This window comes from Nostoc sp. (assembly GCF_036916975.1).
Lineage (GTDB): Bacteria > Cyanobacteriota > Cyanobacteriia > Cyanobacteriales > Nostocaceae > Nostoc.
The window spans coordinates 57,672-101,879 of the sequence record NZ_JBALFF010000090.1 but is presented as its reverse complement, the minus strand read 5'-3'; the positions used below and the strand labels follow the sequence as shown (position 1 = coordinate 101,879).

Annotated in this window: 51 protein-coding genes (1 of these 51 cut by a window edge); 32 read left to right on the top strand and 19 right to left on the bottom strand. The window is 41.8% G+C overall.

The annotated features are described in order from the left end of the window. The 11 genes from V7K73_RS22905 to V7K73_RS22855 form a co-directional block, all read right to left on the bottom strand. A partial coding sequence (locus V7K73_RS22905; RefSeq protein ID WP_334883327.1) for a hypothetical protein occupies positions 1–608 on the bottom strand: 608 nt, incomplete at its 3' end. Positions 609–610: 2 nt separating this feature from the next. Next, the gene (locus tag V7K73_RS22900) at positions 611–1,144 is read right to left on the bottom strand and encodes a hypothetical protein (protein ID WP_334883326.1); all 534 of its coding nucleotides are present in this window, start codon (positions 1,142–1,144) and stop codon (positions 611–613) included. 8 nt (positions 1,145–1,152) lie between these two features. Continuing rightward, positions 1,153–1,812, bottom strand: coding sequence for a hypothetical protein (locus V7K73_RS22895; protein WP_334883324.1), 660 nt, complete (start codon positions 1,810–1,812; stop codon positions 1,153–1,155). Beyond that, complete coding sequence (locus V7K73_RS22890; RefSeq protein WP_334883322.1) at positions 1,802–2,137, bottom strand: hypothetical protein; 336 nt, start codon at positions 2,135–2,137, stop codon at positions 1,802–1,804. The genes V7K73_RS22895 and V7K73_RS22890 overlap by 11 nt, the downstream gene beginning before the upstream one ends. Next, positions 2,127–2,456 (bottom strand): hypothetical protein, encoded by a 330-nt coding sequence (locus tag V7K73_RS22885; RefSeq protein ID WP_334883321.1) that lies wholly within the window; start codon positions 2,454–2,456, stop codon positions 2,127–2,129. The genes V7K73_RS22890 and V7K73_RS22885 overlap by 11 nt, the downstream gene beginning before the upstream one ends. 323 nt (positions 2,457–2,779) lie before the next feature. Beyond that, positions 2,780–2,980 (bottom strand): hypothetical protein, encoded by a 201-nt coding sequence (locus V7K73_RS22880; protein WP_334883319.1) that lies wholly within the window; start codon positions 2,978–2,980, stop codon positions 2,780–2,782. 188 nt (positions 2,981–3,168) lie between these two features. Then, positions 3,169–6,003, bottom strand: coding sequence for a VapE domain-containing protein (locus V7K73_RS22875; RefSeq protein WP_334883318.1), 2,835 nt, complete (start codon positions 6,001–6,003; stop codon positions 3,169–3,171). 127 nt (positions 6,004–6,130) lie between these two features. After that, complete coding sequence (locus V7K73_RS22870) at positions 6,131–6,466, bottom strand: hypothetical protein (protein WP_334883316.1); 336 nt, start codon at positions 6,464–6,466, stop codon at positions 6,131–6,133. After that, the gene (locus V7K73_RS22865) at positions 6,463–6,741 is read right to left on the bottom strand and encodes a hypothetical protein (protein WP_334883314.1); all 279 of its coding nucleotides are present in this window, start codon (positions 6,739–6,741) and stop codon (positions 6,463–6,465) included. Before V7K73_RS22865 ends, V7K73_RS22870 begins: the two co-directional genes overlap by 4 nt. Then, entirely contained in the window at positions 6,738–6,950 is a 213-nt protein-coding gene (locus tag V7K73_RS22860; protein ID WP_334883312.1) for a hypothetical protein, read from the bottom strand. Before V7K73_RS22860 ends, V7K73_RS22865 begins: the two co-directional genes overlap by 4 nt. A 76-nt stretch (positions 6,951–7,026) precedes the next feature. Beyond that, on the bottom strand, positions 7,027–7,539 hold the full coding sequence (locus tag V7K73_RS22855; RefSeq protein ID WP_334883310.1) for a hypothetical protein: 513 nt from the start codon (positions 7,537–7,539) through the stop codon (positions 7,027–7,029). Positions 7,540–7,855: 316 nt separating this feature from the next. Between V7K73_RS22855 and V7K73_RS22850 the strand changes: the two genes are divergently transcribed. The 22 genes from V7K73_RS22850 to V7K73_RS22745 all read left to right on the top strand — a co-directional run bounded on the left by V7K73_RS22850 (position 7,856) and on the right by V7K73_RS22745 (position 28,195). Then, a complete protein-coding gene (locus V7K73_RS22850; protein ID WP_334883309.1) occupies positions 7,856–8,110 on the top strand; it encodes a helix-turn-helix domain-containing protein in 255 nt (84 codons plus the stop codon). A gap of 206 nt (positions 8,111–8,316) precedes the next feature. Beyond that, on the top strand, positions 8,317–8,496 hold the full coding sequence (locus V7K73_RS22845; protein WP_334883308.1) for a hypothetical protein: 180 nt from the start codon (positions 8,317–8,319) through the stop codon (positions 8,494–8,496). A gap of 121 nt (positions 8,497–8,617) precedes the next feature. Then, complete coding sequence (locus V7K73_RS22840) at positions 8,618–8,878, top strand: hypothetical protein (protein ID WP_334883306.1); 261 nt, start codon at positions 8,618–8,620, stop codon at positions 8,876–8,878. Positions 8,879–8,948: 70 nt separating this feature from the next. After that, positions 8,949–9,251, top strand: coding sequence for a hypothetical protein (locus V7K73_RS22835; RefSeq protein WP_334883304.1), 303 nt, complete (start codon positions 8,949–8,951; stop codon positions 9,249–9,251). Further along, on the top strand, positions 9,226–9,696 hold the full coding sequence (locus tag V7K73_RS22830; RefSeq protein ID WP_334883302.1) for a hypothetical protein: 471 nt from the start codon (positions 9,226–9,228) through the stop codon (positions 9,694–9,696). Before V7K73_RS22835 ends, V7K73_RS22830 begins: the two co-directional genes overlap by 26 nt. Next, on the top strand, positions 9,683–9,934 hold the full coding sequence (locus V7K73_RS22825) for a hypothetical protein (RefSeq protein ID WP_334883300.1): 252 nt from the start codon (positions 9,683–9,685) through the stop codon (positions 9,932–9,934). The genes V7K73_RS22830 and V7K73_RS22825 overlap by 14 nt, the downstream gene beginning before the upstream one ends. Before the next feature lie 19 nt (positions 9,935–9,953). Further along, positions 9,954–10,466, top strand: a complete 513-nt coding sequence (locus V7K73_RS22820; protein ID WP_334883298.1) for a hypothetical protein — start codon at positions 9,954–9,956, stop codon at positions 10,464–10,466. Beyond that, on the top strand, positions 10,466–10,738 hold the full coding sequence (locus V7K73_RS22815; protein WP_334883296.1) for a hypothetical protein: 273 nt from the start codon (positions 10,466–10,468) through the stop codon (positions 10,736–10,738). Before V7K73_RS22820 ends, V7K73_RS22815 begins: the two co-directional genes overlap by 1 nt. Beyond that, positions 10,720–11,259: a hypothetical protein gene (locus V7K73_RS22810; protein ID WP_334883294.1), complete on the top strand. Its 540-nt coding sequence runs from the start codon at positions 10,720–10,722 to the stop codon at positions 11,257–11,259. The genes V7K73_RS22815 and V7K73_RS22810 overlap by 19 nt, the downstream gene beginning before the upstream one ends. Beyond that, complete coding sequence (locus V7K73_RS22805; RefSeq protein ID WP_334883292.1) at positions 11,249–11,581, top strand: hypothetical protein; 333 nt, start codon at positions 11,249–11,251, stop codon at positions 11,579–11,581. Before V7K73_RS22810 ends, V7K73_RS22805 begins: the two co-directional genes overlap by 11 nt. Next, entirely contained in the window at positions 11,578–12,018 is a 441-nt protein-coding gene (locus V7K73_RS22800) for a hypothetical protein (protein WP_334883290.1), read from the top strand. The genes V7K73_RS22805 and V7K73_RS22800 overlap by 4 nt, the downstream gene beginning before the upstream one ends. Further along, complete coding sequence (locus V7K73_RS22795) at positions 12,018–13,169, top strand: tyrosine-type recombinase/integrase (protein WP_334883288.1); 1,152 nt, start codon at positions 12,018–12,020, stop codon at positions 13,167–13,169. Before V7K73_RS22800 ends, V7K73_RS22795 begins: the two co-directional genes overlap by 1 nt. Positions 13,170–13,226: 57 nt before the next feature. Then, on the top strand, positions 13,227–13,712 hold the full coding sequence (locus tag V7K73_RS22790) for a gluconokinase (protein ID WP_334883286.1): 486 nt from the start codon (positions 13,227–13,229) through the stop codon (positions 13,710–13,712). A 238-nt stretch (positions 13,713–13,950) separates the two neighbouring features. Further along, positions 13,951–14,274 carry a DUF1815 family protein gene (locus V7K73_RS22785; RefSeq protein WP_334883284.1) on the top strand — a complete coding sequence of 108 codons (324 nt, stop codon included), beginning with the start codon at positions 13,951–13,953 and terminating at the stop codon, positions 14,272–14,274. 1,593 nt (positions 14,275–15,867) lie between these two features. Further along, complete coding sequence (locus V7K73_RS22780; RefSeq protein ID WP_334883282.1) at positions 15,868–16,881, top strand: ABC transporter substrate-binding protein; 1,014 nt, start codon at positions 15,868–15,870, stop codon at positions 16,879–16,881. 270 nt (positions 16,882–17,151) lie between these two features. Continuing rightward, positions 17,152–17,631, top strand: a complete 480-nt coding sequence (locus tag V7K73_RS22775; protein ID WP_334883280.1) for an ATP-binding cassette domain-containing protein — start codon at positions 17,152–17,154, stop codon at positions 17,629–17,631. Between the two features lie 109 nt (positions 17,632–17,740). Then, positions 17,741–18,739, top strand: coding sequence for an ABC transporter permease subunit (locus tag V7K73_RS22770; protein ID WP_334883278.1), 999 nt, complete (start codon positions 17,741–17,743; stop codon positions 18,737–18,739). 314 nt (positions 18,740–19,053) lie between these two features. Beyond that, positions 19,054–20,454: a sugar porter family MFS transporter gene (locus tag V7K73_RS22765; protein WP_334883275.1), complete on the top strand. Its 1,401-nt coding sequence runs from the start codon at positions 19,054–19,056 to the stop codon at positions 20,452–20,454. Between the two features lie 437 nt (positions 20,455–20,891). After that, the gene (locus tag V7K73_RS22760; protein WP_334883273.1) at positions 20,892–22,505 is read left to right on the top strand and encodes an iron uptake porin; all 1,614 of its coding nucleotides are present in this window, start codon (positions 20,892–20,894) and stop codon (positions 22,503–22,505) included. 364 nt (positions 22,506–22,869) lie between these two features. Continuing rightward, positions 22,870–23,340 carry an NADAR family protein gene (locus tag V7K73_RS22755; protein WP_334883271.1) on the top strand — a complete coding sequence of 157 codons (471 nt, stop codon included), beginning with the start codon at positions 22,870–22,872 and terminating at the stop codon, positions 23,338–23,340. A gap of 780 nt (positions 23,341–24,120) precedes the next feature. Then, positions 24,121–26,898 carry a GAF domain-containing protein gene (locus V7K73_RS22750; RefSeq protein ID WP_334883269.1) on the top strand — a complete coding sequence of 926 codons (2,778 nt, stop codon included), beginning with the start codon at positions 24,121–24,123 and terminating at the stop codon, positions 26,896–26,898. A gap of 526 nt (positions 26,899–27,424) precedes the next feature. Next, complete coding sequence (locus V7K73_RS22745; protein WP_334883268.1) at positions 27,425–28,195, top strand: hypothetical protein; 771 nt, start codon at positions 27,425–27,427, stop codon at positions 28,193–28,195. Between the two features lie 370 nt (positions 28,196–28,565). On the opposite strand, the gene V7K73_RS22740 is transcribed toward V7K73_RS22745, so the two are convergent. Continuing rightward, positions 28,566–29,420 (bottom strand): phosphate/phosphite/phosphonate ABC transporter substrate-binding protein, encoded by an 855-nt coding sequence (locus tag V7K73_RS22740; protein ID WP_334883266.1) that lies wholly within the window; start codon positions 29,418–29,420, stop codon positions 28,566–28,568. 141 nt (positions 29,421–29,561) lie between these two features. On the opposite strand from V7K73_RS22740, the gene V7K73_RS22735 reads away from it, so the two are divergent. The 3 genes from V7K73_RS22735 to mltA all read left to right on the top strand — a co-directional run bounded on the left by V7K73_RS22735 (position 29,562) and on the right by mltA (position 31,652). Further along, on the top strand, positions 29,562–29,852 hold the full coding sequence (locus V7K73_RS22735) for a Tll0287-like domain-containing protein (RefSeq protein WP_334883339.1): 291 nt from the start codon (positions 29,562–29,564) through the stop codon (positions 29,850–29,852). A gap of 282 nt (positions 29,853–30,134) precedes the next feature. Further along, positions 30,135–30,389, top strand: a complete 255-nt coding sequence (locus V7K73_RS22730; RefSeq protein ID WP_334883264.1) for a hypothetical protein — start codon at positions 30,135–30,137, stop codon at positions 30,387–30,389. A 3-nt stretch (positions 30,390–30,392) separates the two neighbouring features. Continuing rightward, positions 30,393–31,652 (top strand): murein transglycosylase A, encoded by a 1,260-nt coding sequence (gene mltA / locus V7K73_RS22725; RefSeq protein WP_334883337.1) that lies wholly within the window; start codon positions 30,393–30,395, stop codon positions 31,650–31,652. A gap of 337 nt (positions 31,653–31,989) precedes the next feature. Here the strand turns inward: mltA and V7K73_RS22720 are convergent, their stop codons facing one another. Further along, positions 31,990–32,859 (bottom strand): DUF5895 domain-containing protein, encoded by an 870-nt coding sequence (locus V7K73_RS22720; protein ID WP_334883262.1) that lies wholly within the window; start codon positions 32,857–32,859, stop codon positions 31,990–31,992. Between the two features lie 1,066 nt (positions 32,860–33,925). On the opposite strand from V7K73_RS22720, the gene V7K73_RS22715 reads away from it, so the two are divergent. Beyond that, entirely contained in the window at positions 33,926–34,426 is a 501-nt protein-coding gene (locus V7K73_RS22715; RefSeq protein ID WP_334883260.1) for a fatty acid hydroxylase, read from the top strand. A 186-nt stretch (positions 34,427–34,612) separates the two neighbouring features. Here V7K73_RS22715 and V7K73_RS22710 read toward each other — a convergent pair whose 3' ends face one another. Then, positions 34,613–34,810: a hypothetical protein gene (locus V7K73_RS22710; protein ID WP_334883258.1), complete on the bottom strand. Its 198-nt coding sequence runs from the start codon at positions 34,808–34,810 to the stop codon at positions 34,613–34,615. A gap of 324 nt (positions 34,811–35,134) precedes the next feature. On the opposite strand from V7K73_RS22710, the gene V7K73_RS22705 reads away from it, so the two are divergent. From V7K73_RS22705 to V7K73_RS22690, 4 genes are all read left to right on the top strand, one after another. Next, the gene (locus V7K73_RS22705; protein WP_334883256.1) at positions 35,135–36,229 is read left to right on the top strand and encodes a phosphotransacetylase family protein; all 1,095 of its coding nucleotides are present in this window, start codon (positions 35,135–35,137) and stop codon (positions 36,227–36,229) included. A gap of 364 nt (positions 36,230–36,593) precedes the next feature. After that, the gene (locus V7K73_RS22700; protein WP_334883254.1) at positions 36,594–37,097 is read left to right on the top strand and encodes a DNA recombination-mediator protein A; all 504 of its coding nucleotides are present in this window, start codon (positions 36,594–36,596) and stop codon (positions 37,095–37,097) included. A 94-nt stretch (positions 37,098–37,191) separates the two neighbouring features. After that, the gene (locus tag V7K73_RS22695; protein WP_334883252.1) at positions 37,192–37,590 is read left to right on the top strand and encodes an MAPEG family protein; all 399 of its coding nucleotides are present in this window, start codon (positions 37,192–37,194) and stop codon (positions 37,588–37,590) included. Between the two features lie 119 nt (positions 37,591–37,709). Continuing rightward, positions 37,710–38,201 (top strand): YajQ family cyclic di-GMP-binding protein, encoded by a 492-nt coding sequence (locus tag V7K73_RS22690; protein WP_118167154.1) that lies wholly within the window; start codon positions 37,710–37,712, stop codon positions 38,199–38,201. 63 nt (positions 38,202–38,264) lie between these two features. Here the strand turns inward: V7K73_RS22690 and V7K73_RS22685 are convergent, their stop codons facing one another. After that, on the bottom strand, positions 38,265–38,822 hold the full coding sequence (locus V7K73_RS22685) for a glutathione S-transferase family protein (RefSeq protein WP_334883249.1): 558 nt from the start codon (positions 38,820–38,822) through the stop codon (positions 38,265–38,267). Positions 38,823–38,833: 11 nt separating this feature from the next. Further along, positions 38,834–39,295 (bottom strand): hypothetical protein, encoded by a 462-nt coding sequence (locus V7K73_RS22680; RefSeq protein ID WP_334883247.1) that lies wholly within the window; start codon positions 39,293–39,295, stop codon positions 38,834–38,836. Between the two features lie 678 nt (positions 39,296–39,973). Between V7K73_RS22680 and V7K73_RS22675 the strand changes: the two genes are divergently transcribed. After that, positions 39,974–40,693 carry a tetratricopeptide repeat protein gene (locus V7K73_RS22675; protein ID WP_334883245.1) on the top strand — a complete coding sequence of 240 codons (720 nt, stop codon included), beginning with the start codon at positions 39,974–39,976 and terminating at the stop codon, positions 40,691–40,693. Positions 40,694–40,919: 226 nt separating this feature from the next. Here the strand turns inward: V7K73_RS22675 and V7K73_RS22670 are convergent, their stop codons facing one another. Both V7K73_RS22670 and psaM read right to left on the bottom strand, forming a co-directional pair. Continuing rightward, the gene (locus tag V7K73_RS22670; RefSeq protein ID WP_334883243.1) at positions 40,920–41,330 is read right to left on the bottom strand and encodes a hypothetical protein; all 411 of its coding nucleotides are present in this window, start codon (positions 41,328–41,330) and stop codon (positions 40,920–40,922) included. Positions 41,331–41,581: 251 nt separating this feature from the next. Continuing rightward, complete coding sequence (gene psaM / locus V7K73_RS22665) at positions 41,582–41,713, bottom strand: photosystem I reaction center subunit XII (protein ID WP_442936786.1); 132 nt, start codon at positions 41,711–41,713, stop codon at positions 41,582–41,584. A 157-nt stretch (positions 41,714–41,870) separates the two neighbouring features. On the opposite strand from psaM, the gene V7K73_RS22660 reads away from it, so the two are divergent. Further along, a complete protein-coding gene (locus V7K73_RS22660) occupies positions 41,871–43,124 on the top strand; it encodes an FGGY-family carbohydrate kinase (protein ID WP_334883241.1) in 1,254 nt (417 codons plus the stop codon). Between the two features lie 703 nt (positions 43,125–43,827). Here V7K73_RS22660 and V7K73_RS22655 read toward each other — a convergent pair. Continuing rightward, positions 43,828–44,208 carry the 3' portion of a 5-methylcytosine restriction system specificity protein McrC gene (locus tag V7K73_RS22655; protein WP_334883240.1) on the bottom strand. It continues 42 nt past the right edge of the window, so only the last 381 of its 423 coding nucleotides appear in the window; its start codon lies beyond the right edge, outside the window — the gene reads right to left on this strand; its stop codon occupies positions 43,828–43,830.

Here is a 44,208-nt window from a genome sequence, read left to right as displayed (position 1 = left end):
GCGGCTGCTGCTGCTACTGCTTCTCCTTCTGCTACAGTTCCAAGTTGTAATGCTGAAGTCGCGGTTGCTAATGCTGTTCCAGCTGTACCTTCGGCGGTACCTGCCAATGCTAATGCTGTTCCGGCTGTACCTTCGGCGGTACCTGCCAATGCTAATGCTGATCCGGCTGTACCTTCGGCGGTACCTGCCAATGCTAATGCTGATCCGGCTGTTGCTCCTATGCTTACTATTTCAGCTTCTAAAACCACAATTTCAGCTTCAATAGTTGCTGTTGCTGCTACAACTTCTGCTCCTAGAGTTGCTATCGCTGCAAATACACCCTCAACAGCCGTTGCAATTAGGGGGGCTGCAACTATTGCTATTAACGCAGCAATTCCAGCCCCAAAAGCGATTAACTTTGCTTCTAAATCATGCAGTTCAGTTTCAATATTGCCAATCTGAATTTCATCTTGGGCTAATTGACGATACACATCTGCTAGCTGACTTTTTAAAGCAGATATTTCATCCTCAAGTCGAATACAGCAATCATCGCTGTTTTTTGATTTCAAAGCATTGACATCATTAACTAATTCAGACAATAAACTTTCAATATCGGTACAGCTAGCCATAGTTAAGAATTCAATTGATTACTTAAACTTTTAATTTCTGCTTCATTTATGCAACAGTAACCGGGGTAGACTTCACAATCAATTTTGCAATAGCCATTTGGACAAGCATTTCCGCAAGCTACAAAATAGGTAGGTGGTACTGTACTTACTTTAAAATCTTGAAAAAGTATTTTACCAGTAGGATCAAGTATTTTGATTCTGTATCCTAATTGCGTATTAGGAGTAAAAACGATATTTCTTAATTGAACATTGCCCGCTGACATATTACTATCTGAAGAAATCAACCTATTTGTATTTGCGGTTGTAATTGTCCGACCGTTTACTATTGGTGATTCTAAATCTGTTCCCCTATAAGAAACAGGATAATTGGCTGTAAAATCATCGGAGGTAATCATCGACCAAATACCAAGATTATCAACACTTTCATGGCTAATAACTACGTCGATAGGGGTAATATTAGAAGTAAAGTTTTTTGGAGGATCTTCAGGGTACTGCCAAGTAATAACAGCAGTACCATCTTCTGATTTACAATACATTTAGATTTTTAACTAAAATACAATCCATAAAGCTCGACTTCACCTAAACAAAAATAATCAGCATTTGAAGAATCTAGTCCATTTTGAAGAAGCCGAAAATTTGAATATGATGTATTTGAATTGACAGGTAATGACAACCATTGCGAGACAGAATTTAATGATTGATTATTGATTTGAACATCTAAATCAATCCATGTAGTATTATCATTACTGCCTTGTAATGCCCAATTCCTTGGATAATAATCTGTATTGTTAGCTCTAGAACAAATTGAATAATAATTACAAAGTAATTTTCCAGATACAAGCCCAAAACTAACCCAACTATTTGCTACTGGATGAGAGAACCACTCGCTATTTTGTCTATCGACTAAAGAGATTGCATTTCCTGATTCAGTAGAACTAGCTACTACAGTTAAAATATTTCCCGCAGGATTTGACCATACACTCAAACCTTTATTCGTACCTAAATAATAAAATAATCCATTAGAATCACCGTTGTTTGCAAAAGTAAGAGAATGCTGATTACTGCTATTATTTCCATTAGATGAACTTGCAAGCAAGTTAGCCTTGGTGATTTTATAAGTCAAGCCTGAATCTGGATCTTGTAATACCAAGTAATCTGTATCTTTAGCTGTAGTTTGGCTAATGGTAATATCTTTAATTTCCATATAGTGACCATGAGTAAAGTAAAAAAGTATGCCTAATTTTGTTTGTGGGGAACAACACCTCATCCCATAACTCTGCGGTTACAGAATGGGCAAAGTTATTGTTTATAATCAATGGTTTCTCATTGATAGTTATTCCTTGAGAATTAGCAGTGATTTGAGCTTTGGTCGCTTGTGATGCTAGAAATAAAATTGCTCCGAGCAAACTTTCTGCTGTATTATTAGCTGATGGAGCAATAGACAAGCTTGATTTTTGGATTATCAAAATTTTTTCATCTTGATAAACCCCATCTCCAAAAAATTTCTCAATGGCGATATTAGTAGGCATTAGGATCAAAAGCGGAACTAGTATCGGGTTTATCAAATGCAATAATCTTTGTTTTGCGGCGATATAAGACGCTAGAACGACTTACTAGGGTATCGTTGCTATCGGTGATGACAATCGACTGATCTGTATTAGACGCTTGATTTGCACTAGTTAAATTAGTTTGGGCAAATGCCACAATTGCAGCCAAAATACTTTCGGCTGTGTTGCTGCTTGAAGGTGTGAATCCAGCGCTACTAAGGTCAGCTTTGGTAATTGTGACTGACGTACTATTTTGAGTGGCGGTTACTCCAAAAATTTGAGCTAAAGATGGTTCTGCCATGCAACGGATTCCCTAAGTGAATAAATCCGTTGTATGACTTAATCAGAATTGTGTAAATATGCCACTTTTATGTAAATGCGGAAGTGAATTTGCTTAGTAGAATCCTTGTCATACCAAGAATGCGGGGATAGTCCTGTTGTAACTATTGAGAGGGTGTACCTGTTTAACCGCGTTATGGGGATAAAACAGGAACTTGATCCAGAAATCTGTTTATTAACAAACCGCATATATACTTAATTGTTTAGTTGTTAATTTTTGTCAAGATTTCCTAAAGTAGATAATTTTACGAAAGAAAAAGGCGATCGCTTCCATCGTGCGGCTTGTCATCGCCCATCAAACAAGTTACTTCCTGCCCAAAATAAATTATTTAGGTTATTCAACAGTCTTTGAATTTCTCGATCGGAATCGTCTAGCGCTTGATTAGCATTCGCTTGAGAGGCAATTAATAGCTTGGGTTCAGGATGATTCGCTGCAACATCATCAAGACACACATAATCCGGTAAAGCAGTATTTGAAATATCCATAATCTGTGAAAGTTGGGGATTTCACCATGTTTGTAGCTTTATTTAAAAAACAGCTACAGCAATATTACTGACACGATCCACGGATGGATCGCAATTGCCTATCCCCAAGAAAGCGAATATCCTGGGGTTTCCTTAAAAATTTTCTTTTACGCGATCGCCTACGTGCTTAGAAGGCGATCGCGTTTTATTCAGGTACTTTTTGGCTGACTTAGCTGATTCGCTCGAACGTACTGGAAGCGCCCAGAAGATGATTCAACCTGCCATTTGCCCTGCCAGCGTCCGACGATTTTAACCAGTTCTCCACCATAAATAGCATCTCTATTTACTTGAGGCTGCCACGGCTCCTGTTTTTCGAGCCATTCCTTAGCTATTTTCTTCGCACATTCTTCAAAAAGGCGTTCTTGAATGAGTGCGACTCCGTTAATCGTGCCTTGCTCTCCAGTAGGGAAAAGCCATTTGACAGAGCATTCATACCCAACAAGGGTCTTAGCTTTATTCAAAATCCTTGCTTCTGGCTTGGCAGTGCATACTATGTCCCCAAGGTGGCTCTTGATATGAAGAGTAAGAACCGTGGGGTCTATTAGCCAGAAATTAAAATCCTTTTTGGAACTAATGGTATTAGGTTTTGGGGTTGGTTCATGTTGCACACTATTTTTTTCATGAAAAGTTTGAAAAGTATGTGGATCATGTGGATCATCTGGATCATTCTTGCTATCACTGGGTTCTGGATGATCCACATAGGTTTCTGTATGTGGATCATGTGGATCAATGACAGAAAAATGTAACTCTTTACACCCGTTAATATTTGGCTTACTCGTATTAACAACAGGTAGCTGTGCTGTTTTAGACTGATAATGGTCTGAGTGATCCACATGATCTGAAAAATTTGACAAAATCTGTGGATCATGTGGATCACTGACAGAAAAATGTAACTCTGTACACCCGTTAACATTTGTTTCACTCGTATTAACAACAGGTAGCTGTGCTGTTTTAGACTGATAATGGTCTGGGTGATCCACATGATCCACATAGGTTTGTGTATGTGGATCACACTCAAAGCCTTGCTCTGACTGCTTTGATCCACATGATCCACATGATCCACTTGTTTTCACAACTTTTCTGATCCAAGTTTGTAATGCATGACCATCTACCCACCTTCTCTGTTTGTGCCAGCCATTGATCTTCATAATTGCTGCTACCCTTTTCTGGGACATGATGTCTTGACGACCTGTTTCTATACCCAACGCGGTAAATAAAATATCGTGGGTTGTTACCCAGTCACGCCCCCGGATGAATGACAATACTTTTTCTTCCCACGGATCGGAGGTTTGGTAATCTTTGTTGGCTTCGGCTTGCAGGGCAGACTCTGCGCGAGTTAGCCACCACTGATGCCCCATTTGGTAAAGATGGTTGGCCGCAGCCCAAATTAAATCTCGTTCGCGGATTAATTCTTCGATCGGAATTTCTTTAAGGACTGGGACGACGAAAAATCGGCGGCTGCCTGTGGGGTCATTAAGCAATTCTTGCTCGTTTGATGTCGCAACCAGTAGGCAAGCTCTAGGATGCTCTTTGATTTCTCGGTCGTAGGGGATGCGAAATGGATCAACGGTATTGCTCAAAAATTTCTTGAACGAGCTAACGTCTTTCTTCTTATATATGTGTTCGATTTCTGCCAGTTCAATTCCCCAGAAGTAGTGAAGCTTCATTAATTCATCCTTTTCGTTGCTGTCACTCAGTTCGTCTGTAAACCAGTCCGCGCCAAACAGTTCTTTCCAGAAAGTGCTTTTTCTTAGTCCCTGTTCGCCAACTAAGACACAAATATCTTCCGCTTTTTCGCCTGGTCGTCTGGCTCTGGAAACTGCGGCAATGAGAGATTTTTTGATGTAAGTGTTGTGTAAAGGGTCATTAGTGCCAAAGTATCTGAAGGCTAGATTGTCCAAAATTGATAAATCTGGACTAGCAAATCTCGCTTCAAGGTCGTCGAGATATTCTACTACTGGGTTGTAAGCGCTTTTCTTAGCAATTGACATAACTATTGAGTGAGCATCGTCTTTTGAGATATCTATGTCGAATTCTAGTGCGATGTAGAGTTTTAATAGGTCTAAGTCCATTCGATAATTGTCTTGCTCAACATATTTTTTGAGTGTATTTAATCGAATAGAATCACCCCATCCTTGGCTGATTATTTTATGGGCGCGAGACATCCTAGATTTTCTCTCTTCATCGTCGAATTCAATTTCTTGAGCCTTTCGCTTCTCATCTAGTTCTTTTTTCCATTCTTCGATAGTGGAGGCTTCATCAATTAGCTTTTTAAATTCATCGCCACCTTTGGCAGCAATAAAATCATCCATTCCCTTTAGATCAAGAGAGGGTAGGGTGACAATCATTACCTTGGAGCCAGTCGCGCATAAATCACGAGCTAGCGATAATAGTGCATATTGAACTGGGCGTTTTTGGATGATGTCCGCGTCAAAAACTAAGTAAAAAGTGCGGCCAAATCCCGCAAATGCTTCTAGCCAGTAATGTAATCTGCCGTTTTTTCTACATGTAGCAACACCAGGGAGACTGATAGTAGGAATACCCAGGGTTAGCCCTGCTGCTGCTTTTTTAGCACCTTCGGTTATAAAAATGGGTAAGGTTTTATCTTCTAGGATTAATTTCCAGAAGTCCTCTATACCTGGGTTTAAAAACAATGGTGCTGTATTCGCTCCAGTCGCACCTATGTATTTTTGAAGTTTACCTTTTTTATCGGATGGGGATGTATCTGGTTTTACTTGAACGCCTTCTAGTGTGTTCTCTCCAGTCAAAGGGTCAATTCCAGAAACACACCACGCAGGTACTAGCTGGTCAGAATGCTTGCGGCGGCTTTTTGTATTTCGATTTAGGACTCTATCGAGTTCTCTAGAGTCTTCGATTGTTCGGAAGTTAAGGTTGATTAATGTATCAGAAATAGCACTAGATTTAAACTCTTTCCAGTGGCGCTCTAACATGCCGTTGACAACACTAAGGGTAGATAAAATCATTGTTCTATCCCCCAATTAATGTTAAACTGATTGGCAGAAAGAGAAGATTCCCTAATCTTCTTTTGAAAGTAATTTTTCATACATTAATCCTTTTTGGCTCTAGTTAATAGCTGGGGTCATTTTCTTGTTAAAACGGATCGATCGCAATTTCGAGGCAGGCATTAATCCAGTGACTAATCTCGCTAACACTAGAAAGTGAAGCAGCTGATTGCCGCAGGGCTGTTAGTTCACCCGGAAATCCTCCGGCATCCCAGCAAGGGGCGTTGATGTAATGCTGGCAGTATTCAGCTACGAGGTTGATTTCCTCTGTGGTCAAGTGGTGGGAACTAAAGTATTTGAAAACTGCACGGGGCAATTCTCCTGATGTTTCGTCTCGCCAGTTGAGAGGTAGTCCGAGGGGTGGGCGGTAAATATTCGGTATTCGCGTGGAACGGTAGATAGTTACTCTAATTTCGTCGGTCATTGCCGATAACTCCTCAGTGCTTCACATTCGGCTTTAATCCCAGCAATGCACTCTAGGTCTGATTGAAGCAATGCAGGTAAGGACTCTAAAATTGCTGATGCCATAACGATCGCCTGATGACGTTCTAACTTTGGATCTAGGGTCTCGATGTAGTCTACGAATTCGTGCAGCTTGTAGCAGGCAAGCTCTGTAGCATTGTTCAATTCTGGGGACGCGATCGCTATTCTGTCTGCATAAACCACGATCGCTGCTTTTATCTGTTCTTCTGTAGTCATTGGCTTTTAGGTGTTGGGGAATCGGTGAGTTGCAGGTAAAGCAGGAAATTGTCTAGCTCCTCTTCAGTCAGCAGAAGGCGCGATCGCACTCCGTAATATTTCGTCAAATGCTCAATCCCTTGTTCTGTTGTCCAGCCCAATCGCTGCATTTGTTCGCTTGTCTGGTTCATTAGGTCACGGAATTTTGGGTATGTTGGTTCTTTGGTCATTAGTCATTGGGCGTTGGTTGGGAGTTAGGAGTTGAGCGATCGCACTAGAAGTAAGAAGTGCGATCGATTGGGTTAATTAAGCACGTCGATCACGTTTTAAATCGCCAATAACTTTTTCTAAAATCCAGTTATCCAATCTGCCTGGGTTTAACTGCTGCTGACGTGTAATCAAGCGATTGGCAGTTTCTTCGTTGCCATTGAGTAAATTAAGGAATTCTTTGTACATTGGACTATTCTTGAGTACTCCTTTTGGCTTGCTAGGCTGTCTTCCCGTTGCTTTCAATTCTGGCAATGTGAATTGGGGTGGAGGTGGGGGCGTTAGTTGTTGGGTAGGTTCAGCTTTTGGTTTTGATTTATCTATACCGTGTTCCTTGAGTAGCAATTCGCACTCTGCTAAGTCTTTTTCAAAAAGCTCTATAGCTTGCTGGTACTTGGCTATAGCTTCCTGGTAGCCTTCTACCGCTTCCTGGTATTGGTCTACAGACCGTGTAAACAGTGTTGTAGATTGTGCATATTTCCCCAAAGCCTTCTCTTGTCTAAGCAGAAAGAAGAATGCAATAAATAAAGCAATCGTGAGTAGGATTTCCATAGTGAATTGAGTTGGTTCTCAGTCCACCATGCGGGTATTCTCCAGCTAAAAGCATCGGAGGATACCCGTATTTTTATTTAGCTTTGCTTATTTGTCCGGTCATAACATTTTTTACTCGTTTTACTAATTGGCGCAGTTGAACACGTCAGTTCTTACTTCAATAAACAGGTTGTTGAACCATAGGCATCACAGTCTCTAATTTGTTGTGAGATTCTAGAGAATGAGCGGTCAACATCACCGCTCATGTTGTTTATGGAGTTGCGCTTTTATCAATAGGTTTCTAAAACCGCTCGATTTAAGCTCTTGCTATGATATTATGACTGTAGACCAGAAAAGGCAACATCTGCCACCTAAATCAGTGTTAAAAGCGCTTAGAGAAAATGCAGGTTTGTCACAGGAGCAGCTTGCTGTCTACCTTGGCATCGCTGTCTCCACTCTCAGACGATGGGAGAATGAGGGGATGGAACCTTCAATGACTAGAAACCAATGGCAAACTTTCTGCCAGCTGATTGGCGTATCCTTTGATGCGCTGCCTCACAGCTTGGCTGCTCCTGCTGAAGCTAACGCCTAAGTAAAAGTAAGAAAGTTAATAGTAGACAGATGCAAGGCTAATCAAAGTATAAGTCTTGAAAAATCGCTTCGAGTATTTACTGACAACTCGGTATCTGATTTTTCAATCCCAAACCAGGTAGAGATAGCAGCCTACCAGCACTGAGCAAACACCAAAGACCTGCTAGGGGAAACTGACCGCTAACAACTTCTCAGGAGACAACCAACATGACACTTACGGTTCAAGAATTGATTGAAAAACTACAAGCATTCCCGGCTGACTCGGTAATAGCTTTTGAGGATTTGGAAGACGATCAAGAATTTTTTCTGGTCAGCCTTAACCCTGGAGACAACAGACTAACTATCGTCATTAGCGGCGAAGACCTAGAAGAGGAGGAAGAGGGATAAAGCGCGATCGCACTGTCTTTACCCGTAAGTCGTAGCGTCGCGGGGTTGGCGGTTCAAAGCAAAAAGGCGATGCCCAGACACGAGCGATCGCCAATAGTACTCTACATAAACAGGAGACTAAATGATCAACATAACAGAGATAAAACCCGTTGACATCATCACCAGAATCGGGAACTTGACCCGCACCCAGGCTATGGGCTTAAATTGTTTGGTTTTTCTGGCAGTGCGGGAACAGACCACTGTTACCTGTCAGCACGAAGAAGTCGGCTTTGACGACATCCCTGAGTGGATCATTGGACTGTGCGATTGGCTTGACGATGACGGGCTGCTCGACTTAGCGGAACAGATCACCATCAAAGTGCGATCGCAGCCAGAGGAATAAAAAGGCGATGCCCTAAATACAAGCGATCGCCTTCGTTCAAGTGAACTTAATAGTTAAGGAGATTTTACCAATGTCAAAGCCATTAGGCTACTACACCAGTTACACCCCAGATGAAGATTCACTTTTAGAAAAGTTACAAGAAGAGTACGGCAGCGCATTTGAGAAAATTAGCAAGCGAGAAAAACTTTCTATATTGATGATCTTGGCATCAAACCTGGGATGTCAGATAGAGGGAGGTGTCAGGGGTGAAATTTACGCTGTTGCGAAAGAGATGACCGATAAGCTTTCGCCTTCCGACCAGGCAGGAATCATGGAAGCGCTGGTTTCACAAATTCGTTGGGGGCAGAATGCAGAACCTGTACACCACACCTGAAGCCGCCAAATTAACCAACATCCCAGAAAGCACAATTCGCAGTTGGTTACGCCGATATCCTGAAGTATTTCAGTTCGAGGTTCACGTTATCAGCGATGAACACGGACAAAAACTGTGGACTGAATCGGGGATTGAACTGTTGCACAGCCGACGTGCATCGAAAACTGCAACAGATGACGATGCAGAAATTGATGCAGAATCTGACGCACCCAATTTACTTGAGTCGCTGCTAGAAGAGGATGCACAGCGACTCGCTAACGAATATTGGCGACTGTTGCCGGGGCGAACATTGCAACGCATTAAACAGATGCGGGACAATCCCACGCCTGAACAACGCCAAATAGTGCAAACATCAGTCCGGGCTGCACTGAATGCCGGAACAGAGCATCTACTCTTGCCCACATATCAACCAAGATTCCTGGAGGGAGGAGATGAAACAGACTAAACAACAGCCTGGTAGTAAGGTTATACCATTCACCGGCGAATTTTACCCAGATGCACCAGAACCCACGCCAGCAGGAAATAACCTCACTGCATTTTTAGTGATGATTGCAGCTGCATTAGTCGCGGGGTTGAGCATGGGTGCAATCTCCACTTACCAGAGCGCGGATCAAGTGCAACTGCGTGACATGAAAGCTCAAAGCCAGCAGCTTGAGAAAGTCAAAAGCCAAGTTTGTAGATAGTAGATAGGAATAATAAACAATGGGAATCCTTGCACGAATTACCAGCACTGCAAAGTCCAGCAACAAAAGTAATGAATCATCCCTTTCCACAGGAGGACACGGAATTGATAAAAATCGGGTGCTTGCCCCAACAGATCCAGATGTGATAAATCCCGTGAATGCGGGAACCTGGGAGACTGTGAGGACAGCACCAGTAAATCATACACCACTGTACTTTAACAAAGCAGAGGCTGATGCACTCAAACAATTTTCAGCCCTGAAGAGAGAAGAAGCGCGTCAAGCTAAACGCGCCTACAAATCTCTCAAAAAGCTGGAAGAATCAGATGCACAGGTACATACTGCTCATCGTAACTATATTAAAGGAGTTGCGGATCAGGAATTGACTAAAAAACGCTCCGATGCCTCAACAGCAAGACATTTACACACGCTACGACCTGAGTATGCAAAACTAGGCTTTGGTTTAGACCGCGCCGAAAATAAAGCCCAACAACGAATTGACGAACTCAAAGCCAAAATCAAGGAAAAATACTAATGGCAAAGGCGGTACACCTGGGGGCTTGGTTTCTCCTGGGCTGTATCGCCTCTAGCTTTGTGGCTTGGCTAGGGGCGTTACATCCAGCTTTATTCCGAGTGATGTGGGTTGTCTACATTATGTCTGGCGTCGCGCTAGTCCTTGCACTGCTGACCGACGATGCGGTGAGGCAGTTTCTCAAGTTATCTGAACCAGATTATTATGCCTTGCTAATTGCGATCGCAGTTTCGATTCTTTTGGGAGGAATGCTGTCATGGCTTCTCGGTGGTTAAAAACCAACTGTTTGCTGGCTAGTGCAACCGCTTTTTGGCTGGCTGCACTTTCTCCGTTACCCCAAGTCGGGAAGGGAATCAGCTACAGTCTGGCGTTGGTGGCATCAATTCAATTAGTCCAGGAGTCGCGGCGGCTGATTGTGCAGGATGCCAGACGTGCAGCGCTAACAGCGATGAACCAGGAACTAGAGCAAACAGAAGTTGCGCTGCACACCCAACAGCAAGAACGATCGCTCTATGAAATCTATAGCGATGCACCGACTTACCCCCCGGAAGTTAAGCAGGAACTAACTACTAGCCTGGAACACTTATATAAGGAGCCGAGCGCAGATCGGACAGGTGAAACTTCCACTTCCACTTCCCAGGAAAAAGCTTTTTATCTGGCGATTAAGTCACTTTTGGAAGTCAAAGGTAAAACCCATGTTATTGAGGAAGTTCTCAAAATGGGTGGTCGTCAGTGGGCTGAAGCGGAACGTCTGTTGCAGCAAATTTTAGAGGAGGGACAGAGGAATGGATGGTAACGAAGTACTGAGTTTGGTGCTTGTCAAAATGGCAACGTCTCCAGTCAAGGCTGATCGAGATGCGATCGCACGAATTGAGCGCGAATGCCAAGCGGATATTCTCAAAATTACTACCTCATTAGAGAACTCGCGGATCATTGCCCAAGCCCTCAACAGCCATGAACAGGGTAAAGGATTGAAGATATTAGCAACAGGTCTGTTTTGGTCTGGTGTTATTGGTATTGCCACTATGTTTGTCAGACCTTCTTATGTCTGGTGTGGTGTGTCGCTCGGCTTTATTTCTGGGATTGCTGGCAGACTTATGGAGCCTTTTAAAAAATGAGCGTTAAACTTATCGAATTAGATTTTTGTTGTCCAGAGTGCAATTGTAGCCAGTGGCAGTATGACAGAGATAGCGGGGTTTGTTTCTGTGCGCGTTGCGATTATGTTATGGCGTTTGATGAAGACGATCCAGATTATGACGAAGAAGCGCTAGACCTGGGGACGTGTTGCGGCTGCGGTTGCACTGGGGCAACAGTGCGAAATCTGATCATGTTGCAAAAGATTGCTCCCGTGCCTGGCACTGGCTGGGGTTGCGTGGTCTGTGGCTTGCCAAGCGATGGTGCCGTCGCTGTTGTCTGCAATGATTGTTTGGCGCGGCTAGACGGACAACCGGATGTCATCAAAGAAGTTATCTACGGCTATGCAACCGACAAGAAGCGGTATTCACTAGCCGCGCTAACGGGATTTTTTGACCACAAAGACATACCCCACGTCTAATGGACACTTACGACAAGTGGATTAGCTCTGACGCTCGGACAAAGAAACTGGTTATTCGTTTCTGGGTCAAAGGATTCCCCAAGCAATTTTTTATCAGCACTGGGCTGAAGGATACCAAACGCAACCGGGAGATTGTGAGGAGCAAGAGAGACGCGATCGCAAATGACATTGTGCTTAACCACTTTGACACATCATTGAATCGCTATCAGTCTCGACCACCAGAACAGCACCCACCCATCATTACTCAGCACTCAATATCTGACCTTTGGGAGAAATTTACAGATTTCCAAGAGAGGCAACTAGAAGAGACGACTATCAAAGACAAGTACATGGTGATAACCGCCAGAATTAAAAAATTTCCTAGTCAATGGCTAGAAGATGCTCCGACAATCAGAGATTGGCTTTTGTGTAACTATAGCCACTTTTCAGCCTGGGAAACACTAGCCTTTCTCAATCGCTGTTGTGATTGGGCTATCAGATCAGAAATTACTGCCGTCAACCCATTCGCAAAAATTCAGATTAAAAAACCAAAGCGAAAATCTCTTAAAGATGATGATTTTAAATCCTTCAATGTAGAGCAGAGAGACTTAATCATTAAATCTTTTGAGATTGATCGCGTATACAGTCACTATACAGCCCTAATAAAATTTCTATTTTTTACTGGTTGCAGACACGGGGAAGCATTCGCGCTGCGGTGGTCAGACATTAACAATGACTGCACGCGAATCAAAATAAACAAAGCCCGGAATTTGTTTGGCATTCAAAAAGGAACTAAAAACGGCAAGCGTAGGATATTTCCTTGTCAGCAGGGGTCAAAGCTGCAATCGTTACTGATTCAACTTAAAGAGAATGCCACGAGTGCAGATAGTCTAATATTTATTTCTAAAGCTGGGTTGCCCATGAACTCAGATGTTTTGGGCAACTGCTGGAGACAATCATCTTGTGGTCTGGGGATAGTAAGGCAGTTAGCGGAAATGGGACAAATACCGTATCTGAAGCCCTACAGCAGCAGACATACGTTTGCTACGTTAGCGATTGCCTCTGGAATCACGCCCGACAAAGTGGCACTATGGATCGGCGACGATGTGGCTACGGTCTTAAAGTATTATTGCCACCCAGAGACAGTTTCGGCTGAGTGTCCAGACTTTTGATTTATGCTACTCAAATGCTACTTAAAGTGTTTTGAAATCTTTGGGAAATAGCTGTTTATGATTATTATCCTAATGGGTGTCTCCGGTTCTGGCAAAACCACCATAGGAAAACTGCTAGCAGACTCGTTACAATGCGAGTTTAGTGATGCTGATACTTTTCACTCGCCAGAGAATGTTGACAAAATGCGGCGCGGTATCCCTCTGAGTGAAGCTGACAGGATGCCTTGGTTACAAGATTTGCAAACAGCTATAAAACATTGGCTGCAAAAAAATAAAAATGTGGTGCTGGCGTGTTCGGCTTTAAAAGACAGTTATCGGCAATTTTTAGTATTAGATAGCGAACACATCAAGCTAGTTTATCTTAAAGGGTCTTATGAGTTGATTCAAATGCGGTTGCAAGAGCGTAGCAATCATTACATGGGCGAAAACCTCCTTAACAGCCAGTTTTCTACTCTTGAAGAACCATTAAATACCATATCTATGGATATTGCACAACCACCTCAGGTTATTGTTCAAAATATTAGAACAGCTTTGGGTATTTAATAGGACTTACGCAAAATGACCAAAAAACGAACCGCAGAGGACGCAGAGGACGCAGATAACACAGAGGAATAAGAGTTTGAGAGAGTTTTTGCGTAAGTCCTGTTTAATACAACCGCAAGGTTAAGATTAATCACGCGTCTTTACGAAAACACGAACTTTTAGTACCCAAATTACATCATATATAAATCTAAATAAATTTTAAAAGCAACCCCATAACTGGTGTATTAGGAGAAAACTAGTGTTTCTAAGATTAGCGCAACAACATCAGGAATTTATTCAAGACTTGGTAATGAACCTGCAAGCCTTGACAATTATACTTGACGGGCGTGGCTATACTGCGTCTTGTTATACATGCGGCGATCAAATGCAGAGTGCTTCATTTATGGTTAGCCTTGCAGAAAAGCACCTGATTCGGTTTTTAGTGTCTGATTATGGGATTACTTGGATGGAGTTATGGGACGATCGCGAATTAATCAAGTTGGAGGGTGCAGAAGCCATAAGTCAGCTACAAGAGTTGGCTAATATTGTCAAGTATTCTCATGCTATACAATTGACCAATTAACAACTCTGCACACGTAGCATAGCTGTGTAAAAAGTTATTATTACTGAGAAGGCATCAAAATCTTTAAGAATTAGCGATCGCATAAGTATTTTTTCTTAACTAAAATTCACATTTTATCTACTTTGTCAATTCATTCTGCTCGTTCAGAATACTTGAAAAAGTCAATCATACATATATATCCAAATACGAAAAGAAACTTATTAAGTAGCTAGACGTAATTAAATATAAGATAAAACCTCACCCTCAATCTCTCTCTGATGCTTTGGAGAGGGAAAAAGGAGGCAGGGTGAGGTTTTATATTTAATTTGATGCACTTACTTATAGGACTTACGCAAAATTACCAAAAAACGAACCGCAGAGGACGCAGAGAACACAGAGGAATAAGAGTTTGAGAGAGTTTTTGCGTAAGTCCTGACTTAAATAGGTAGGCGATAAAAAACCAAACTATGTAACGAAAAGTAAAATATTTGTATTTGGCTTGTAGTTGCGCTGTCTTGCGCTAAAGCGCAACTACAAACTAGTGATGATTATTTAGGCCGACTTACTTATCAAATTATAAAATATCTGTGCAAATGTTCTGATGTTTATAGTCACTGGCTCCTAATCCCCCAACCTATCCGCCATATATGGGATTCGGGGAGTCAGAATTTCAAAGTCCCTCTCCCATATATGGGAAAAAGATTTATGGTGAGAGCAAAAACTACGGTTCTCAACTTAGCGAAAGTTTAAATTCTTATTTTTCTCAAAAAGATTCCTAAAAACTGCCGTAAAAATAGAATAAAATAGCCGTGTAAATACTTGGCATCTATTTTTTCATATCTTAACAACGGCGGCAATGGGGTGAAAATGAATTTCTTGGTATTTCTTCTCCCTATATCCAAAGAATTATTCTGATCGACATATAACAAAACTATCTCTGGCGACGTAGTATAGGCATATTTTAGTTGACTCTGAAAACAAGAAAAAATGATTTTTATCTATGGTAATCGACGATATTTTTCTACTCCTATAAGATAGATTTAAAAGCAAATCTTTTTTTATGATAATATTAAGTTTTGTTAATTAACCTTGAGCTAAACATATTAATTTTTTTTAAAATTACCCTTTAGCTGAAAATTACTTAATTTCCGCAAATGCTCTAGTGGTAAAACATTTATCTACATAAAGATCAAAGAGGTTTCTTTATTTTGTAAAGTTCGATAAACGGGGATCGTATTTGTAATAATGCAGGTTAAACTAAAATAATGTTAAAGGAAATACAATTTTCCAACTTTGATAATATCAGATTCTACTAATTGTAGTTAAAATCTGTTTTTAACCCATGCACTCCCAAATGTAGTTTCACAAAAATATGTAATTTTTTGACGTAGTGTAGCGTTCCTAGTTTTGCTTTAAAAAACAAAACATCTAATTACGGGGAATGAATAGCATTAACTCAAATAACATTACATTATTATAAGACATTTGAGAGTAGTTTAAACTGCCAAAAATAGCAGCAGTGCTAGGTTATGTCTGAAGTTTTTAGACCTAGCTAATATTGTAATGAATTCGCAAGTTTATATTGTACTGACCTGTTGCAAATTTAAATCCGTTATGAAGACAATATCGCTCATAGCTGGCATATTAGGTTTCGTTGTTGTTGGTTGCACAAATAGCGCTCAAAATGACAACACTGCTATTAATCCTACTGGTACTAACACTGCAATCAATACTAGTGCAGAAACTCAAACTGCCACTGGGAATAAAAAATTACGAGCGGTTGGCTTCACCGTTGGCGATTTAAGTAACCCTTTCTTCGTCGTTATGGGACAAGCAGTTGAGGCAGAAGCGAAAAGAATTGGCGGAAAAGATGTCACCGTTATTGTAGCTTCTAGCGCCTATGACCTCAACCAACAAGCCAATCAAATTGAAAATTTTACTGCTGCAAATGCTGACATCATTGTTTTGAATGCTGCTGACAAAAGGGGAATTAAACCAATAGTTGAACGAGCAAAACTTGCAGGGAGAATTGTTATTGCTGTAGACACAGGTGCTGAGGGAGGTGTGGATGCCACCATCACTACTAATAATGTCCAAGCTGGAGAAGTTAGTTGCAGATATATTGCCGATCGCCTCAAAGGTAAAGGTAATGTAGTAATAGTTAACGGCCCGCCAGTAGACTCGGTGATTCAGCGAGTTAGTGGCTGCGAAAATGTATTATCGAAATATTCTGATATCAAAATTCTTTCCAAAAACCAGAATGCAGATGGTAGTAGGGATGGAGGACTCAGAGTAATGAGTGATTTGCTTACAACCTTTCCAAAGATTGATGCTGTTTTTGCCATTAACGATCCGAGTGGACTTGGCGCAGAACTAGCAGCAAAGCAAGCACAACGTAAAGAATTCTTTATTGTAGGGGTTGATGGTGCGCCAGAAGCAATCACTGCGATCGCTTCTAAAAATAGTTTATATGCTGCAACTGCTACTCAAAATCCCCGAGGAATGGCCCGAAAAGCAGTTCAGGTTGGGAACGACATCTTAAATGGTAAAAAACCTGAGTCACCCACCATTCTAATTCCAGTTAAGTTAATCACAAAAAATAATGTCAGCACAGAAAAAGGCTGGTAAATAATACAAATTGTAAACTTAGAAGGTGGATTATTTCTAATCGGAGTTGAGTCTTTTGATGCATTGACAGACTTTTTGCAGATACCCATGATGTATATATGTGCATCTGCGAAAAGTTATAAATATTGGAAGACACACTTTAGAAGTTTCCAAGATAATGGTTGCTTTTTAGAAGATGATTTTGTGATGATTTTAATTCCACATCATCTGTGAGTTGATTGCTTGATAACTCACAATTGCGTTTTTAAATTCTTTTTAAACGTTCTGCTCATGACAACAACTATTGAAAATTCATTTTCTGATCCACCAACCACCACTCCGGTGTTAGAAATGCAAGGGATTACCAAACGATTTCATGGTGTATCTGCACTCCAAAATGTTAATCTGACGATTTATCCGGGAGAAGTTCACGCCCTCATGGGTGAAAACGGAGCAGGTAAAAGCACATTGATGAAAATCCTGGCTGGGGCTTACATTGCAGATGAAGGAGAAATTCGCATCAATGGTCAACCCCTGAAAATTACCGATCCGGCGACAGCACGCAAAGCGGGTATTAATCTCATTTATCAAGAACTAAATGTTGCCCCTAAGTTAACCGTTACCGAAAATATATTTATGGGTAGCGAGTTGCGGCGAGGTCAGCTTTTAGACCGCAAAGCTATGGTTCTAGTTGCAGAGCAAGTACTAGAAAGCCTTGGAGCTAATTTTACAGCGCAGACTGTAGTTGGTACATTAGCGATCGCGTCTTAGTGATGCGAGAAGGCCAGCTGGTAGGCGAACTCGACGACAGTCTTGGTAAAGAAATTACCCAAGAAAAAATTATGCACTATGCAACTGGAGCATCGGAGGTATTAGAATCATGAGTCAAACAGTCAGACCGCCTGCGAATAAATTAGCCAACAATCCCGCATCCCGCAACCGAAAATCAATTAGCAGTCTACTAGAAGTTGCGGGTATTCTGCCAATCCTAGTAATTATCTGCATCTTATTTGCATTCCTTTCTCCCAACTTCCTCACAGTCGGTAACATCGTTAATATCTTGCGTCAGTCATCAATCAATATTGTGCTGGCGACAGGAATGACCTTTGTGATTCTCACCGGAGGTATTGACCTTTCAGTTGGTTCAATATTGGGTGTTTCTGCCGTAGTTGCCTTAGTGGTATCGCTACTGCCGGCTTTAAGTTGGGCGGCTGTACCTGCTGCATTGTTAGCAGGATTGCTTTTAGGCTTAGTCAACGGCGCTATCATCACATTTTTGGATGTACCACCTTTTATTGTCACATTGGGTTCACTTACAGCCTTGCGGGGTGTTGCCTTTTTAGTTGCCAAGGGGACAACGCTAATTAACCCAGACATAAATTTTGCTTGGGTGGGTAATACTTATCTTGGCCCCTTTCCTTGGCTAGTGATAATTGCCCTACTGGCTATAATGGCTAGTTGGTTTGTGCTGCGGCAAACTGTTTTAGGAGTGCAGATATATGCCGTTGGTGGTAACGAGCGGGCAGCCAGATTAACAGGAATTAAAGTTAATCATGTCTTACTATTCGTCTATGGTATTAGTGGATTACTAGCAGGTTTAGCAGGAATCATGAGTGCCAGCCGTCTTTATAGTGCTAGTGGCATCTTAGGTCAAGGTTACGAACTAGATGCGATCGCAGCTGTTATTCTAGGTGGAACCAGCTTTACAGGCGGTATTGGTACCATTGGCGGCACACTTCTAGGTGCATTAATCATTGCTATTCTTAACAACGGTTTAACTCTGTTGAACCTATCTTACTTCTGGCAACTAGTCGTCAAAGGACTAGTAATTATTTTGGCAGTTGTAATTGATCGACTCCGCAGACGTTCTAGACGGTAAAGAATTAACGTCTTTAGGGCATTGGGCATTGATACTCGTGATATGAGTCTTTAATACTCGTGAATGAGTCTTTAGGGACTTCCAAATAAAAAAATGTTCCAAAACTGACGCAAAAACTCTCTCTATTTCTCCTCTCTCTGTGTTGCGCCAGTCGCTACAACGGGGGGAACCCCCGCAACGCGCTGGCTTCTCTGTGTCTGGAGTGGTTAGTTTATTTAAATAATTTATTTCTTGGAAGTCCCTTAATACTCATGAAAAAGTCTTTGATACTCCCCTGCCCCCAACAAAAACTCCCCACTCCCAATATATAAACTATGACCTCCACTACTACTCGTCGTAAATCCAACACATTTTATGTGATTTTGATTGCTGGTGCTGCTGCCCTCGGCGGCTTTCTCTTCGGTTTTGACACTGCTGTAATCAACGGCGCGGTTTTATCTCTAGCAAAAGCTTTTAACACCAGTAGTTTGGTAACAGGGCTGGCAGTGTCCCTAGCGTTACTGGGATCTGCCGTAGGAGCCTTCTTTGCTGGACAGATTGCAGACCGTTATGGTCGAGTTAAGGCAATGGTGGTTGCTTCAGTGTTGTTTACTATCAGTGCCATTGGCTCTGGGCTTGCCTTCACCATCTGGGATTTTATCTTTTGGCGACTATTGGGTGGGATTGGAATCGGCGTTGCTAGCGTCATCGCCCCAGCTTACATTGCCGAATGTTCTCCTACCGAATTGCGGGGAAGGTTAGGATCTCTGCAACAATTAGCGATCGTAGTAGGAATTTTCGTCGCTTTATTGAGCGACTACTTTATCGCTGTGTCAGCAGGTTCGGCAGACTCGCCGTTTTTGTTTGGGGTTGCAGCTTGGCGCTGGATGTTTTGGACAGCAGTCCCGCCAGCAGTATTCTACGGGATGGTGGCTTTAACGATTCCTGAATCTCCTCGTTACTTAGTTGCCAAAGGACGGGAACCAGAAGCTGCTAACGTTCTGACCAAGATTTTGGGGGGTGATGTACTACCAAAAATTGAAGAAATTCGGCAGACAGTGCTTCAAGAACGCCAGCCTAAATTTTCTGACCTTTTAAGCAGAAGTGGCGGACTCCTCCCCATTGTTTGGATAGGAATCGGCTTATCTGTATTACAGCAATTTGTTGGTATTAATGTAATTTTTTACTACAGCAGCGTTTTGTGGCGTGCAGTTGGGTTTTCTGAAAAAGATTCCCTAACAATCACGGTGATTACAGGAGCCGTAAATATTATTACAACACTGATTGCGATCGCCTTTGTCGATAAATTTGGTCGCAAGCCCTTGCTTATACTAGGGTCGATTGGCATGACCTTCACCTTGGGGACGATGGCTTATCTTTTTGGCAATGCTCCCATCGATGCTGCTGGGAACCCCAATCTCACCGGAAGCGCCGGGACTCTGGCTCTCATTGCGGCCAACCTCTATGTATTTTGCTTTGGTTTCTCCTGGGGACCAGTGGTTTGGGTACTGTTGGGAGAAATGTTTAATAACAAAATTCGAGCGGCTGCACTTTCAGTTGCTGCTGCTATGCAATGGGTTGCGAATTTCGTCATTTCCACAACGTTTCCTCCCATACTGAAAAATTTCGGTCTAGGTTCTGCCTATGGACTCTATACAATTGCGGCAGCTACCTCATTCTTTTTCATTCTCTTTTTTATTAAAGAAACCAAAGGTATTGAGTTAGAAGATATGTAATTCGTATCTCTGTGTCCTTTGCGGCAAGTAGCTACGCGTCAACGAACCGCAGAGGCGCAGAGAACGCAGAGATAATAAAGAGAGATTTTTTTGAATGATTTAGGATTATTATAAAAATTAAGTGTGGGCTGTTTTAAGTATTGTTTAATTAGGTATTAATAATCAATCATTTGTTGATAAAATTTTTTAAAATAAGCTAAATTTTCAGCTTGTAATCTGTAAATTTAATACTGATTAGCTTAGAAGGTAAAAGCTTTTATTTTAGTGCTAAGTAAGTGGGTGAAATTAAATATAAAACCTCACCCTGTCTCCGGCTTCCCTCTCCAAAATATCGGAGAGGGATTGAGGGTGAGGTTTGATCTTATATTTAATTATGCCTACCTACTTGTCTTTTTATTTACCAAGTCAGAATTAAACCATTATCAAGTAATAAGCCAATGCTAAAAGTGATTTTTCATAGCTTTTTTATTTTATTTTTGGCAATTCCAGCAGTTTGGGCATTACCTCCGAAAGATGATTCTAATGCAGCAGATGCTAATAGAAATTTGCAGGGACAAGTTAATTCTGTTTCCCAACTTTCTGATATCAAACCGAACGATTGGGCATTCCAGGCATTGCAATCACTGGTCGAACGTTATGGCTGTATTGCAGGTTATCCTGACGCAACCTATCGCGGCGATCGTGCCTTGAGTCGTTATGAATTTGCTGCTGGTTTAAATGCCTGTTTAGACCGGGTGAATCAATTAATTGCTGCGGGTACTAGTGATTTAGTCAAAAAAGAAGATTTGGTAGTGCTGCAAAATTTGCAAACAGAGTTTGCGCCAGAATTGGCAACTCTGCGTGGGCGGGTGGATACGGTGGAGGCACACACAGCAACGCTGGAGGCACAGCAGTTTTCTACTACTACCAAGCTGACTGCTCAAATTATTACCGCCGTTAGTGATACCTTTGGTAATAGAGTGGGTGGCGATCGCGATGAATCCCGCCCCTACTTTGCAAACCGGGGTCGTCTCAACTTAGAGAGTAGCTTCACAGGGAAAGATTTGTTGCGAGTCCGGCTGGAGTTTGGCAACTTTGCGAATTCTAATGGTACAAGCCAAATTGCCGCCGCCACAGGTACAGGCATGACCCGCCTGAACTTCGATTATGACAGCAACGGTACACTTCTTGTTCCCCACATCCGTTACTACTTCCCAGTCAGTGATTCTCTTAACTTCGTTGTTGGGCCTACAGGCATTGGTTACACCGATATTTCAACCACCGTCACTCCCCCAACGATCGCAGACGACGGCAATGGGGTTCCCTCACTATTTGGGTCATATAGTCCCTTATTCCGGCGAGGTGGCGGTGGCGGTGCCGCTAACTGGAACATTACCAAAGAATTGGTTCTTACCTTGGGCTATTTAGCAAGCAGTCCCAATGTGCCATCGGCTAACAACGGCTTGTTTGATGGTGGCTACAACGCCCTGGCTCACTTAGCCTATTATGGTGAACAAGGAGCGATCGGTCTTGCCTACTCTCATGGCTATAGCCCTGCTGGAGTAGTCGATATCGCAGCTGGAACGGGTAGCGCCCTGTCAAACGCTCCCTTTGGTAATAACATTGCGACTTCCAACGATATTGTCGGCGCACAGGGATTTTATCGGTTCTCCCCGAATTTCCAAATCCACGCTTGGGGGGGATATATTTGGGCAAATGCCAAGAGTTCTGGTTTGAGTGATATTTCTAATGGTAGGGGTGGAACAGATTCTCTATTTGTGAACAGTGGGGACAATGCCAATGTCTGGTTTGGGGCGATTGGTATGTCGTTTCCTGATGTGGGGGGTGAGGGTAACTTACCAGGAATTCTCTTTGGTATACCGCCGCGTGTCTCTAACAGTGATGTTCGTCAAGAGCGAGACAACGCTTACCATATCGAAGCCTTCTATCGCTACCGCCTGAACGATAATATCTCAGTTACTCCTGGTTTTTGGGTGATTCTCAACCCAGAAAATGACAGCAGAAATGATCCGCAGTATGTGGGTGTGATTCGCACAACCTTCGATTTTTAATTGAATGGCTCTTTGGGGTTCTTCGGGTTTAATAAGCAATCAAGCGGACATGATATGAGTAAATCTTACGCTCACCTCCCCAAAATATCGGGGAGGGTTTGGGGGTGGGGTGTTAGCGACTTTTGCAAGAGGTCTATTAAGTAGGTAGGCGTAATTAAATATAAGATCAAACCTCACCCTCGATTCCGATGAAGTTACAGAATTGAGCGATCGCTCCGTAAAAATTTGATAATCTTTATAAGTCGTTGGGAAGATCCCCAGTGATCTCAAACGAAAGAAAATCTGTTTGATAAGCTCGGTTTTGGGTTGCGACTGCGATCTTTCAGCTACCCTGAAATTGAATATATAAAAGAGCAATTTTAAAATGACCATTTACTTTTATAAGGTTTGGCAGCCTTATGGCTGTTTTTCTAACTTTTCTCCCCACGGAATCCATATCCAGGGTACTTACTGGCCAACGGTTGAGCATTATTATCAATCGCAAAAATTTGTTGGCAGCACAGATGCGGCAATTATACGCCTGATCCATGCTGCCGCAACCCCAGAAGAAGCTGCCGCGTTGGGAAGATGTAGCACTCGCCAACTCCGTCAAGACTGGGATTTGGTCAAAACTGAAATTATGCGAGAAGCTGTACTCAAAAAGTTTATCACTCATAGTGATATTAGAGAAGTTCTCCTGAAGACTGGCGATGAGATTTTGGTTGAAAACTCCCCAACCGATTCTTTTTGGGGCTGTGGTGCTAATAGAGCAGGTCAAAACCATCTCGGTAAAACCCTCATGAGTGTGCGTGAAGAAATCCGTAATTTACTATCTTTAACGGTAATTTCCGAATAATCTAATCAAAATAGTTACATTTAATATATAATTACCAATTCGACGGGGAATAGTAAAATTCCCCCGCCAAAAACCTTTAAAAAAGTTGCCAATAATTTAGTTAAACCACGTCTATCTTGAAACCTATAGTTCTTCTACGATGAAAAGGATTTGCCCTCATCCCCCAACCTATCCCCCATATATAGTCCAAGAGCAGCCAGAATTTCAAAGTCCCTCTCCCAGATTTGGGATTCGGGGAGCCAGAATTTCAAAGTCCCTCTCCCAGATTTGGGAGAGGGATTTAGGGAGAGGGTGAAAACTACGGTTCTCAACTTAGATAAGGTTTATTTATTTGAAAAAATTTTAATTAGTTAAATTAATCAGCAAAAAGGGTAAAAAAATTTTAATTTCACGCAGTTTTTGCGCTAACAAATTAAGTAAAATTACTGAAATAGTTTAATGATTGAGAATATAAAATTAATAAGTGTTGGTGGTTAAAATTTTCTTAATTTTAGACTTAAAAGGATGTTTTGAAAGTATTTACTAATACAGTCATATTTTTGATATCCGCCTAAATCTACTTAAGAAGGGTTAGAGAGATTAAGTAAAATATCTGATCTTTTTCAAATATCCTCTAATCCATTTTCACAAATATTTGCAACAGATGTACGCCACTAGCAAACGCATTTGTAGCAGTAATTTCTGGGAATGGGATGAAAATCAAGGCATTGTTAAGTTGAAAATTCTGATCGGTGACAATTATAAAAAAAAATTATACTTCAGTAATGGTGTATGTAGGCAATGACATTTACCGATAAACCAAAAGGGTTGCAGCAAAACTTAGACCAAGAAAGTTTACTGCACCAGATGATAAACCAGATCAGGCGATCGCTCGACCTCCAAGAGATATTAACGACTACCGTTAGCCAGGTGCGTTTATTTTTGGGTGCAGATCGGGTAAAGGTGTATCGTTTTGATACCGATGGGAGTGGTGAAGTCATTGCTGAATCTATCCATGAGCAGCGTTTGCCATCCTTATTGGGGCAGCGCTTCCCAGCTGATGATATTCCAGAAAAAGCTAGGGAGATGTTTCTCTTAGCACAGCAACGTTCGATTGTGGATGTGGCAAATGGAAAGATCGGGCTATCGCCTCTACAGTCAAAAGAAACTGGCAAACTTTTAGAAACTAATATCGACTATCGGCAGGTAGACCCGTGCCATATTCAATACTTAAAGGCAATGGGCGTGGAGTCTTCGTTGGTAATACCAATTTTAGATTGCGATCCACAAGAACAATCGGCAAAGCCTAAATTGTGGGGATTGTTGGTATCTCACCAAAGTGAACCGCGAAAGATTTTGAAGCGAGAACTAAAAGTATTGCAGCAAGTAGCTGACCAAGTTGCGATCGCTATCGGTCAAAGTAATCTCCTCACCGCAGCCCGCACCAAGCAAGAGCGAGAAGCTACTATTAACCGAGTAACCACACTATTACATAAACTACCGAGAGTCCAATTGCAGAAAGCCCTAGAAGAAGTTATTACTGCCTTCAATGGAATAGGTGGCAGGCTTTACATTGAACAAAGTCAGGAACTATACACCTATGGCGACCAACCGACACTCCCCTACGAGTTAGATAACAGTATTATCGAACAGCATCCCATCTGGCAAAACTGGATGGCTGAGTCTAAACAAGGTAATATTTGGGCAACAACTGACCTGTATAAAGAACTACATTTGCGAATTTTGGCTTTAGCATTCCGTTCTACTCAAATTCGCGGACTTATGGTGATTCCCCTACATTACCGGGAAAAATTTATCGGTGTATTAAGCATTTTTCGCTGTGAATTTGAAACAGAAATCTTGTGGGCGGGACGATGTGAACAAAATCGGCGGCAAATATTACCCCAGTTTTCCTTTGAGCTTTGGCGAGAGCAAAAAAAGGGGCAATCAGCTGAGTGGAAAGCGGAAGACATCTTATTAGCGCAAGCCTTGTACGATCATTTCTCAATGGCAATTCAGCAGCAGCAAATGTTTAAACAGGTACAAGCCCTGAATGCAAACCTAGAACTGCGGGTGCAAGAACAAACTTATGAACTCGAAAAATCATTACTGTTTACCAAGGTACTCAAGCAAATCACAGAGCATATTCGCCGCACATTAGACTTGCAGACAACTCTGCAATCCATCGTTCGAGAAGTCCGTAGCCTGCTAAACTCAGACCGGGTGGTGATTTTTGAACTGAAGAGGAAATCGGTGATTGTCGAAGAGATTAATGGCAATTGGCAGTCGGTTTTGGGAATCAATGCACCAGGCGATTGCTTTCCTGATGAGTATAGCCATCTATATAGTCAGGGCAGAGTACGGGTAATTAACAACGTTTTGACAGCTTTTTTGCATGATTGTCATCGAGAGTTTTTGCAGAGTCTGCAAATCCAAGCAACCTTAATAGTTCCGATTAATATAGGTCTGGAAGTATGGGGGTTACTAATAGTCCATGAGTGTGAGGCTCCTAGAGATTGGCAGGATGCAGAAATTGATTTATTGCAACAGCTAGGAGATCAGGCTGCGATCGCTATTCAACAAGCGCAACTTTACGAACAAACCTGTAATGCCGAAACTGAAGCTAGAAATCAAGCTGCCCAGTTAGAGAATACCCTACATCAACTCCAAGAAACACAGACAAGATTAATTCACACCGAAAAAATGTCCGGCTTAGGACAGTTGGTCGCCGGTGTCGCCCACGAAATCAACAACCCTGTTAACTTTATCTACGGTAACCTCTGCCATGCCAGTGATTACACGGTACAAATCCTAGAAATTTTACGTCTCTACCAGTTATACTATCCCCACCCCCATAGTGAAATTAAGGCAGCTATCAAAGCGATCGATTTTGACTTTTTGGTAGAAGACCTCCCAAAAATCATCACCTCAATGCAAGTAGGAAGCGATCGCATCCGCTCAATAGTGCTGTCGTTACGCAGTTTTTCTCGCTTGGATGAGGCTGAAAACAAGTGTGTTGACCTGCATGAAGGCATTGACAACACCTTGTTAATTTTGCAACATCGACTGAAAGGAAATAGTGAATTCTCACGTATTCAGGTAATCAAAGATTATGGCAACATACCATTGGTAGAATGTTATGCCGGTCAAATGAATCAGGTATTCATGAATATCTTTACCAATGCCATAGATGCGCTAGAAACGATCATTGACGGTAAGAAGGACAAAGAGAATCCCCAATACTTCGGCAACTCTTCGAGACGCTATGCGAACGCTCAGAACAAGTACTCAATGCCTACTATCCACATTTCCACTAGACTCTCAGCAGACGAGTCTCGTCTATTAATTCGTATTAGCGACAATGGGTCTGGGATGAGTGAAGAGGTGAAAAAGCGGATTTTTGATCCGTTTTACACTACCAAACCTGTGGGTAAGGGTACAGGACTAGGATTGGCAATCAGCTATCAAATTATCGTCGAAAAACATGGTGGAATAATGGAGTGCGTTTCAGAACCTGGCAAAGGTACAGAGTTCTGGATTGAAATTCCCCTCAAACCTCCAGCCAAAATAAATCACTAAATAACAATTCACGCATTCAAACATTTTAGACATTTCAGACGAAGATTTTAAACTCGACTGAGAAAAATGACAAATCACAAATGACCAATGACAAATGACCAATGACAAATGACCAAAGTAAAGTTTAGTTGCAAAAAAAATCCCTTCCATCCAGAAGTGATAATTTAATAATTGAAGCTAATAAAGCTTCCCTGGCAGATATAACAGCTGCATTTGGAATGTAGTAAGAGGTAAAAGACGCTGTTTAACTTAAATCTGTCTCGTAAAAACACAGCAACACCCAACGCGAAAACTGCTATTTCCTCAAAGATGGAATATTAGGGGGCGCTGTAATTAGTTTTTATAACTTGTTTACACAAGCGATGAAAGTTAGTACATCCCTGGCTATGATAAACAATGAGAGGAGATAGTTCAGCGAGTAGAGGTTTGGGTGTTGTTGTGTTTAAAGATAAGTCTGAGATAAAGACTCCTCTTGGTGTAAGATTATACGAAGTAAAATAGTGAAAAATAGTTTAAATAGCGCCTTATGTCAATTATTGCGCTCAGAGCGTGGTATTTAGAAGATTACGAGCCGATTCCAGAACTGGAAAAACGTCCGCCAGACATTCGGTTAAGCAAAAAAAGCCTGTTGAGATCAGCATTGCGAGCAGACTTTTTAGAAGAAAGCGACGAAGTTAAGAAATCAACTTGGTTTGGACGCTATCTGGAAGGAGAAAATATTGAATTTTATATTGAAGGTAGTGGTGGCTATTGCGTCGCCAACATTGACTTAATTAGTCATGAAATTTATTTTATCAAACAGGCGCTGTTGGCTCAGTTAGAACCAACGATTTTTTTATCTTATCAAAGAGAGTATGCCGCAGCGACGAATGTTCTCAGAGAAGAACTGCGAAAAAGTTTGGAAATTTTAAACAAGCGATCGCGCCTTCCCCTAACATTAGTCGAATCCTCTCGCCCCACTGATGCTACTGTAAGGATTAACCGCGCGATGATGCGAAAAATCCGTAAAAGTTTGTTATTTATCGCTGACACCACGCCCATTGCTAGTATTGATGGTAAAGAAACTTCTCAACTAATTCCTAGTCCGAATGTCTGTATTGAAATTGGCTATGCCATCCAAAGTAAGAGGTCTGAGCAAATTTTACTAGCGCAAATGCAACGTCCAGACTTTGAAGGACAATTTCCTTTCGACTTACCGACACAGCAAATTTTGCAATTCCAAGACACCGTAGAACTAAATAAAATCCTAACAGAAACGCTTCAAAATCAACTAGCACGATTCAAATTGTTTTTTTGAGCAAGATAATAGAAGATAATATTACTTAGCAAAAATCGAACTATTTATATAGTAATTTTGTACTAAAATTTAACAAAGGTACTATATAAATGATTGAACTAGATTAGGACTTACGCACTGTACAAATTGATTATCTTATGGATTAACGAAAATACATCGTTTCAGGCTTTGAATAATCATCTTTTGATAAATAGCGACACCAAACAGCCCGCCGTAGGCATCGCCTAAACAGTATCCAAAAATCAAGGTTTAAAGCCTTATATCAATTCACGAAAATCCTGATACATATAGATTTCTCGTAGGGGGGATTTTGGGTATTATTTAAGAATCTAAATAAAAGTAAACGCTAAAAAGGTTGATTTTACGTTGATTAAAATAAACGAACGGGTTTATTTTGCAGCTTGGAAGTAATAGAACTGACCCGATCAACCATAGAAATCATGTATTTGTAATCTGGTACTTGTCCATTGGGTACATACCCTACTTCTTCAGCTAAACCTGAAGGCGCATCGCTCATTACTTTACGGATGAACTCTTGACGGTTACGTTCGACATTAGGCCCAATCAAGACAACACCCAATGGTACATAGTGAGGGTCTTTAAATAGGATGCGGAATTGAGTTGACCCCAACTGTGAACCGTAGAGGCTCAATTCAGCCTCCGAGACAGCACAGGCGATCGCTTTTCCCTCAGCGACCAATTCCAGCGCGGCTTTAGGCGTGGGTGCAAATAGAATCTGTGCTAGTGTTGTACCAAAAAGATTGTAAAGTGGAAAATAATATCCTGTTGCTGAACCTAACTGACCTAAAGCGATCGCTTGACCTTGTAGCTGTTTTAAATCGGATATTGGATTGTCTTTGCGAACAACAAAGATTGAACGCAAATTACTAATACCTATTAAAGGAAACAGGGGAACATATTGGTGACGGGCGATTGCGATCGTAGCTAACCCCGGTGGAGCAAATACCAATGACCAAGCACGAGCCTCAAGGCGCTCAACCGCTTTGTTTTCATTAAAAGCAGGCTCTAGCTGAATATATGAGTTTGTTTTTTCACCCAAGTAATTATTAAATTTAGCATATTGGTTAATTATTTCTTCGCCTCCACCATAGTTTATAACACCAATAGTTAATGTGCCTTCAAACTCCCGTGGTGATTGGCAGGCGGCAAATGTCAAACCTAGCAGATTAAACAGAAATAAACGACGAGAAAATCGCAAAAACATTACTAATTATGGTTAAGAAAACAAGTTGGCTTTCAAGACTAATTTAGATAACTTTGACTGCTCCCTAAATAGGTTATATTGCAGCAAAAAATTAATATTTATTTAAATATTCTTGAGATGGTTTATCAGAGGTATAAATAAATATTAGACCCACATAGTAACTTTTTTCATAAAGATGCAACACTTAATCCAACTAATTTAGCAGATAAAGCCGATAGTTTTGAAACTCAACTTCTAGAGGGTTTTCGCAAGGAACCCAATACTCTAGAAATTACTGGCTTTCGCATCTTGTCAGAAACCCAAGTATTTTATATTACGCTACCACTTAAGATTATACAGCAGCAATGTCTGCGGTGTTATTCTACACCAGATAAGTGTCTTACATTCCCTCCTCTTGTGAGAAGTCCTGGTTCCCAAGACTCAAATCTTTAAGAATGCGACACTTACCTAATTAGCTTGGTTTTCACTTACGGCATTCATGGTCAAGACATACAAGACCTTACCAGAAAAATTGGGGATTCGTCATACATTAAGGAACTGGTTAAAAGATTAGGCGTCTAGAGTGAAGAGTCATTGGGCATTGGACATTGAAAAGAGGCAGAGGGGAAACTCTTCTCCCCTGCCCCCTCCTTCCAACCTCCCGTATGCTTACCCTTTTCATTCGGGGGTTAGGTGGTTAACAATGGGTTGAATGTTTTTAAATGATTCAACTTTATGGCTAGAACTGCAAATGAATATGCCGTATACCTCCTACTGGAAAGCGGCCACAGAGAAGAAGTACGTTTTCCGACTATTCAAGAGTTTCAGAAGTGGTATAGTGGCGAACTTGTCCCAAAATCTGCTTCTAATGACTTTATTAGCGTGCCGATCAAAAATATTCAAGGGGAATATATGGTAGTAAGACCTTCTCGGGTTGTCGCAATCCGGGTAGAACCCGTTTTTAGTTCCAGTGTTGAAAGATTCAACTAAATGATGAGAAAAACCTTTGCTTTGCTTTCCTTAAGTCTGGGAATTGCCCTGGTAAACCCTCTCTGGTCGGCTGTTGCTCAGGTTCCTAACTTCCTGCCGTTGCCAGTACCCATAACTCCTGATTTCCCACCTCAGCCAATACCAATTACTCCTGAGATAACGCCACCCCTAAAACCAATCGCTATCGGAACCAATTGTACGTTCCAGCAGACTTGCTTGGGTTTGGATGACCAAATTTGGGGTCAAAGAGGTAAAATAGGCGATCGCAACGCGCTGTTGGCTTCTATTGATAACAGTCTGCTTTATCTAACAAAGAAAGAGGCGATCGCAGCATATCAAAATTATCCGATCAAGGAAATTACCCTTGATCGCGTTCAAAGGAGTTTGCTACGCTTCCGCCAACTGGTTGTTAGTTCCACCTCAGCAGCCCAATTACAAGCTGCTGTCAGTCGAGAGTTTGTCTTTTACCAGTCTGTGGGAAATGATGGCAAGGGTACTGTCAAGTTCACTGCTTACTACGAACCTGTTTATACCGCCAGCCGTGTCAGGACTGCAATATACAAGTATCCTCTTTATCGGCTACCAGCTGATTTCAGCCAATGGCGCAAACCCCACCCAAAACGAATTGATTTGGAGGGGAGGGATGGTTTAAAAGGGAGTAAGAGCAAATTGCACGGTTTGGAACTGCTTTGGTTCCGCGATCGCTTAGACGCATATATGGTACATATCCAAGGTTCTGCCCAAATTAAATTAACTGATGGCAAAACAACGTCAGTTGGCTATGCAGGTGGAACCGATTACCCTTGGACTAGTATCGGCAAAGAACTAGCCAAAGATGGCAAACTTCCACTATCAGGATTGACCTTACCACGGATGATCGCTTACTTCCGACAAAAGCCGCGCGAGTTGAGCAATTATCTGCCACGCTGGGAACGATTTATTTTCTTCCAAGAAACTGGTGGTACCGGAGCTACAGGCAGTATTCATGTGCCAGTAACAGCAGAACGTTCTATTGCTACAGATAAGTCTCTCATGCCACCGGGAGCGCTAGCGCTGATTTACAACTCATTTCCCTATTCTGCTGGTGGTGGCAAACTAGAGAGGCGTACTGTCAGCCGCTTTGTGCTTGACCAAGATACAGGAAGCGCCATTAAAGGCCCTGGCCGGGTCGATTATTTCATGGGTTCTGGTAAACTAGCAGGCGATCGCGCTGGCATTACAGGCGGCAATGGTTCACTATATTATTTGCTGCTCAAGGAATAAAGTTAGGAGTTAGGAGTTAGGAGTTAGGAGTTAGGAGTTAGGAGTTAGGAGTTAGGAGTTAGGAGTTAGGAGTTAGGAGTTTGGAGTTGGGAGTTGGGAGTTAGGAGTTGGGAGTTGGGAGTTTGGAGTTGGGAGTTTGGAGTTTGGAGTTTGGAGTTGGGAGTTAGGAGTTAGGAGTTTGGAGTTAGGAGTTAGGAGTTAGGAGTTAGGAGTTAGGAGTTGGGAGTTAGGAGTTGGGAGTTAGGAGTTAGGAGTTAGGAGTTGGGAGTTAGGAGTTGGGAGTTTGGAGTTATTAATTCAAAACTCATCACTCCTCACTCATCACTCCTCACTCTCTTTAGTACGGCGGATAAGCAAAATCATCTTCATCAGCATAAACATAAGAGTTAGAAACTCCTGCGATCGCCAATTTAGGTGTTTCTGATTTTACAGGTTCCTTGCCAAAATCTTTGTATTCTTCAAAAGTTTTACAAATCATTGCAGACTCAAGAGAATCGGAAGCAATTAAGTATTCTGTTAAAGTCCCAACCGTGGGATGTTTGTAGTCTACAGTTGAAGCTACCAGAACTGTATTTGGTTCAATACCTCTTTCTTCACACTCAATTATCGGGCAAAAAATCCCGTGAGCTTGGAACAAAGGGCCTTTTGGTGTCAAGGGTTGCTTGCGGTAAATGGCATAAGCTTTTTCTAGTTCAGCAACGAATCCACTAACTACTTTGCCTTGTTGATATTCGCTGTAGGTTTTGCTGAAACTCGCTCCGGCGGCACCATTAAGAGTTAGTTGTAGTGGTGATTCATGTAAAAAATTTTTATTCTCTCCCACTAGAAAAATTAAATAGCGAGTAAAGGTTTTAAATTTAAGTTTGTCGGCTAAAAAAGCATCATAATTCTCTTTGAGCGTACCCAGTTTTAACCCACTTTCCCGGTCTTTGACAGACAATGGCCCTCGACGCACTATAACCACGCGTGGAGTAGTGGTAATAAAGACCGTTTCGACTCCAGTGGTGAATTCATGCTTTACTTGTTGCCAATTATCATCTGGCACAAAGCCGACAGCATTAGCATTATCTAGCTTAATGGCCAAACCGTGGGATTGCATACCATCTGTGCCATACCGAGGATTAATCATCTGACACCAGGGAAGGACTTGAGAAGGCGGTGCATTAAATTTCTCGTCTTCAAAGTCGAAATTAGCAGATGCTTTCATCGTTTTAGGCTATCAAAGTGTTTTCTTGAACAAGTTTATCGGCACGCTCAGGAAAGAAAAGCCAGAAGCAGAGCTTTGGTACGAGCGTCACCCGTCCCTTATGCCTCACCCTCAAAAGAAGGGCAAACGTGCCGTCAAACTGGCGTAGTAGTTTTTCCAGATTAAGACAGAATCAATCTATGTTGCAATTCCTGTTTCGTTTTGTAACAACAGATCCTGCTAGGCACTGAGTAATTATTCCTTAGTATTGCCCCCATAAATATAATTTAGGGGCTATCCCGCCGTTGATATCCTGGTATTATTTTGCTGAACTCAAAGCAGGGTTTAAGTAGGTAGACAATAAAGGCGCACTTTGCTAGCGATCGCTAGATTAGATACTCAAAGTTTTTCTGAGTCTGTTGAGCAAATTTTACAGACAAGGCCGTTTTATCAATACCTCCTATTTTCAATAGTGCGACTAATTGACAGTATTCGTTAAGAATCCATTGCTCTAGCGTATTAAGTTGTTTTCATCCGGGGATTTGAAGAGAGGATGATGCTAATTGATAATTTACTATTATCGCATGTAGTTAATTCTAGATTCTCCAAATTTTGCCGTTTCTTAATTTAATTGTCAAGCAACTTTCGTCACCTTGATAACCCAAGCTACTTTGGCATAATACCTATTTCTATAATATTAATAATACTGAAGAACGCCTTAACCTAAATTTGTACTAATTTTAACTTAACCTTTGCTTACGCTGTATGCCTTAGTAAGAAGATTATGTAGTAACTATGGTAAAATACAGTATTCCTATCGGGTTTTAGATGTATTGTTACCATTTATCCAGAGTTAAAAGCCAAATTGGAGGTTCTTACGAGTTGCTGTTTACTGCATTAAGGATTGTAGATTCATGAAAAAATTGCAACTCACCCAATTACATATACTCTGAGCCAAATTAACTGGAGTGTAGACCGATGAAATGCACAGATGATGCAAGCATCATAGAAAATCAGGTGTCTACGCCTACAGCATAAAATTTGCATATTTTTTGTGGAGTTTTCTTAACTTACTTAAGGAGTACAAATGCTTGAGGCTATCGCTGTTGCTTGGATATTACTGTTTTTTGGCGATTTTTTATCTACATTCTTTTACCACGTACCCGAGCACGTTTTTGGTAGCCTACATTTAAAAACGCACCACTCCTGGAAGAAGGACTTCCGCCACTACGCTATTTTGACTTTTAATTCCCAGGTTCTTTTAGATGGTATCTTGGGAGCTTTGCCTTATGTACTTGTAGCAGTAGTCTTGTGGCCTTTCTCTCCGATCGGCGTTATCTCTGGATTACTGCTTGGTCAGTTTCATGTATGGTGGAGACACGTAAGTATACTAGGTTGGCAAACTTCAAAGGCTGTCAATATTTTATGCCAAATTCTATTTATTACTACTCCTGAGAGACATTGGTTACACCATCACAAAACTAATTTGGGTTTCGGTGATATTTTCACGTTCTTTGAACAACCCGCACAAATGTGGTTACGCTGGCTTCGGCTACTTAGACTCCGTTTTCGCTACTCTCGGATTTAACTGAAGCTACTGCTTTCCTAAATACTTTTTAAAAGTAGCAAAATCAGGTGCGATCGCACCTGATTTGGGAGCATCCCAATTGATATCTGATAAACGCACTTTTGCGCTAAAAATACGGACAACACAGATAGCAGTGTAAGTGAAGTCAATAAAAACGGACTCAAACTCACTTAATTGAATCCGTTTTTATTGACTTCTTGCACCAGTCTCAACCAACCGCCTCAGAATGAATTCACCAGGCGTATAGCTCAAGTCTTCTAAAGAAGACTGAACAAGGCTTTGATTCCACGTTTGTTTATAGCGGTTCTCGTTTACGTGAGGTACACCCGTAGGCGCACGGCAGTGCCGTACCCCTACATCTCGTGATATTATGTTGTATTGCATTTGAATGGGAAGCGCTATAGTGGGCTTAAGCTACAAGAATGAGAAATTTATTTTTGGGCGGGCTATGGTGCTAATCGAGAATGCTGCAAGATATCTAGAAGCGCTATAGCAATGATATTTGTTGGTAATGACAAATCTTCAAGGTAGGCGTACAGGTTAGCAGAGCCGACACAAGGAATAATACCTTTCCCCTACCCCTGCTCCCGTAAGAAGCTAATTCTCTTAAACCTTAATTTGTGAGAGCGAGAGGCTTTTGCCAGAAGGAACTAGAATTAGGAAACACCTAGCTGGGTTCTTCTGACTTTTGAAATTAGGAGTGCATGTGTGCCAAAATCCCCTAAATATTTGCTGATTGGATCAACCGAGACTTACAGCGGTAAATCTGCAACTGTTCTGGGTTTGTCTCATCAGCTACAGCAAAAAGGACTGGATATTACCTACGGTAAACCGCTTGGTACGTGTTTGAATTCGTCCAGTGGAACCGTGATTGAGGAAGATGTCCAATTCATCGCTCTTAGCCTCAATTTGCCGGAAAACCGCGTTGCACCTACAATGCTGGCTTTGGATGAACTAAATGTGCAAAAGCGCTTGCGGGGGGAAGACAAAACCGATTATCAGCAGTCTCTAATACAGGAATATTTGCATAAGTCCCAAGGAGATTTAGTCTTACTGGAGGGGCCAGGTGATTTGTCTGAAGGCAATTTGTTTGACTTGTCTTTGCTGCAAATGGCTGAAGTATTAGATGCTGGCGTGCTGTTAGTAGCCCGCTATAAATCGTTGCTTTCGGTTGAGTCGCTATTGGCTGCTAAAGGGCGTGTGGGCGATCGCTTGATTGGAGTTGTGATCAATGATATCCCTGTCACTCAACTAGAGGCAGTTGACACTCTCTTGCGTCCATTTTTGGAACAGCAGGGGATTCCAGTCCTAGCAATGCTGCCCAATAGCGATTTGCTCCGCAGTGTCAGTGTTGGCGAACTAGTCAAACAGTTAAAAGCTGATGTTCTCTGTCGCAACGATCGCATGGATTTGTTAGTCGAAAGTCTGGCAATTGGAGCAATGAATGTCAACTCTGCTGTAAAATATTTCCGCAAACGGCGGAATATGGCAGTGGTAACAGGAGGCGATCGCGTGGAAATTCAGCAAGCGGCTTTGGAAACTTCTACTCAATGTTTAATTCTCACCGGGCAACTACCACCCCCACCGTTCATTCTCAGTCGCGCTGAAGACCTAGAAATACCCATTTTGTCTGTTGACTTAGATACCCTAACTACTGTAGAAATTGTTGACCGCACTTTTGGTCAAGTTCGTATTCACGAGCCGATTAAGGTTCAGTATATTCACAAGTTGATGTCCGAGCATTTTGACATTGACCGCTTGTTATCCAAACTAGGTTTAACTCCGGCAACGGCATTGTCTTAGATTCATTGCTCAGTTATCAGTTAGGAGGCTGTATTACTGGTAAGGGTACAGCTGGCTCGCCGTCACCTCCCAAGGGACGGCGTGCTGTCTCCTTGGGCCCCATAGCTGGCAATACCGTTCGGTTAAGGAAAATTTTTGGTTGAGGGAGGGGGGGCAGTTCGGGTAGAGTTGCTGTTCAAGAAGAGAAGAGACTCTCCTAAATGGCATTAATTACGAAATACATTGCCTAGCCTGGTGTAAGCAAGTAATGGAGTTACTGAACCAAACAATTGAAAATTAGTAGCAATGTTTAACTTAAGTTTTCCTCGCATCTACACGCTGTTTGGTAGAATATCTGGGTCGTTTAATCTGATTTTCCCCATCTTTGAGCCAATCAACAGACCTTATTAACCTAGATACATTAGCGCAAGAACTAGCGACAATCCAGCAAACGGGTTCTAAAAGAATCGCCTTGCTGGGTTCTCGTCACGTCCCGATTACGCATCAGAGTCTTATTGAAATGATGACTTATGCCCTAGTTTTATCGGGTAATCGAATCATTACTTCTGGTGCTACAGGGACAAATTCAGCTGCCATCAAGGGAGCAACCCGGGCTGATGCAAATTTGTTGACAGTGATTCTACCCCAAAGCCTGGAACGCCAGCCTTTGGAATCACGCCAGCAACTAGAACAGGTAATGCATCTAGTCGAAAATCCCAGTAATGATAATCTATCTCTTGCTGAAGCTAGTTACTTGTGCAACAAGGAGATTGTCTCCCGTTGCCAGCAACTAATCTGCTTTGCGTTTCACGACAGCCGCACCCTGTTACAAACTTGTCAGGATGCAGAAGAACAAAGAAAAGTAGTGACACTTTTCTACTTTGATTAGTCATTTGTCATTTGTCTTTTGTCATTTGTCTTTGACTGATGACTGATGACTGATGACTGATGACCTATGACTAATAACCAATGACTAATAAGTAATGATAATTTTTTTGTACTCGATCGCTGCTGCTGCCGTTCTAATTTACGTGCCATTTTTGCTAGTAGCTTATGGCCGTGTGCGTATGGGGTATGAAACGTTTTCTACTCCTCGCGCGATGTTTGATAAATTGCCACCTTATGCCCAACGAGCTACTTGGGCGCATCAGAATACCTTTGAAGCGTTTATGGTGTTTGCGGCAGCAGCATTAATGGCTTATGTAACTGGTGTAAATTCTTTTACAGCACAAGTGGCTGCGATCGCCTTTGTGGTAGCCCGTTTGCTATACTCAATTTTTTATATTTTGAATATACCCCTTTTGCGATCGCTGATGTTTGCCATTGGCATCCTTAGCTCTGGCACTCTCTTTTTCTTGAGTATCATCCAAACTAGTAAGTAGTTAATTGCGGAGTGGGAAGATGAGGGAGCAGGGGGAGAAGAAGGAGAACTTGCAACAAGTCTTTCCCCTTGTTCCCAATTCCCAATCCAAAATCTAAAATCTAAAATCCAAAATGTTTTATGGCTTCTACTTTTTCTTTTGACATTGTGAGCGACTTTGACCGACAAGAGTTGGTTAACGCAGTCGATCAAGTTATCCGAGACATCAAAGGTCGTTACGACCTCAAAGACACTGAAACGACCGTCGAGTTAGTCGAAGAAAGCATTAACGTTAGTACTGACAGCGAGTTTACCTTAGATTCTGTACACACCATTCTGCGGGAAAAAGCCGCCAAGCGTAACCTCTCCCAAAAAATCTTTGATTTTGGCAAAGTTGAATCAGCCAGTGGTAATCGCGTGCGTCAAGAAATCAAACTCAAAAAAGGCATAAGTCAAGAAATCGCCAAACAAATCTCCAAATTGATTCGAGACGAATTCAAAAAGGTACAAGCCTCAATCCAAGGGGATGCTGTGCGGGTTTCTGCCAAATCTAAAGATGACTTACAAGTAGTCATGCAACGCTTGAAACAAGAAGACTACCCAGCTGCTTTACAATTTACAAATTATCGTTAACAGATTCGTAATTCGTAGTTAAGAATTCAATTACGAATTACGAATTACGAATTACGAATTATTTTAAGCCCGTCCGCCAATACTTTTTTGAAATGCCGGACGATCAGATAACTGCTTCATATAGTTCAACACCTCTGGGTAGGAACTGAGGTCTAGCTTTAGCAGGATGGGAATGTAATTCAGAATAGACCCCACTGCCACATCAGCAACAGTGAACTCATTACCCAGTAAAAAAGGTTGTTTACTGAAAATTTCATTTAAGGGAGTCAACAAGCGGGACATTTCCCGCTCCCGATTTTCCTCTCCAAAAATCCCTGGGCCAAGGCTAGCATTGGCAAACAATACCCATTGGCAAAATACAGCAAGTTCCTCTGGTGAAAGTGGAGTTTTAGCGTACTTATCGGCAAGATACAATAAAATTGCCCCAGATTCCCAAATTTTAAAATCCCCGTCAACAATTGCTGGAACTTTACCAAATGGGTTAATTGCCAAATATTCAGGTTTGAGGTGTTCACCTGCCTGCATATCAAGTTTGACAAATTCGTAGGGTACTCTTAGTTCCTCTAAATACCAGTGAACAATTGACGCTCGACTACGAGCGCCACCGTAAAGTTTGAGCATAATTAATTACTTTAAAGAACTTTGTGAGTGTGAGAATGTTGTTTAACGTTATCTTCTTTGGTGACAACTCTAGCGGCATTTAATACCCGTTTGCGTTCAATAGAATACTTAAATTCGCTGTAGTTTGTACCTAAGGGAATTAAAGATTTTGCAGATTCACGACGTTTGTAGGTACGAGCTGCTGCAAATGCCCGTGGCACAAATTCTTCGCCAAACTGAGCCGATGGGAAGCCATCTGGCAAGAGTTGTGAATCGCCATCAAGCAGAGATCCCAAAGTTGTGGCATGAGCCAGCTTATAGGACGTAGGAATGCCCTTTAAGAGCGCTTCCAAAGCCGCAGAGGGAATCGGTTCTATAACTTCGATTTGATAAACTTCTCCATCTTCTTTGACGAAGCAGGTTGCCAAGCCGATAACAATGTAATCATCGGTTGCTAAATCAGGGGCATTGGGATAGGAAATTGCGGTTGTCATCGGAAAACTTCTCAAAATTTAAAAATTGGATTTAGGGAATGGGGCATTGGGCATTAATTATTCTCCCCTTGCTTCCTCATCCCCTCTTTAATGAACTTTGGGGGTTTAAGTCCCCTGTCTCTACAGGCAGCACGTTTTGATGCCTCAATCTAAATCCCCCGAAGTTTTGTGGACGGAAACCGTCCCCACAAACTTCTCTTCGTCACAAAACGTAATTGCGAATTGCGAATTGCGAATTGCGAATTGCGAATTGGTTTAATGAACGGCTTGTTGGCATTCTACCAATTTGCCGCTCTTACTACTTGACTAGCCTTTGAGATTGACATCTGCTATTTCTGGAATTCACCCTGGGGATGAAGTATTCATGATTAGGTTTGAGGATTAATTGTTTATCTAGGGCGTAGATTTATGTTGTGCGGCTAGGTTAAGTTCTCTCTTGAGATAGCTTTCATGTAACCCTAAATACTTTAAAAATAAACATAGTAGTAAAACCACTAAGTAAGTGGGCGCAAATAATCATCACTGGTTCGTAGTTGCGCTTTAGCGCTAAAGCGCAACTACGAGCCAAATACAGAGATTTTACTTTTCGTTATATAGTTTGGTTTTATCTTGTCTACCTACTTAGCAGACAAAAACTAAATTTTGATTCCACTAAGCACGGATTTATTATAGGTAAATATGAATATTCACTCATTTTTAGCTGATGGTGACCAGCAAAGTAGCAAATGTAAAATTGTTTTAAATATTACACTTGAAGCCCAAGCCGAGAGGAAAAATGACACTGGTAAATCTGTTTTAGGCGATCGCTCCTTACGCTCTTGTGCTTTGAGGTCGGCTCAACAAGGAGATTATACCGAAGCGATCGCACTTTTGGGGCAACTAATTTCCCGCCATCCCGACAATGCCATTGATTACAACAACCGGGGGCTAATTTATTTCCAAAGTGGTGAAAGGCAAAAAGCGCTTTGTGACTATAATACCGCCCTCAAACTTAATCCCTATTTAGCTAGTGCTTATAATAATCGGGCAAATTACTACGCGGCTTGTAAAGAATTAGCAGCAGCACTTGCGGATTACGATCAAGCGATTGATTTGAACCCTTGCCATGTCCGGGCATGGATTAACCGAGGCATTACCTGGCGTGATTTGGGGCAATATGAGGTGGCAATAGAGAATTTTGAGGTAGCACTGCTTTTTGGTCAACTAGAAGGTCATATCTGGGCTGAACGCGGCAGGACTTACCATCTTTGGGGTGACTGGAATTGTGCGATCGCTGATTATCGTCGCGCCCTCACTCAACTGCCCTCTATCGACAACAGTAAGGATATTACTGGTTATCGCTTGCGTTTACAACTCGAAAATTGGCTAAACGAGTTGCTATTTGCATCAGCGTCCTAATTGGTAGATTAGTTCTTCTGGGGGATTCAAAATTCAAAATAAATTATTAAATTTTGAATGAGATTTTAGTGACGCTGTATCGCTAATGACTAATAGATGATAGCTACATAGCTATTCAAAAATTAGCTATTAACCATTATTTATTAGCAATAATATAAATTAACACCCGGTTTATACGTAGCCTGAATCACAAGAAACTTAAATAATCCGAAATTCGCTATTTATCTTAGGGTGATGACTCTGTTTGTTCATCTTCTTTGCGATCGCGATTCATCAACACGACCCGACGCTGGCTAGGATCAAATCGGTATCCTTGTTCTTGCATAATACTTTTAGTTTCCTGAGGATCGAAGTTACGGCTAAATTGCACCTGCAAACCATCGACATGTCCTTCCATCTGCTTGACTTCAGTACTAATTTCGCGCAACTTTTGTTGCTGTGACCAATGATAAGGCAAAAGTTGTGATAAGGCTGATGCTGCAACGGCTGTAATCACAAGATTAACTGTTATTTTGGCTGTACTTTCCAATGCCATCACCTGGTAAGAACGCTGGCGAAGATGCCGTTTTGGTCGAGGAATGACCCGGCGTTTTTGTATAGGTTGTAACGGTGGTCTGGAGGGTTGAATCGCGTTCATAATGCTAAAAAATAACCTCGCTGAGTGAAGGGAAGCACTGTAAAAGCTCTCTAGCGCTAATTACTGCTGATTTAGCTGTCATATTACTTCATTTTTTTGAAATAGCTACAAGTGTTGTACCAGTTAAAAAATAACCTGGCTTACGTAAGTGCCAGTTTCCTAGATACTTGTGGCTTTATGCCACAAGTATCTAGAAATTGCACCCCGTACTGCCAGGATTATTAGCTTTTTAACTGTGTCACATCGTAGGCTTATTTGTAAAGTTCTGTGGCTAATCGCCAAGCTAGAACTCCTGGAATCAGCGCCACAACTAGAGCGATGTAGACTTGAGTATCTGAGATGGAAGATATCTGAGCGATGTACAGAGTATGTAAGATAGGCATGGCTGAAAACCTCCTAACCTGAATAGATTTTGAACAGTTCGTTTACTACTTTTCCTTGTTTTGCCAAGATTGGGGAATATCTTGTTACAAGATGCAACAAAAGCAGTCATTAATCAGTAGTACTTAGTGATTATTTATTAAAAAAATTCATAAAACTATGGATTTGTATTTGGGTATCGACTTTGGCACCTCTGGCGCACGCGCTATGGTGATTGATCGGGAAGCTAGCATCCAAGCACAGGTGCAATATCCCTTCCAGGACTCAGCAGCCGCCGTTACGCCAAAAATTTGGCAAGAGGCTTTGTTTGTGCTGTTGGAACAAATACCTAAGCAATTGCGGCGAGAAATTAAAGCGATCGCAATTAATGGTACCTCTTCCACCGTCTTACTAGTCGATGCTGCTGGCAATCCAACAGATGCACCCCTGTTGTACAACGATACGCGAGGATCATTGGTGCTAGAGCATTTGAGGAGTATTGCACCCCCCAATCATACCGTGTTGAGTGCCACCTCCAGCCTAGCCAAACTTTTGTGGATGAGGCAGCAACCCGCTTTTAGTGAAGCTAGATATTTCCTGCATCAAGCAGATTGGCTGGCGTTTCTCTTACATGGACAGTTGGGGATTAGCGATTACCATAATGCTTTAAAGCTGGGTTATGACGTAGAAGAGTTGAAATACCCAGAATGGCTAGAATTGCTGCAAATACCGATTCAGCTACCCAAAGTTTTAACTCCTGGAACTCCGATTGCCGAATTGCGTCCTGAAATTGCGGATAAGTTCGGTTTACGCCGTGATTGTCTCTTATGTGCAGGTACAACTGATAGTATTGCCGCTTTTCTCGCCAGTGGGGCAAAATTACCTGGTGAAGCCGTGACTTCCCTTGGTTCAACGTTGGTACTAAAGTTGTTAAGTCGTACCCGACAAGAAGATGCCAGATATGGAATTTACAGCCATCGGTTGGGTGATTTGTGGCTGACTGGCGGTGCTTCTAATACTGGAGGTGCAGTACTAAAGCAATTTTTCACAAATGCTGAGTTAGAAAGCCTTAGCTGTAAGATTGATGCTTCAATTGCCAGCGAGTTAGATTATTATCCGTTGTTGAAGGCAGGCGATCGCTTTCCGATTAACGATCCCAATTTACCGCCACGATTGTCACCACGCCCAAATAATCCAGTGGAATTTTTGCATGGATTGTTAGAAAGCATTGCCCGCATAGAAGCGCGAGGGTATGAATTATTACAGCATAAAGGCGCAGACAAATTGAGCCGTGTTTATACTGCTGGTGGTGGTGCGGCGAATGAAACTTGGACTGGAATTAGGGCGCGTTATTTGCAGGTTCCTGTAGTAGCCTCAGTCTACACAGAAGCAGCTTACGGGACGGCGCTGTTGGCAATGGGGAAACAGGGGTAATTGTACAACTATCTTTTCGTAGATATTTTGTAAATCAGTATCTATCCTAGTGACAATCTAGATATCTCGGCCGATACTGTGATTATTAGATACCGGACTATAGATTCCAGGTTCACGATCTGGGCAGCTATTCGGGGATGGGTGCTTCGCAGCAAGCGAATGTCATCTGTCCCCTTTATTAATTATTGGTGTGAATTCTAAGGGAATGTTTTAAAAGTGGTTGGCTGTAATTTTAGGCACTGGTTGATCCCCCCTAACCCCCCTTAAAAAGCAGGGCTGTTTCATTCCATTTCAAACAGGATTTGTCAAGATGGTTAGCGAGAAAAATTGTAAGTGAGGGTGACGATGAGATGAACTTTTAAGCACTTAAACAACAGTAAAATTGTTCATTTTATCGGCACGTTAGTAACAAAATAATCAATTTTTAATCGCTAGAAACCTTGATTTTTCTAGCTATTTAGGGAATGAAACAGCCCTGCCCTTAAAAAGGGGGCAACCAGAATCAAAATCCCCCAATTTAGCAGGGGATTTAGGGGGATCTAATACGTTTTGCTACTGACTAGAGGACTTTTAAAATATTCTCTCAGGCGATAGGCTTGGGTTAAGGCTAATAACTAACTCTTTATTTTTTAACGAACCGCAGAGGCGCAGAGGACACAGAGAGAAGAAATGCTTAACTCAAGTGTATTGAGTTCTGAGGGGATTAGGAGAAAAGAAAAAGGTTTTTTAAGAAGGTTTGGCCTGCGCGATCAAGATTATCATCTAGGGAAAAGGTGAGGCTGCGGACTCGGATTTGATCGCTTTTAATATCTAGTGGCTGTGTCAAGTCTTTGGGGTATATCAAAAAGGCTTGCTTGCATTTTGTTGTGTTGGCGTAGCTGATCATTTGATGAATATCTGTATATCCTGCCTGTTCAGGGGCTTTATACTTTGTATCCAAAACTATTAATAAATAAAATGCTAGCGTACAAACACGTAAAGATATGATATGTGGTTGCTTAGTAGTTAAAGGCGGGCAAGATGCCCACCCTACAAGATTGAATAATTTATTTGTTAGAAGTCCTTTACTGTAGATGCAGGTTTT

Coding starts and splice junctions, on each gene's coding strand:
- V7K73_RS22900 (WP_334883326.1), bottom strand. CDS start 1,144: ATGTATTGTAAATCAGAAGATGGTACTGCTGTTATTACTTGGCAGTAC.
- V7K73_RS22895 (WP_334883324.1), bottom strand. CDS start 1,812: ATGGAAATTAAAGATATTACCATTAGCCAAACTACAGCTAAAGATACA.
- V7K73_RS22890 (WP_334883322.1), bottom strand. CDS start 2,137: ATGCCTACTAATATCGCCATTGAGAAATTTTTTGGAGATGGGGTTTAT.
- V7K73_RS22885 (WP_334883321.1), bottom strand. CDS start 2,456: ATGGCAGAACCATCTTTAGCTCAAATTTTTGGAGTAACCGCCACTCAA.
- V7K73_RS22880 (WP_334883319.1), bottom strand. CDS start 2,980: ATGGATATTTCAAATACTGCTTTACCGGATTATGTGTGTCTTGATGAT.
- V7K73_RS22875 (WP_334883318.1), bottom strand. CDS start 6,003: ATGATTTTATCTACCCTTAGTGTTGTCAACGGCATGTTAGAGCGCCAC.
- V7K73_RS22870 (WP_334883316.1), bottom strand. CDS start 6,466: ATGACCGACGAAATTAGAGTAACTATCTACCGTTCCACGCGAATACCG.
- V7K73_RS22865 (WP_334883314.1), bottom strand. CDS start 6,741: ATGACTACAGAAGAACAGATAAAAGCAGCGATCGTGGTTTATGCAGAC.
- V7K73_RS22860 (WP_334883312.1), bottom strand. CDS start 6,950: ATGACCAAAGAACCAACATACCCAAAATTCCGTGACCTAATGAACCAG.
- V7K73_RS22855 (WP_334883310.1), bottom strand. CDS start 7,539: ATGGAAATCCTACTCACGATTGCTTTATTTATTGCATTCTTCTTTCTG.
- V7K73_RS22850 (WP_334883309.1), top strand. CDS start 7,856: ATGACTGTAGACCAGAAAAGGCAACATCTGCCACCTAAATCAGTGTTA.
- V7K73_RS22845 (WP_334883308.1), top strand. CDS start 8,317: ATGACACTTACGGTTCAAGAATTGATTGAAAAACTACAAGCATTCCCG.
- V7K73_RS22840 (WP_334883306.1), top strand. CDS start 8,618: ATGATCAACATAACAGAGATAAAACCCGTTGACATCATCACCAGAATC.
- V7K73_RS22835 (WP_334883304.1), top strand. CDS start 8,949: ATGTCAAAGCCATTAGGCTACTACACCAGTTACACCCCAGATGAAGAT.
- V7K73_RS22830 (WP_334883302.1), top strand. CDS start 9,226: ATGCAGAACCTGTACACCACACCTGAAGCCGCCAAATTAACCAACATC.
- V7K73_RS22825 (WP_334883300.1), top strand. CDS start 9,683: ATGAAACAGACTAAACAACAGCCTGGTAGTAAGGTTATACCATTCACC.
- V7K73_RS22820 (WP_334883298.1), top strand. CDS start 9,954: ATGGGAATCCTTGCACGAATTACCAGCACTGCAAAGTCCAGCAACAAA.
- V7K73_RS22815 (WP_334883296.1), top strand. CDS start 10,466: ATGGCAAAGGCGGTACACCTGGGGGCTTGGTTTCTCCTGGGCTGTATC.
- V7K73_RS22810 (WP_334883294.1), top strand. CDS start 10,720: ATGGCTTCTCGGTGGTTAAAAACCAACTGTTTGCTGGCTAGTGCAACC.
- V7K73_RS22805 (WP_334883292.1), top strand. CDS start 11,249: ATGGATGGTAACGAAGTACTGAGTTTGGTGCTTGTCAAAATGGCAACG.
- V7K73_RS22800 (WP_334883290.1), top strand. CDS start 11,578: ATGAGCGTTAAACTTATCGAATTAGATTTTTGTTGTCCAGAGTGCAAT.
- V7K73_RS22795 (WP_334883288.1), top strand. CDS start 12,018: ATGGACACTTACGACAAGTGGATTAGCTCTGACGCTCGGACAAAGAAA.
- V7K73_RS22790 (WP_334883286.1), top strand. CDS start 13,227: ATGATTATTATCCTAATGGGTGTCTCCGGTTCTGGCAAAACCACCATA.
- V7K73_RS22780 (WP_334883282.1), top strand. CDS start 15,868: ATGAAGACAATATCGCTCATAGCTGGCATATTAGGTTTCGTTGTTGTT.
- V7K73_RS22775 (WP_334883280.1), top strand. CDS start 17,152: ATGACAACAACTATTGAAAATTCATTTTCTGATCCACCAACCACCACT.
- V7K73_RS22770 (WP_334883278.1), top strand. CDS start 17,741: ATGAGTCAAACAGTCAGACCGCCTGCGAATAAATTAGCCAACAATCCC.
- V7K73_RS22765 (WP_334883275.1), top strand. CDS start 19,054: ATGACCTCCACTACTACTCGTCGTAAATCCAACACATTTTATGTGATT.
- V7K73_RS22760 (WP_334883273.1), top strand. CDS start 20,892: ATGCTAAAAGTGATTTTTCATAGCTTTTTTATTTTATTTTTGGCAATT.
- V7K73_RS22755 (WP_334883271.1), top strand. CDS start 22,870: ATGACCATTTACTTTTATAAGGTTTGGCAGCCTTATGGCTGTTTTTCT.
- V7K73_RS22750 (WP_334883269.1), top strand. CDS start 24,121: ATGACATTTACCGATAAACCAAAAGGGTTGCAGCAAAACTTAGACCAA.
- V7K73_RS22745 (WP_334883268.1), top strand. CDS start 27,425: ATGTCAATTATTGCGCTCAGAGCGTGGTATTTAGAAGATTACGAGCCG.
- V7K73_RS22740 (WP_334883266.1), bottom strand. CDS start 29,420: ATGTTTTTGCGATTTTCTCGTCGTTTATTTCTGTTTAATCTGCTAGGT.
- V7K73_RS22730 (WP_334883264.1), top strand. CDS start 30,135: ATGGCTAGAACTGCAAATGAATATGCCGTATACCTCCTACTGGAAAGC.
- mltA (WP_334883337.1), top strand. CDS start 30,393: ATGAGAAAAACCTTTGCTTTGCTTTCCTTAAGTCTGGGAATTGCCCTG.
- V7K73_RS22720 (WP_334883262.1), bottom strand. CDS start 32,859: ATGAAAGCATCTGCTAATTTCGACTTTGAAGACGAGAAATTTAATGCA.
- V7K73_RS22715 (WP_334883260.1), top strand. CDS start 33,926: ATGCTTGAGGCTATCGCTGTTGCTTGGATATTACTGTTTTTTGGCGAT.
- V7K73_RS22710 (WP_334883258.1), bottom strand. CDS start 34,810: ATGCAATACAACATAATATCACGAGATGTAGGGGTACGGCACTGCCGT.
- V7K73_RS22695 (WP_334883252.1), top strand. CDS start 37,192: ATGATAATTTTTTTGTACTCGATCGCTGCTGCTGCCGTTCTAATTTAC.
- V7K73_RS22690 (WP_118167154.1), top strand. CDS start 37,710: ATGGCTTCTACTTTTTCTTTTGACATTGTGAGCGACTTTGACCGACAA.
- V7K73_RS22685 (WP_334883249.1), bottom strand. CDS start 38,822: ATGCTCAAACTTTACGGTGGCGCTCGTAGTCGAGCGTCAATTGTTCAC.
- V7K73_RS22680 (WP_334883247.1), bottom strand. CDS start 39,295: ATGACAACCGCAATTTCCTATCCCAATGCCCCTGATTTAGCAACCGAT.
- V7K73_RS22675 (WP_334883245.1), top strand. CDS start 39,974: ATGAATATTCACTCATTTTTAGCTGATGGTGACCAGCAAAGTAGCAAA.
- V7K73_RS22670 (WP_334883243.1), bottom strand. CDS start 41,330: ATGAACGCGATTCAACCCTCCAGACCACCGTTACAACCTATACAAAAA.
- psaM (WP_442936786.1), bottom strand. CDS start 41,713: ATGCCTATCTTACATACTCTGTACATCGCTCAGATATCTTCCATCTCA.
- V7K73_RS22660 (WP_334883241.1), top strand. CDS start 41,871: ATGGATTTGTATTTGGGTATCGACTTTGGCACCTCTGGCGCACGCGCT.